The organism is Streptomyces sp. NBC_01476, assembly GCF_036227265.1.
In the GTDB taxonomy this organism is placed as follows: Bacteria; Actinomycetota; Actinomycetes; order Streptomycetales; family Streptomycetaceae; genus Actinacidiphila.
In genome coordinates this window covers 1453704-1511374 of the sequence record NZ_CP109446.1, presented here as the reverse complement: position 1 = coordinate 1511374, position 57671 = coordinate 1453704, and the positions used below count along the sequence as shown (strand labels likewise).

The 57671-nt window shown below is 71.8% G+C and carries 50 protein-coding genes (2 of these 50 cut by a window edge); 32 read left to right on the top strand and 18 right to left on the bottom strand.

The genetic code is table 11. The features are described from left to right. Positions 1 to 48, top strand: partial view of a cysteine--1-D-myo-inosityl 2-amino-2-deoxy-alpha-D-glucopyranoside ligase gene (mshC, locus tag OG552_RS06615; RefSeq protein WP_329130256.1) — the end only. The gene continues 1182 nt to the left of window position 1, outside the view; the window shows 48 of its 1230 coding nt (coding positions 1183-1230); its start codon lies beyond the left edge, outside the window; it ends in the stop codon at positions 46 to 48. A gap of 63 nt (positions 49 to 111) precedes the next feature. Here the strand turns inward: mshC and OG552_RS06610 are convergent, their stop codons facing one another. Further along, positions 112 to 1260 carry a PAC2 family protein gene (locus tag OG552_RS06610; RefSeq protein ID WP_329130255.1) on the bottom strand — a complete coding sequence of 383 codons (1149 nt, stop codon included), beginning with the start codon at positions 1258 to 1260 and terminating at the stop codon, positions 112 to 114. A 92-nt stretch (positions 1261 to 1352) separates the two neighbouring features. Then, positions 1353 to 2393, bottom strand: coding sequence for a hypothetical protein (locus OG552_RS06605; RefSeq protein ID WP_329130254.1), 1041 nt, complete (start codon positions 2391 to 2393; stop codon positions 1353 to 1355). A 108-nt stretch (positions 2394 to 2501) separates the two neighbouring features. Here OG552_RS06605 and OG552_RS06600 point away from each other — a divergent pair, with 108 nt between their 5' ends. From OG552_RS06600 to OG552_RS06570, 7 genes are all read left to right on the top strand, one after another. After that, positions 2502 to 3818, top strand: coding sequence for an L-fuconate dehydratase (locus OG552_RS06600; RefSeq protein ID WP_329130253.1), 1317 nt, complete (start codon positions 2502 to 2504; stop codon positions 3816 to 3818). Continuing rightward, positions 3815 to 4609, top strand: a complete 795-nt coding sequence (locus tag OG552_RS06595) for an SDR family NAD(P)-dependent oxidoreductase (RefSeq protein WP_329130252.1) — start codon at positions 3815 to 3817, stop codon at positions 4607 to 4609. Before OG552_RS06600 ends, OG552_RS06595 begins: the two co-directional genes overlap by 4 nt. A gap of 72 nt (positions 4610 to 4681) precedes the next feature. Beyond that, on the top strand, positions 4682 to 5719 hold the full coding sequence (locus OG552_RS06590; RefSeq protein WP_329130251.1) for a sugar ABC transporter substrate-binding protein: 1038 nt from the start codon (positions 4682 to 4684) through the stop codon (positions 5717 to 5719). A gap of 3 nt (positions 5720 to 5722) precedes the next feature. Beyond that, positions 5723 to 7276 carry a sugar ABC transporter ATP-binding protein gene (locus OG552_RS06585; protein ID WP_329130250.1) on the top strand — a complete coding sequence of 518 codons (1554 nt, stop codon included), beginning with the start codon at positions 5723 to 5725 and terminating at the stop codon, positions 7274 to 7276. After that, entirely contained in the window at positions 7273 to 8310 is a 1038-nt protein-coding gene (locus tag OG552_RS06580) for an ABC transporter permease (protein ID WP_329130249.1), read from the top strand. Before OG552_RS06585 ends, OG552_RS06580 begins: the two co-directional genes overlap by 4 nt. A gap of 70 nt (positions 8311 to 8380) precedes the next feature. After that, positions 8381 to 9394 carry an aldo/keto reductase gene (locus OG552_RS06575; RefSeq protein WP_329130248.1) on the top strand — a complete coding sequence of 338 codons (1014 nt, stop codon included), beginning with the start codon at positions 8381 to 8383 and terminating at the stop codon, positions 9392 to 9394. 2 nt (positions 9395 to 9396) lie between these two features. After that, positions 9397 to 10233 carry an amidohydrolase family protein gene (locus OG552_RS06570; RefSeq protein ID WP_329130247.1) on the top strand — a complete coding sequence of 279 codons (837 nt, stop codon included), beginning with the start codon at positions 9397 to 9399 and terminating at the stop codon, positions 10231 to 10233. A 40-nt stretch (positions 10234 to 10273) separates the two neighbouring features. Here OG552_RS06570 and OG552_RS06565 read toward each other — a convergent pair whose 3' ends face one another. From OG552_RS06565 to OG552_RS06545, 5 genes are all read right to left on the bottom strand, one after another. Continuing rightward, complete coding sequence (locus OG552_RS06565) at positions 10274 to 10945, bottom strand: FadR/GntR family transcriptional regulator (RefSeq protein ID WP_329130246.1); 672 nt, start codon at positions 10943 to 10945, stop codon at positions 10274 to 10276. A 433-nt stretch (positions 10946 to 11378) separates the two neighbouring features. Then, the gene (locus tag OG552_RS06560; protein WP_329130245.1) at positions 11379 to 12989 is read right to left on the bottom strand and encodes a glycerol-3-phosphate dehydrogenase/oxidase; all 1611 of its coding nucleotides are present in this window, start codon (positions 12987 to 12989) and stop codon (positions 11379 to 11381) included. Between the two features lie 8 nt (positions 12990 to 12997). Continuing rightward, a complete protein-coding gene (glpK, locus tag OG552_RS06555; RefSeq protein ID WP_329130244.1) occupies positions 12998 to 14551 on the bottom strand; it encodes a glycerol kinase GlpK in 1554 nt (517 codons plus the stop codon). 52 nt (positions 14552 to 14603) lie between these two features. Next, entirely contained in the window at positions 14604 to 15458 is an 855-nt protein-coding gene (locus OG552_RS06550; RefSeq protein WP_329130243.1) for an MIP/aquaporin family protein, read from the bottom strand. 187 nt (positions 15459 to 15645) lie between these two features. Then, positions 15646 to 16410: an IclR family transcriptional regulator gene (locus OG552_RS06545; protein ID WP_329130242.1), complete on the bottom strand. Its 765-nt coding sequence runs from the start codon at positions 16408 to 16410 to the stop codon at positions 15646 to 15648. Positions 16411 to 16643: 233 nt separating this feature from the next. Here OG552_RS06545 and metH point away from each other — a divergent pair, with 233 nt between their 5' ends. From metH to OG552_RS06530, 3 genes are all read left to right on the top strand, one after another. After that, positions 16644 to 20219 (top strand): methionine synthase, encoded by a 3576-nt coding sequence (metH, locus tag OG552_RS06540; RefSeq protein ID WP_329130241.1) that lies wholly within the window; start codon positions 16644 to 16646, stop codon positions 20217 to 20219. Positions 20220 to 20507: 288 nt separating this feature from the next. Next, a complete protein-coding gene (locus OG552_RS06535) occupies positions 20508 to 21209 on the top strand; it encodes an HAD family hydrolase (protein ID WP_329130240.1) in 702 nt (233 codons plus the stop codon). A 286-nt stretch (positions 21210 to 21495) separates the two neighbouring features. Further along, entirely contained in the window at positions 21496 to 23094 is a 1599-nt protein-coding gene (locus OG552_RS06530; RefSeq protein WP_329130239.1) for an ABC transporter substrate-binding protein, read from the top strand. A 35-nt stretch (positions 23095 to 23129) separates the two neighbouring features. On the opposite strand, the gene OG552_RS06525 is transcribed toward OG552_RS06530, so the two are convergent. Further along, the gene (locus OG552_RS06525; protein ID WP_329130238.1) at positions 23130 to 23801 is read right to left on the bottom strand and encodes a response regulator transcription factor; all 672 of its coding nucleotides are present in this window, start codon (positions 23799 to 23801) and stop codon (positions 23130 to 23132) included. 13 nt (positions 23802 to 23814) lie between these two features. After that, complete coding sequence (locus OG552_RS06520; RefSeq protein ID WP_329130237.1) at positions 23815 to 24738, bottom strand: RecB family exonuclease; 924 nt, start codon at positions 24736 to 24738, stop codon at positions 23815 to 23817. Positions 24739 to 24868: 130 nt separating this feature from the next. Here OG552_RS06520 and OG552_RS06515 point away from each other — a divergent pair, with 130 nt between their 5' ends. The 3 genes from OG552_RS06515 (at position 24869) to OG552_RS06505 (ending at position 27949) form a co-directional block, all read left to right on the top strand. Beyond that, complete coding sequence (locus OG552_RS06515; protein WP_329130236.1) at positions 24869 to 26086, top strand: site-2 protease family protein; 1218 nt, start codon at positions 24869 to 24871, stop codon at positions 26084 to 26086. A gap of 119 nt (positions 26087 to 26205) precedes the next feature. Further along, entirely contained in the window at positions 26206 to 27117 is a 912-nt protein-coding gene (locus OG552_RS06510; protein ID WP_329130235.1) for a tRNA (adenine-N1)-methyltransferase, read from the top strand. A gap of 250 nt (positions 27118 to 27367) precedes the next feature. Then, positions 27368 to 27949 (top strand): hypothetical protein, encoded by a 582-nt coding sequence (locus OG552_RS06505; protein WP_329130234.1) that lies wholly within the window; start codon positions 27368 to 27370, stop codon positions 27947 to 27949. Positions 27950 to 28025: 76 nt separating this feature from the next. Here OG552_RS06505 and OG552_RS06500 read toward each other — a convergent pair whose 3' ends face one another. Continuing rightward, positions 28026 to 28316, bottom strand: a complete 291-nt coding sequence (locus OG552_RS06500; protein ID WP_329130233.1) for a ferredoxin — start codon at positions 28314 to 28316, stop codon at positions 28026 to 28028. Positions 28317 to 28557: 241 nt separating this feature from the next. Here OG552_RS06500 and arc point away from each other — a divergent pair, with 241 nt between their 5' ends. The 5 genes from arc to prcA all read left to right on the top strand — a co-directional run bounded on the left by arc (position 28558) and on the right by prcA (position 34069). Beyond that, the gene (arc, locus tag OG552_RS06495; RefSeq protein ID WP_329130232.1) at positions 28558 to 30324 is read left to right on the top strand and encodes a proteasome ATPase; all 1767 of its coding nucleotides are present in this window, start codon (positions 28558 to 28560) and stop codon (positions 30322 to 30324) included. Positions 30325 to 30416: 92 nt separating this feature from the next. After that, a complete protein-coding gene (gene dop / locus OG552_RS06490; protein WP_329130231.1) occupies positions 30417 to 31928 on the top strand; it encodes a depupylase/deamidase Dop in 1512 nt (503 codons plus the stop codon). 145 nt (positions 31929 to 32073) lie between these two features. Then, a complete protein-coding gene (locus tag OG552_RS06485; protein WP_329130230.1) occupies positions 32074 to 32292 on the top strand; it encodes a ubiquitin-like protein Pup in 219 nt (72 codons plus the stop codon). Between the two features lie 107 nt (positions 32293 to 32399). Further along, positions 32400 to 33245, top strand: a complete 846-nt coding sequence (gene prcB / locus OG552_RS06480; protein WP_329130229.1) for a proteasome subunit beta — start codon at positions 32400 to 32402, stop codon at positions 33243 to 33245. A gap of 77 nt (positions 33246 to 33322) precedes the next feature. After that, positions 33323 to 34069 carry a proteasome subunit alpha gene (prcA, locus tag OG552_RS06475; protein WP_329130228.1) on the top strand — a complete coding sequence of 249 codons (747 nt, stop codon included), beginning with the start codon at positions 33323 to 33325 and terminating at the stop codon, positions 34067 to 34069. A 111-nt stretch (positions 34070 to 34180) separates the two neighbouring features. On the opposite strand, the gene OG552_RS06470 is transcribed toward prcA, so the two are convergent. After that, positions 34181 to 35209 carry a LacI family DNA-binding transcriptional regulator gene (locus OG552_RS06470; protein ID WP_329130227.1) on the bottom strand — a complete coding sequence of 343 codons (1029 nt, stop codon included), beginning with the start codon at positions 35207 to 35209 and terminating at the stop codon, positions 34181 to 34183. 187 nt (positions 35210 to 35396) lie between these two features. On the opposite strand from OG552_RS06470, the gene OG552_RS06465 reads away from it, so the two are divergent. The 12 genes from OG552_RS06465 (at position 35397) to OG552_RS06410 (ending at position 47553) form a co-directional block, all read left to right on the top strand. Further along, the gene (locus tag OG552_RS06465; protein ID WP_329130226.1) at positions 35397 to 36647 is read left to right on the top strand and encodes an MFS transporter; all 1251 of its coding nucleotides are present in this window, start codon (positions 35397 to 35399) and stop codon (positions 36645 to 36647) included. 9 nt (positions 36648 to 36656) lie between these two features. Further along, the gene (gene pafA / locus OG552_RS06460) at positions 36657 to 38018 is read left to right on the top strand and encodes a Pup--protein ligase (protein ID WP_329130225.1); all 1362 of its coding nucleotides are present in this window, start codon (positions 36657 to 36659) and stop codon (positions 38016 to 38018) included. Positions 38019 to 38102: 84 nt separating this feature from the next. Beyond that, a complete protein-coding gene (locus OG552_RS06455) occupies positions 38103 to 39122 on the top strand; it encodes an FKBP-type peptidyl-prolyl cis-trans isomerase (RefSeq protein WP_329130224.1) in 1020 nt (339 codons plus the stop codon). Between the two features lie 49 nt (positions 39123 to 39171). Then, entirely contained in the window at positions 39172 to 39543 is a 372-nt protein-coding gene (locus tag OG552_RS06450; protein WP_329130223.1) for an FKBP-type peptidyl-prolyl cis-trans isomerase, read from the top strand. 155 nt (positions 39544 to 39698) lie between these two features. Then, on the top strand, positions 39699 to 40637 hold the full coding sequence (locus tag OG552_RS06445) for a helix-turn-helix transcriptional regulator (protein ID WP_329130222.1): 939 nt from the start codon (positions 39699 to 39701) through the stop codon (positions 40635 to 40637). Between the two features lie 53 nt (positions 40638 to 40690). Beyond that, positions 40691 to 41617 carry a helix-turn-helix transcriptional regulator gene (locus OG552_RS06440; RefSeq protein WP_329140590.1) on the top strand — a complete coding sequence of 309 codons (927 nt, stop codon included), beginning with the start codon at positions 40691 to 40693 and terminating at the stop codon, positions 41615 to 41617. A 10-nt stretch (positions 41618 to 41627) separates the two neighbouring features. Continuing rightward, positions 41628 to 41882, top strand: coding sequence for a hypothetical protein (locus OG552_RS06435; RefSeq protein ID WP_329130221.1), 255 nt, complete (start codon positions 41628 to 41630; stop codon positions 41880 to 41882). Between the two features lie 18 nt (positions 41883 to 41900). Next, on the top strand, positions 41901 to 42104 hold the full coding sequence (locus OG552_RS06430; RefSeq protein WP_329130220.1) for a hypothetical protein: 204 nt from the start codon (positions 41901 to 41903) through the stop codon (positions 42102 to 42104). Positions 42105 to 42343: 239 nt separating this feature from the next. Further along, a complete protein-coding gene (tatA, locus tag OG552_RS06425) occupies positions 42344 to 42622 on the top strand; it encodes a Sec-independent protein translocase subunit TatA (RefSeq protein ID WP_329130219.1) in 279 nt (92 codons plus the stop codon). 108 nt (positions 42623 to 42730) lie between these two features. Then, positions 42731 to 43657, top strand: coding sequence for a twin-arginine translocase subunit TatC (gene tatC, locus OG552_RS06420; RefSeq protein WP_329130218.1), 927 nt, complete (start codon positions 42731 to 42733; stop codon positions 43655 to 43657). Between the two features lie 88 nt (positions 43658 to 43745). After that, positions 43746 to 44633, top strand: a complete 888-nt coding sequence (locus OG552_RS06415; protein ID WP_329130217.1) for a diacylglycerol kinase — start codon at positions 43746 to 43748, stop codon at positions 44631 to 44633. Between the two features lie 94 nt (positions 44634 to 44727). Then, entirely contained in the window at positions 44728 to 47553 is a 2826-nt protein-coding gene (locus OG552_RS06410) for a DEAD/DEAH box helicase (protein ID WP_329130216.1), read from the top strand. Between the two features lie 80 nt (positions 47554 to 47633). Here the strand turns inward: OG552_RS06410 and OG552_RS06405 are convergent, their stop codons facing one another. The 5 genes from OG552_RS06405 to OG552_RS06385 form a co-directional block, all read right to left on the bottom strand. Beyond that, entirely contained in the window at positions 47634 to 48224 is a 591-nt protein-coding gene (locus OG552_RS06405; protein ID WP_329130215.1) for a TetR/AcrR family transcriptional regulator, read from the bottom strand. A gap of 154 nt (positions 48225 to 48378) precedes the next feature. Next, positions 48379 to 50010: an allophanate hydrolase gene (locus tag OG552_RS06400; protein WP_329130214.1), complete on the bottom strand. Its 1632-nt coding sequence runs from the start codon at positions 50008 to 50010 to the stop codon at positions 48379 to 48381. After that, a complete protein-coding gene (gene uca, locus OG552_RS06395; RefSeq protein ID WP_329130213.1) occupies positions 50007 to 53651 on the bottom strand; it encodes an urea carboxylase in 3645 nt (1214 codons plus the stop codon). Before uca ends, OG552_RS06400 begins: the two co-directional genes overlap by 4 nt. Then, the gene (locus tag OG552_RS06390) at positions 53648 to 54298 is read right to left on the bottom strand and encodes an urea amidolyase associated protein UAAP2 (protein WP_329130212.1); all 651 of its coding nucleotides are present in this window, start codon (positions 54296 to 54298) and stop codon (positions 53648 to 53650) included. Before OG552_RS06390 ends, uca begins: the two co-directional genes overlap by 4 nt. Beyond that, positions 54295 to 55137, bottom strand: a complete 843-nt coding sequence (locus tag OG552_RS06385) for an urea amidolyase associated protein UAAP1 (protein ID WP_329130211.1) — start codon at positions 55135 to 55137, stop codon at positions 54295 to 54297. Before OG552_RS06385 ends, OG552_RS06390 begins: the two co-directional genes overlap by 4 nt. Positions 55138 to 55493: 356 nt before the next feature. On the opposite strand from OG552_RS06385, the gene OG552_RS06380 reads away from it, so the two are divergent. Further along, entirely contained in the window at positions 55494 to 56069 is a 576-nt protein-coding gene (locus OG552_RS06380; protein WP_443071145.1) for a TetR/AcrR family transcriptional regulator, read from the top strand. A gap of 77 nt (positions 56070 to 56146) precedes the next feature. On the opposite strand, the gene OG552_RS06375 is transcribed toward OG552_RS06380, so the two are convergent. Then, entirely contained in the window at positions 56147 to 56938 is a 792-nt protein-coding gene (locus tag OG552_RS06375; RefSeq protein WP_329130209.1) for a maleylpyruvate isomerase family mycothiol-dependent enzyme, read from the bottom strand. 102 nt (positions 56939 to 57040) lie between these two features. After that, a protein-coding gene (locus OG552_RS06370; RefSeq protein ID WP_329130208.1) for an amino acid permease crosses the window boundary here: on the bottom strand, positions 57041 to 57671 show its 3' end. 932 nt of this gene lie beyond the right edge of the window; only the last 631 of its 1563 coding nucleotides appear in the window; its start codon lies off the right edge, out of view; its stop codon occupies positions 57041 to 57043.

Here is a 57671-nt window from a genome sequence, read left to right as displayed (position 1 = left end):
GGCCTGGTCTCGCGGGCGGTGGACGCGCTGCTCGGCGTGGCGCTGTGAGCTGAACCGCCGCGGGCGCCCTGGTCCTCGGCCACATGCCGACAGGGCGCCCGCGGCGGGCCGTTACGCGTCGGTGCCGTCGTCCTCGGGGCCGGGCTCGTCGCCTGATTCAGGCGCGGATCCGGACGGGGAATCCGACGGCGACTCCGACGAGGAGCCGGACGCCGCTCCGGCGTCCGGGCCCGGGCCGGGCCGCGGTCCGCGGGGTCCGGGGCCCGGGCCGGAGCCGGAGTCGGGCAGATCACGGCCGTCGTCGGGCACGTCCTCGGGCACGTCCTCGCCCGCGCCGTCCCGCGGCTGCTGCTGGGCACGGTCCTTGAACTGCGGTACGCCGTCGCCCCCTTCGCTGGTGGCGTACCCGCCGCCCGCCTGCGGGTCCCTGCGGCGCAGATACCGCTCGAATTCCTTGGCGATGGCCTCGCCGGACGCCTCCGGCAGCTCCACGGTGTCCCGTGCCTCTTCCAGCGTCTGTACGTACTCGGCGACCTCGCTGTCCTCGGCCGCCAGCTGGTCCACGCCGACCTGCCAGGCGCGGGCGTCCTCCGGCAGCTCGCCCTGCGGGATGCGCAGGTCGAGCAGGTCCTCCAGCCGGTTCAGCAGCGCCAGGGTCGCCTTGGGGTTCGGCGGCTGCGACACGTAGTGCGGCACCGCCGCCCACAGGCTGACCGCCGGGATGCCGGCGTGCGTGCACGCCTCCTGGAGGATGCCGACGATGCCGGTGGGCCCCTCGTAGCTGGACTCCTCCAGGTTCAGCGCGGCGGCCAGGTCCGGGTCGGAGGTGACCCCGCTGACCGGGACCGGCCGGGTGTGCGGGGTGTCGCCGAGCAGGGCACCGAGCACCACCACCATCTCGACGCCCAGTTCGTGCGCGAAGCCGAGGATCTCGTTGCAGAACGACCGCCAGCGCATGCTCGGTTCGATGCCGCGGACGAGGACCAGGTCGCGGGGCTTGGGCGCGGAGATGCGGACCACGGAGAGCCGGGTGGTCGGCCAGGTGATCTTGCGCACACCGCCGTCCATCCAGACGGTGGGCCGGTTGACCTGGAAGTCGTAGTAGTCCTCGGCGTCGAGCGCGGCGAAGACCTCGCCCTTGAACTCCCGGTCCATATGGCCGACCGCCGTGGACGCGGCGTCCCCGGCGTCGTTCCAGCCCTCGAACGCGGCCACCATGACCGGGTCGATCAGCTCGGGAACTCCCTCGAGCTCGATCACCCAGCGCCTCCTTCCGGCCGGAGGGGGCGGTGCCGTCCCCGTACCGGCTGCTGTTCCTTGACGTGCGGCACCAGCCTACGGCGTACCGCGGGTCACGGCGTGCCCCAAGCGTTCCGGTAGGCCGCCCAGTCGGCGCTGGTGGCGCCGAAGTCCACGTAGAGCGCGAGGCCGAAAGTGCGGCGGTCCCTGGCGTGGCGGGCCAGGGACACCTTGGCACCGCGGACCGCGGCGGGGACGGTCTCGGCGTAGGCGTGGTGTCCCAGGTTGTCGGTGTGGTAGCCCGGCAGGCCGATCTGCAGATCGGTCGCGGCCGGGGTGACCTCCAGCGCGAGCGCGGTCTGCTGGGCCACGTAACCGCCGAAGAGGGAGCGGGCCGGCATTGCGGTGTCGTAGGCCATCACCGCGATCTGGTCGACCCGGCGGGCGACCTGGCCGAAGTAGCCCTGCGACCACCACTTGGGGTGGCTGAACGGAAGATACGCCACCGTGTGCAGCGACGGCAGCGGGTCGATCTGCGGGGCGGCGACGGACAGCGGCACCCCCCGGCTCGCGGTGAGCACGTGCACCGTGTCCAGCAGCCGCAGGAAGCCGCTGTCGCCCGAGGAGACCGGTTCCAGGTCGAGGTGGACGCCCTGGAAGCCGGCGTCGAGGATCTGGGCGCTGGAGGCGCGTACCCGGGCGCGTACCGCCGGGTCGTCCAGCGGCAGACCGGGCGTGCCGGGGTGGCGCACCACGTCGCCGAGCCACGCCTGGACCCGCACGCCGGGCAGCACCCGGTGGACGTCGGCGATGAAGGCCGCCGCGGTGGGGTAGAGCGCCGGGTCCAGCGTGCCGTCGTGGGCCAGCGGGCCGGTGTGCACATAGAGGTCGTGGATGCCGGTGCCCTCGACGCGGGTGCGCAGCAGCTCCAGATCGGCCGCGCTGTGGCGGCCGTCCACCCACGCGTGGCCGAGCCAGACGGCGTCATGGCCCCGGCTGCGCCCGGCGGCGGCCGGGTTCCCCGCGTACTCGGCCCGCAGCCCCGCGGCGGTCCCCGCCACCGCCAGTACCGCCGCTACCGTCACGGCAATCGCCGCACGTCGCAGCAGGCGCAGGGCCCGCTCGGCGTCCCAGCCGGCAGCCCACTGAGACATCCGATCTGTTATCCACAAAGTTTGGTACCCCCCTGGACGTATGACTACCTCCGCCGCTATACATCGGATCATCGAAAAAAGATCCGATGTCTTGCGACGGGAGTGTGCATGAGTCCGACCATTACCGAGGTCGACGTCTACGACATCCGCTTTCCGACCTCGGAACAGCTCGACGGCTCGGACGCCATGAACCCCGACCCCGACTACTCCGCCGCCTACGTCGTACTCCGTACCGACGCGCCCGGCGGCCTGGCGGGCTACGGCTTCTGCTTCACCATCGGCCGCGGCAACGACGTCGTCGCGGCCGCGATCGGCACCCTGCGACCTTATGTGGTCGGCCGCTCGGTGGACAGTGTCACCGGCGATCTTGGTGACTTCTACCGGCTGCTCACCCATGACTCGCAACTGCGCTGGCTCGGCCCCGAGAAGGGCGTGATGCACATGGCGGCCGGTGCGGTGATCAACGCTGCCTGGGACCTGGCCGCCCGTCAGGCCGGCCTCCCGGTCTGGGAGCTGCTCTCCGGCATGACCCCGGAGCAGATCGTCGCCATGGTCGACTTCCGCTACCTCAGCGACGCCCTCACCCCCGACGAGGCGCTGGAGATCCTGCGCCGCGCCGAGCCCGGCCGGGCCGAACGCGCCGCCCTGCTGCGCCGCGACGGCTACCCCGCCTACACCACCGAGCCCGGCTGGCTCGGCTACAGCGACGAGAAGCTGACCCGGCTCGCCAAGGAGGCCGTCGCGGCCGGCTTCGGCCAGATCAAGCTGAAGGTCGGCGGCGACCTCGACGACGACCTGCGCCGGATGCGGCTGGCCCGTGAGGCGGTCGGCCCCGACATCCGGATCGCGGTGGACGCCAACCAGCGCTGGGACGTCGCGGCGGCGATCGACTGGATGAGCGCCCTGGCGCCCTTCGACCCCTACTGGATCGAGGAGCCCACCAGCCCCGACGACGTGCTCGCGCACGCCGCCGTGCGGGCCGGGCAGCCCGTCCCGGTCGCCACCGGCGAACACGTCGCCAACCGCGTGGTGTTCAAGCAGCTGCTGCAGGCCGGCGCGGTGGACTTCGTCCAGATCGACGCGGCCCGGGTGGCCGGCGTCAACGAGAACATCGCCATCCTGCTGCTCGCCGCCAAGTTCGGCGTGCCGGTCTGCCCGCACGCCGGCGGAGTCGGCCTGTGCGAGCTGGTCCAGCACCTGTCGATGTTCGACTACGTGGCGGTGTCCGGCAGTTGGGAGAACCGGGTGATCGAGTACGTTCCCCATCTGCACGAGCACTTCACCGACCCGGTGGTCATGGCGAACGGCCGCTACCAGACACCCGCGGCCCCGGGCTTCTCCGCCCGGATGACCCCCAGGACACTGACCGACTACCGCTACCCCGACGGGCCGGTCTGGACGGCCCGACAGGAGCTCACCCGATGACGACCACCGCTGTTCAGCACCCCCACGACTTCGCCGGCCTCGCCGCCCTGGTCACCGGCGGCGCCTCCGGGATCGGCGCGGCCACCGCGGCGCTGCTCACCGCCCGCGGCGCCCGCGTCGCGGTACTCGACCGCGACCCGTCCGGCGCCCCCGAGGGCACCGTCCCGGTCCGCGCCGACGTCACCTCCGACGAGGCCGTACGCTCCGCTGTCGAGGAGGCGGTGGGCCGGCTCGGCGGGCTGCACATCCTGGTGAGCAACGCCGGCATCGGCGCGATCGGCACCGTCGAGGACAACGCCGACGACGAGTGGCAGCGCGTGCTGGACATCAACGTGCTCGGCATGGTCAGGGCCGCCCGCGCCGCCCTGCCACACCTGCGCAAGGCCGCAGCCGAACGGCCCGGCAGCGCCTCCATCACCCACACCTGCTCCATCGCCGCCACCGCAGGGCTGCCGCAGCGCGCGCTCTACAGCGCCAGCAAAGGCGCGGTGCTCGCGCTCACCCTGGCGATGGCCGCCGACCACGTACGCGAGGGTGTCCGCGTCAACTGCGTCAACCCCGGCACCGCCGACACCCCCTGGATCGGCCGCCTCCTCGACCAGGCCGAGGACCCGGCCGCCGAGCGAGCGGCCCTCAACGCCCGCCAGCCCCTGGGCCGGCTGGTGACCGCGGACGAGGTGGCAGCCGCCATCGCCTACCTCGCCAGTCCCGCCGCGGCGAGCGTGACCGGAACCGCGCTCGCCGTCGACGGCGGCATGCAGGGACTGCGCCTGCGCCCCGCCGCCGGCTGACCCGCCACGCGGCACAGCACCACCCCCCGGATTCGAGCCGATACTCACCACCTGGAAGGGCAGGACTCGACGATGAGACTGCGCACGACGACCGTGGCCGCATGTGCCGCTCTGCTCGCGGTCACCGCGCTCGCGGGCTGCAACAGAGGAAGCGACAGCAAGGCCGGAGACTCCGGCAAGGTCGGCATCGACCTGCCCCGCTCGGACAGTGACTTCTGGAACTCCTACAACAGCTACATAGAAAAGGACGTCAGCGCGGGCGCCGTCTCCGCGCTGCCCCGCACCAACTCGCAGAACGACATCGGCAAGCTCGTCGCCAATGTGCAGAGCTTCGCCAACGAGGGCGCCAAGGCGATCGTGATGGCCCCCCAGGACACCGGCGCCATCGCCTCCACCCTCGACCAGATGGCGAAGAAGAAGATCCCGGTGATCAGCGTCGACACCCGCCCGGACAAGGGGCAGGTGTACATGGTGGTCCGCGCCGACAACAAGGCGTACGGCCAGAAGGCGTGCGAGTTCCTCGGCGCGCAGCTCAAGGGCAAGGGCAAGATCGCCGAGTTCGAGGGCGACCTGTCCTCCATCAACGGCCGGGACCGCTCCGAGGCCTTCGCCGCCTGCATGAAGAGCAAGTTCCCCGGCATCAAGGTGATCCCGCTCGTCACCAACTGGGACGGCGCCACCGCCTCGGCGAAGCTGCAGACCACGCTCGCCGCCGACCCCGACCTCGGCGGCATCTACATGCAGGCCGGCGGTGTCTTCCTGCAGCCGACCCTCGCCCTGCTCCAGCAGAAGGGCCTGCTGAAGCCGGCCGGCACCGCGGGCCACATCACGATCATCTCCAACGATGGCATCCCCGAGGAGTTCAAGGCGATCAAGAACGGTCAGATCGACGCGACCGTCTCCCAGCCGGCCGACACCTACGCCAAGTACGCGCTGTACTACGCCAAGGAGGCGATGGCCGGGAAGACCTTCAAGCCCGGCCCCACCGACCACGGCTCCAACATCATCGCGATCCCCAACGGTCTGGAGGACCAGTTGCCCGCCCCGCTGGTGACCAAGGCCAATGTGGACGACCCCAGCCTGTGGGCCAACCAGCTCGGGAAGAGCTGACCCATGAGCGAGGCCGTACCGCCCCCCGCGGTCCAGGCGGAGGGCATCGTCAAACGGTTCGGGGCCACCGTGGCCCTGGACCGGGTGGGCATCACCGTCGCGGCCGGCGACTCGCACGCGCTCGTCGGCCGCAACGGCGCGGGGAAGTCCACCCTGGTGTCGGTACTGACCGGGCTGCAGACGCCGGACGCCGGGCGGGTCTCCTTCCAGGGGGAGCCCGCGCCGGCGGCCGGCGACACCGCGGCCTGGCAGTCCAAGGTGGCGTGCGTCTACCAGAAGTCGATGGTGGTCCCCGACCTGACGGTGGCGGAGAACCTCTTCCTCAACAGGTTCTCCGCCGACCGGACTTCCGGCCGGGGTACGCGCGGCCGGATCCGCTGGTCCGCGCTGCGCAAGCGGGCGGGCGACCTGCTCGCCGAGTACGGGGTCGAGGTCGAACCCACTGCGAGGGCCGGCGATCTCACCGTCGAGCAGGGGCAGTTCGTGGAGATCGCGCGCGCCCTGTCCTTCGGCGCCCGGTTCATCATCCTCGACGAGCCCACCGCGCAGCTCGACGCGGCCGGCATCGACCGGCTCTTCAGCAAGCTGCGTGAACTCCAGGCCCAGGGAGTGGCGTTCCTCTTCATCTCGCACCACCTGCAGGAGGTCTACGACCTGTGCAGCACCGTCACGGTCTACCGCGACGCCCGCCATGTCCTCACCGCGCCGGTCGCGGAGCTGGGCAAGGCGGAACTCGTGGAGGCGATGACCGGCGAGGCGACGCAGGGCGAGGCGGCCTGGCACGCCAAGACGGCGGTACGCCAGGAGACCGACGCCGTCCTGCGCGCCGAAGCACTGGCCCTGGACGGCGCCTTCGAGACCATCGACTTCGCCGTCCGCGGCGGCGAGGTGCTGGGCCTGGCCGGGGCCACCGCCAGCGGCAACACCGCGCTCGGCGAGACCCTGGTCGGCCTGCGCAAGGCCACCGGCGGCCGGACCGTGGTCGAGGGCCGGACGGTGAAGCCGGGCAGCGTCCCGCACGCGCTCGGCGCCGGCATCGGATATGTCCCGGAGGACCGGCACCGGCAGGGACTGGTGCTCGGCCGCAGCGTCGCGGAGAACGCCACCCTCACCGTGACCGACCAGCTCGGCCCGTACGGCACCGTACTGCCGTCCAGGACCCGGGCGTTCGCACAACGCATGATCAGTTCGCTGGACATCAAGACCTCGGGGCCCGCGCAGCCGGTCTCCGACCTGTCCGGCGGCAACCAGCAGAAGGTCGTCATCGCCCGCGCGCTGGCCCGCGAACCGCGGGTGCTGGTGGCCATCCGGCCCACCGCCGGTGTGGACGTGAAGTCCAAGGACGCGCTGCTCGGCGTGGTCAGAGGGGTGGCCGACCGCGGAAACGCGGCCGTCATCGTCTCCGACGAACTGGACGACCTGCGGGTCTGCGACCGGGTGATCGCGCTCTTCCACGGGCGGGTGATCGCCGAGTTCGGCAGCGGATGGAGCGACCGGGACCTGGTCTCGGCGATGGAAGGGCTGCCTTCGGGCGGCGAAGAGGGAGCCGAGGAATGAGCGACACCAGCCAGCTGACCGCCGAGCCGGCGGTACCCGACAAGACGCTGCGGGCCGGGCCGCGGCTCCAACTCACCCGCTACCGTGACCTGTCGCTGCTCCCGGTGATCCTGCTGCTGGGCGTCATCGGCTTCATCGTGTCGCCCACCTTCCTGACGTCGAACAACCTCATCGGCGTACTCCAGCAGTGCAGCGAACTGAGCCTGCTGGTGCTCGGCGAGGCGATGATCCTGATCTCCGGCCGGATGGACCTGTCGCTGGAGTCCACCATCGGTGTGGCCCCGGTGATCGCCATGTGGCTGGTGATGCCGAGCAGCGGTTCTGCGACCTACCACGGCATCGGACTGCTGCCCGGCTGGTCGTCGATCCCGGTCTGCCTGCTCGCCGGCCTGCTGATCGGCGGCTTCAACGGATTCCTGATCCTGAAACTCAGAGTCAACGGGTTCATCGCCACCCTCGGCATGCTCACCATGCTCCGCGGCCTTCAGGACGGCATATCCCAGGGCAAGTCCATCGTCGAGGTGCCCAAGTCCTTCTCCTACCTCGGCGGCGCGTCCTGGATCGGTGCCCCGGCGGCGGTCTGGATCTGCCTGGTGCTCTTCGTGATCGGCGGCCTGGCGCTTGGCTACCTGCGGCACGGGCGGGCGCTCTACGCGATCGGCGGCAACAAGGAGGCGGCCCGCGCGGCCGGCATCCGGGTGGACCTGATCACCTGGGCGGTGCTCGGCATCGCCTCGGTACTGGCCGCCTTCGCCGGTGTGCTCTACGTCGGCCACTACGGCGCGATCTCCTCGACCCAGGGCAACGGCTGGATCTTCCAGGTCTTCGCCGCGACCGTGATCGGCGGGGTCAGCCTCAACGGCGGCCGGGGCACCCTGTTCGGCGCCCTGACCGGTGTGGTCGCGCTCCAGCTCGTGGTGAACGTCACGACGCTGGGCGGAGTGCCGCCGCTGTGGGACAAGTTCCTCTACGGTGCCATCATCATCGTCGCCCTGATCATCTCCCGCTTCGCCAGCGGCGAGAAACAGGACTGACCCGGCACCGCGGCACCCGGCAGCACACCGAGAGCAGAACACCGCAGCACTCCAAGGAGAACCACCTCCCATGCCCGTACCGGCACTGCCCAGGCTCGGCCTCGGCTGCGCTCCGCTGGCCAACTTGTACCGCGCCATCACCGACGAGGAGGCCGAGGCCACCGTGGCGGCCGCGTTCGACGCGGGTGCCACCTACCTCGACGTCGCGCCGCACTACGGCCTCGGCCGCGCCGAGGAACGGCTCGGCCGCGCACTGGCCGGCCGGGACCGCGCGTCCTACGTGCTGTCCACCAAGGTCGGCCGGCGGCTGCGCGACCTCCTGCCCGGCGAGGTGCCGGACGGGCAGGGCTTCACCGACGCCCCGGCCAGGGCCCGGGTGTGGGACTTCACCGCCGACGGCATCCGCGCCACGCTGGAAGGGTCGCTGACCCGGCTCGGCGTGGATGCCGTCGACATCGTCTACCTGCACGACGTCGAGGACCACCTCGACGAGGTGTACGCCACCGGTTTCCCCGCCCTGGCCGAACTGCGTGACCAGGGCGTCGTCAAGGCCATCGGCTTCGGCATGAACTACTCCGGGGTGATGGCGAAACTCGTCGCCGACCTCGACGTGGACGTGGTGCTCTGCGCCGGCCGCTGGACGCTGCTGGAACGCACCGCGCTCGACGACCTGCTGCCCGTGTGCGAGCGGCGCGGCACCCAGGTGGTGGTCGGCGGCGTCTACAACTCCGGGCTGCTCGCCGACCCCAAGCCCGGCGCCCCCTACAACTACCAGGCCGCGCCAGAGGAGTTGCTGCGCCGGGCGCTGGACATGGCTGAGGTCTGCGCCGAGTTCGGGGTGCCGCTGCGGGCCGCCGCGCTGCGATTCCCGTTCGCCCACCCCACGGTCGTCGCCGCCCTGGTCGGCGCCGCTGGCGCGGCCGAGATGCGGGACAACGCGGCCATGTTCGGCTACGACATCCCCGACGACCTGTGGCACGCGCTGGTCGGACGCGGCCTGCTGGACCCGGACGTACCACTGCCGCTGGCCGCCGCCGTGGCCCGTAACGCCGCCGCGCACGCGGCCCTGAGCGCGGGGGAGTGACCATGCGCATCGACGCCCACCACCACTTGTGGGACATCGGCCGGCGGGAGCAGTCCTGGCTCGGCGCCAAGGAGGTGCAGCCGATCAACCGCACCTTCGAGTTCGCCGAACTCGAACCGCTCCTCGCCGAGCACGGCATCGACGCGACCGTCGTCGTCCAGTCCAGCTCCTCGCTGGACGAGACCCGTGAACTCCTCGGCATCGCCGCCGGGTCCGGCGGCCGGATCGCCGGCGTCGTCGGCTGGGCGGACCTCGTCGACCCCGCACTGCCCGGCGTACTCGACGAGTTGCGGGCGGCCGGACCACTGGTCGGCATCCGCCACCAGGCCCAGGACGAGTCCGACCCGTGGTGGCTGGGCCGCCCGGACGTGCGTGCGGGGCTGGCCGCGGTCGGCCGGGCCGGACTGGTCTACGACCTGCTGGTCTCACCGCGGGAGATGACCGCGGCGGTGGCGACCGTACAGGCGCTGCCCGAGGTGGAGTTCGTGCTCGACCACGGCGGGAAGCCGCCGGTCGCGTCCGGCGCGTGGGAGCCGTGGGCAGGACAGCTGTCGGCGCTGGCCGCGCTGCCCAACGTCAGCTGCAAGCTCTCCGGGCTGATCACCGAGGCCGACTGGGAGAGCTGGCGCCCGCAGGACGTACTGCCGTACGCCCGGCACGTGCTGGCCGCCTTCGGCCAGGACCGGGTGCTCTTCGGCTCCGACTGGCCGGTGTGCACACTCGCCGGGCGGTACGCCGATGTGTACGCGCTCGCCGAGCAGGCGGTGGCCGCGCTGGACCCGGCCGGGCGGGACGCCGTCCTCGGCGGCAACGCGGCCCGCGTCTACCGCCTGACCTAGACGCGGCGGGGCCCGGCGGGTCAGGGCCGGGCCGGCCGGGCTACAGCGTGGAGCGCAGCCACTGCTCCACGCTGGCCACGTGCACGGTCGCCCAGGACTTGGCCGCCTCCGCGTCGCGGTCGCGCAGCGCGCCCAGGATCGCCCGGTGCTCGTGCAGGGTGCGGCTGACCGCGTCCTCCTGGGTCAGCCCGCGCCACACCCGGGCCCGGGTGGTCGGACCGGACAGGCCGTCCAGCAGCGAGCAGAGCACCGAGTTGCCGGAGCCCTGCACGATGCCGCGGTGGAACTCCAGGTCGGAGGCGACCAGCTCCTCCACCGACGGTTCGGGGCCGAGGGCGTCCAGCTTCCCCTCCAGCACCTCCAGGTCCTCCATCGGGATGCGCAGCGCGGCCATCGCGGTCGCGGCCGGCTCCAGGATCCGGCGTACCGCCAGGAACTCCAGCACCGTGTCGTCGCGGTGGAAGTCCACCACGAAGCTGAGCGCCTCCAGCAGCAGCTGTGGATCGAGGCTGGTGACGTAGGTGCCGTCGCCCTGGCGCACATCGAGGATGCGGATCAGCGACAGCGCCCGCACCGCCTCGCGCAGCGAGTTCCGGGACAGGCCCAGCCCGGCCGCCAGCTCGCTCTCCTTCGGCAGCCGGTCGCCGGGCCGGAGCGCGCCGGAGACGATCATCTCCTTGATCTTCTCGATCGCCTCGTCGGTGACCGCCATGCGCGACCGCCCTCCCCTTGATCAGATCCCGCGGCCGGTCCGGACCCGGACCGTGTCCGGTTCCTCGGCGCCGCCAGACCTCCGATGTCTTGCGTTCATTATGGTCCAGATACCGCGTGACGCCCAACAGTCCGAAAAACCCGCCGTCCCGCCCGCCGTAACGTCCGGGCCCACGGCCGCGTCCCGGGAACTCGCTGTCCCCCTCCCGGACCGCGAACCATACTGGAGCCCATGATCCAGCACCGGCTGATCGCCGGCCTGACCCCTGAGGTCTGACGCCGGGCCGCCGGACGGACGGTAGCCGGACCGTCGGGTGCCGGACGGACGGTTTTCCGGATGGGGCCGCGGTGCTGGAGGGGCCGTTTGGCACGTGGCTTGCCCCCGGCCGGGCCGGCGGATCGGGGGCGGGCCGGCCGGGGGGCTTACGTGCTGGTCAGGGGCGCTTTTCCAGGAGGCGGGCCACGCCGTCGCGGACCTCCGGGGTGTCCAGGCCGCGGATCGTCAGCGTGGTCCGGCGGCGCAGCACGTCGTCGACCTGCTCGGCCCACTCGTGGTCGCGGGCGTAGACCACCTGCGCCCAGATCTCCGGCGCGTCCGGGTGGATCCGGCGCGCCAGCTCCGGGTCCTCGTTGGCCAGCCGGGCGATGTCGAAGGCCAGCGAGCCGTAGTGCGTGGCCAGGTGCCGCGCGGTGTCCGGGGCCATCTGCGGTCCGGAGGAGGCACCGTCGTTCAGCAGCCGGTGGGTGACCGCCTGCGGGCTGGCGAAGCCGGGCAGCGGGGCCTTCCGCGGCAGCTGCGACATCGGCTCCATGTCCGCGGAGAGCGGATGCCCGGGCAGTTCCGCCAGCTTGTTCATCACCGTCCTGCCGATGTGCCGGAAGGTGGTCCACTTGCCGCCCGCCACCGACAGCATCCCGCCGCGGCCCTCGGTGACCACCGTCTCCCGCTTGGCCTTGGCGGTGTCCCCGGGCCCGCCGGGCAGCACCCGCAGGCCCGCGAAGGAGTACGTGATCAGGTCGCGGGACAGCTGCCGGTCCTGCACCGAGAGCGACGCCTCGTCCAGGATCTGGCTGATGTCGGACTCGGTGACGGCCACCTCGGCCGGGTCGCCCTCGTACGCCTCGTCGGTGGTGCCGAGCAGCAGCATGTCCTCCCAGGGCAGCGCGAAGGTGATGCGGTACTTGTCGATCGGGGTGGCCAGGGCCGCCCGCCACGGAGCGGTCCGCTTCAGCACCAGGTGCGCCCCCTTGGAGAGCCGGATCGAGGGGGCGGCGCCCGCGTCCTCCATCCGCCGCAGGTGGTCGACCCACGGCCCGGTCGCGTTGAGCACCAGCCGGGCGTCCACCCCGAACTCGGCGCCGTCGATGCGGTCCTTCAGGTCCGCGCCGGTGACCCGGCCGTCGGTGAAGCGCAGTCCGACGACCTCGGCGTGGTTGAGTACGGTCGCCCCCGCGTCGACCGCCGCCCGTACCGTCATCAGCGCCATCCGGGCGTCGTTCATCTGCCCGTCCTCGTAGACCGCGACCGCCCGCAGGTTGTCGGTCCGCAGCTCGGGGACGTCCCGGGCGGCCTTCGACGGGCTGATCACATGCCCGACACCGTCCTGGAAGGCGGACAGCGCGGAGTACGCGAAGACGCCCGCGCCCAGCTTGGCCGCGCCGTGCGGGCCGCCCTTGTAGACCGGCAGGTAGAAGGTGAGCGGCGAGGCCAGGTGCGGGGCGACGTCGCGGGAGACCGCCCGCCGCTCCACATGGTTCTCGGCCACCAGCTTCACCGCGCCGGTCTGCAGATACCGCAGGCCGCCGTGGAGCAGCTTGGACGAGGCCGAGGAGGTCGCGCCCGCGAAGTCGCCGGTGTCGACCATGGCCACCCGCAGCCCGGACTGCGCGGCGTGCCAGGCGGTGGTGATACCGAGGATGCCGCCGCCGATCACCAGCAGGTCGTACGTGGCATGGCCGAGCAGTTCCCGGGTCTCGGCCCGCCCGGGGTTCGCACCGGTGGTCGGATGCGTCCCCAGAGCGGGGACGCGCTGCAGCGTGTTCATCGTCTTTCTCAGTGCTCCTCTTCGATCCAGCCCATGGTCCGTTCCACGGCCTTGAGCCAGTTGTGGTATTCGCGGTCACGGTCGGCCGCGTCCATCCGGGGCGTCCACTCTGCCGCCCGTTTCCAGTTGGCCCGCAGCGCGTCGGTGTCCGGCCAGAATCCGACCGCGAGACCGGCCGCGTAGGCCGCGCCGAGGCAGGTGGTCTCGGCGACCATCGGACGCACCACGGGCGCGTCCAGGAAGTCGGCGAGCGTCTGCATCAGCAGGTTGTTGGAGGTCATCCCGCCGTCGACCTTCAGCGAGGTCAGCTCGACGCCGGAGTCCTTGGTCATGGCGTCGGCGATCTCCCGGGTCTGCCAGGCGGTCGCCTCCAGCACGGCGCGGGCGATGTGGGCCTTGGTGACGTAACGGGTCAGGCCGGCGATCACACCGCGGGCGTCGTCGCGCCAGTAGGGGGCGAAGAGTCCGGAGAAGGCCGGGACGAAGTACGCGCCGCCATTGTCCGCGACGGACGAGGCGAGCGTTTCGATCTCCGCAGCCGTACTGATCAGTCCCATCTGGTCACGCATCCACTGCACCAGTGAACCCGTGACGGCGATGGATCCTTCCAGGGCGTAGACAGGGGCGGCGTCCCCGATCCGGTAGCCGACCGTGGTGATCAGGCCGTTGTAGCTGTTCACCGGGGTGCCGCCGGTGTTCATCAGCATGAAGGTGCCGGTGCCGTAGGTGGACTTCGCGTCGCCCTCGGCGAAACAGGTCTGGCCGAAGAGCGCGGCCTGCTGGTCGCCGAGCGCGGAGGCCACCGGGACGTCCTGGAGGCCGCCCACACCGGTGGTGCCGTAGACCTCCGCGGAGGAGCGGATCCGCGGCAGCACCGAGGCGGGCACCCCGATGGAGTCCAGGATCTTCGGGTCCCAGTCCAGGGTGTGCAGATTCATCAGCAGGGTGCGCGAGGCGTTGGTGACGTCGGTGACGTGCACTCCGCCCCGCACACCGCCGGTGAGATTCCAGATCACCCAGGAGTCCATGGTGCCGAAGAGGATGTCGCCGGCCTCGGCGCGCGCCCGCAGGCCCTCGACGTTGTCCAGCAGCCAGCGGATCTTCGGCCCGGCGAAGTACGAGGCCAGCGGCAGACCGGTCTCGCGCCGGAAACGGTCCTGCCCGACGTTGCGGCCCAGCTCCCGGCACAGGGCGTCGGTGCGGGTGTCCTGCCAGACCAGGGCGTTGTGCACCGGCTCACCGGTGTGCCGGTCCCACAGCAGGGTGGTCTCGCGCTGGTTGGTGATGCCGATCGCCTTGACGTCGGCGGCCGTGAAGCCGGGGACGTCCTGGGCGGCCTTGCCGATCGCGCCCGCCACCACCTCCTGGACGTTGGCCCAGATCTCGGCGGCGTCGTGCTCCACCCAGCCGGGCTTGGGGAAGATCTGCTCGTGCTCCTTCTGGTCCACCGCGACGATCCGGCCGTCCCGGTCGAAGACGATGCAGCGGCTGGAGGTGGTGCCCTGGTCGATGGCGGCGATGAACGGGCCGCTGCCGTGCGAGCTGGTCGATGTGTCGGTCACGGGTGCTCCTCGGGGGTCTGAACGGTGTCCTGTTCCTGCTGCGGCCGCTGTCCTAGGTGAACGCCAGCCGGTACACACCGCCGGCGATGGCGGCGCCCACCAGCGGACCGAGTACCGGGATCCACGCGTAGCCCCAGTCCGAGCCGCCCTTGTTGGGCAGCGGCAGCAGCGCGTGGACGATCCGCGGACCGAGGTCGCGGGCGGGGTTGATGGCGTAGCCGGTCGGGCCGCCGAGCGACAGGCCGATGCCGACCACGACCAGTGCGGTCAGCAGGATGCCGAGGCCGTTGAGCGCCAGGCCCTTCGTCATGCCCTGGGTGAGGATGAAGAGCACCAGGACGAAGGTGCCGATGATCTCGGTGAGCAGGTTCTGCACCGGGTTGCGGATCTCCGGGCCGGTGGAGAAGACACCGAGCACCGGGCCGCCGGGCGACGCCTGCTGGTTGCCGGAGGCCGGTCCCGCCGGGTCGGCCTCCGGGACGACCGAGGACGCCGATCCGGCCGTCGGGCCCCCTGCCGGACCGCCCGCCCGCTGCCCGGCGGTACCCACCACCGCGGGGTCGGTGAGGTGCGCCTGGAACTGGCCCATGTACGCCACCCAGACCAGGAAGGCGCCGATGACGGCCCCTGCCATCTGCCCGATCAGGTAGTAGGGCACCGTGCTCCAGTCACCGCTCTTGATGGCCACTCCCAGGGTCACCGCGGGGTTGAGCTGGCCGCCGGAGTAGCCGTTGGCGATGTAGGCGCCGGCCAGTACGGCCAGGCCCCAGCCGAAGGAGATGGCCACCCAGCCGGCCCCGAGTGCCTTGGATCTTTTGAGCGTCACGGCGGCGCAGACGCCCCCGCCGAGCAGGATGAGGACGGCGGTCCCGAAGATCTCGCCGATGACGATGTGGCCGTTGGACACTGCGACTCCTTTGTCTCGGTCCACGGGTCGATGAGCTCCATGAGCCCGGGTCTCCCCGCACCCAGAGGCGGCCACTCCGGAGCCTCGTCCGGTGTTCGACATTGTCGACCGCCGTACGAGAGTTTCGTCCTCGGGGCGGGACGGGTCAAGAGGCGTGTGACCGAAGACTCGCGGGAGCGCGGGAGCTTCAGAACCGGCCGGCGCCCAGATCGCGGGAGACCGCCCGGGCGCAGTCCCGCACCGCCGCCACCAGCCCGGCCCTGATGCCGTCGGCGTCGCACACCCGCTCCACCGCGCCGGTGATGCCGACCGCGCCCACCGGATTGCGCCGCCGGTCGTGGACAGGCGCGGCCACCGAGGCCACGCCCTCCCAGGTCTCCTCCAGGTCCGCGGCCCAGCCGCGGGCCCGGGTCAGCTCCAGCACCGTCTCGACGTCCGCCGCGCCGGTGACCGTCCGGCCGGTCAGCGCCGCCCGCTCGCCCTCGGCGACCTCGTTGTGCGCCACCGGGTCGAAAGCGGCCAGCACCTTGCCCAGCGCGGTGCTGTGCAGCGGCTGCATGGCCCCCACCTCCAGCACCTGGCGGCTGTCGTCGGGCCGGAAGACGTGGTGGACGATCAGCACGCCGCTCTGGTGCAGCACCCCGAGGTACGCGGCCTCGCCGCTCGACCTGGCCAGGTCGTCGGTCCACACCAGGGCACGGGCCCGCAACTCGTGCACATCCAGGTAGCTGTTGCCGAGCCGCAGCAGCTCGGCGCCCAGCTGGTACTTGCCGGAGGCCGGCTCCTGCTCCACGAAGCCCTCCTGCTGCAAGGTGCGCAGGATGCCGTGCGCGGTGCCCTTGGCCAGGCCCAGCGCGGACGCCACATCGGACAGGCCCAGCCGCCGCTCGCCGCCCGCCAGCAGCCGGAGGATGGCGGCGGCTCGTTCCAGCGACTGGATGGGACCTGGCATGACGGGCACTCCAAGGGCGTGGGGCACGACGGCCGGACGGGGCCATCCGGCCGACCATGGTCGACATTGTCGACCCTCATCTTGGCAGAGACGAGTCTGGCACCACCCGTCCGCCTTTCGGAATGCCTTCGAGCCCTTCGCGTCCGGCCGGTTACGCTGGCGTCGTGCGCGGCCTGCCCCCACCGGGCGGGCGGCGCATAGCCGACAGCCGTCGCATCCCAGGGAGCACCTCCATGGCCTCGCCGTCCCCTTCCTTCTCGTCCTCCGCGTCCTCCGCGTCCTCGTCGCCGTCCGCCCCGAGCCGCCCCGCCGGCGCCGGACCGGCGCAGGCCGCCAGGGCCGCCGCACTGCGCGAGGCACTCGCCTCCCGGGTGGTCGTCGCCGACGGCGCCATGGGCACCATGCTCCAGGCCCAGGAGCCCACCCTGGAGGACTTCCAGCAGCTGGAAGGCTGTAACGAGGTCCTCAACGTCACCCGCCCCGACATCGTCCGCTCGGTCCACGAGGCGTACTTCTCGGTCGGTGTGGACTGCGTGGAGACCAACACCTTCGGCGCCAACCAGAGCGCCATGAGCGAATACGACATCGCCGACCGGATCCACGAACTCTCCGAGGCCGGTGCCCGGCTGGCCCGTGAGGTGGCCGACGACTTCGCCACCGACGGCCGCCCCCGCTTCGTCCTCGGCTCGATCGGCCCCGGCACCAAGCTGCCCACCCTCGGCCACACCACCTACGCGACGCTCCGCGACGGCTACGAGGCCAACGCGGCCGGGCTGATCGCCGGCGGCGCCGACGCGCTGGTGGTCGAGACGATGCAGGACCTGCTCCAGGTCAAGGCGGCGCTGATCGGCTCCCGCCGGGCGATGCGGGCGGCCGGGGTGAACCTGCCGCTGATCTGCTCGGTCGCCGTCGAGACCACCGGCACCATGCTGCTGGGCTCCGAGATCGGCGCCGCGCTCACCGCGCTGGAGCCGCTGGGCATCGACATGATCGGCCTGAACTGCTCCACAGGCCCGGCCGAGATGAGCGAGCACCTGCGCTACCTGACCCGGCACTCCCGGATCCCGCTCACCTGTATGCCCAACGCCGGTCTGCCGGTGCTCACCAAGGACGGCGCCCACTACCCGCTCTCGCCGAGCGAACTCGCCGACGCCCACGAGGTGTTCGCCCAGGAGTACGGCCTCGCGCTGGTCGGCGGCTGCTGCGGCACCACCCCCGAGCACCTGCGGCAGCTGGTCGAGCGGGTCGGCGGCCAGGACCTCGTCCCGCGCAACCCGCGGCCCGAGCCGGGCGCCGCCTCGCTCTACCAGACCGTGCCGTTCCGTCAGGACACCTCGTACCTGGCGATCGGCGAGCGCACCAACGCCAACGGCTCCAAGAAGTTCCGCGAGGCGATGCTGGAAGGCCGCTGGGAGGACTGCGTCGAGCTGGCCCGCGACCAGATCCGCGAGGGTGCCCACCTGCTCGACCTGTGCGTGGACTACGTCGGCCGGGACGGCGTCGCCGACATGTCCGAGATCGCCGGCCGGTTCGCCACCGCCTCCACCCTGCCGATCGTGCTGGACTCCACCGAAGTGGACGTGCTGCGGGCCGGCCTGGAGAAGCTCGGCGGCCGTGCGGTGCTCAACTCGGTCAACTACGAGGACGGCGACGGCCCCGAGTCCCGCTTCGCCCGGGTCACCCAGCTCGCCGCGGAGCACGGCGCCGCGCTGATCGCGCTGACCATCGACGAGGAGGGCCAGGCCCGTACCGTCGAGAAGAAGGTCGCCATCGCCGAGCGGCTGATCGAGGACCTCACCGGCAACTGGGGCATCCACGAGTCCGACATCCTCATCGACTGCCTGACCTTCACCATCTGCACCGGCCAGGAGGAGTCGCGCAAGGACGGCGTGGCCACCATCGAGGCGATCCGCGAACTCAAGCGCCGCCACCCCGAGGTCCAGACCACGCTAGGCCTTTCCAACATCTCCTTCGGCCTCAACCCGGCCGCCCGGGTCGCGCTCAACTCCGTCTTCCTCGACGAGTGCGTCAAGGCCGGCCTGGACTCGGCGATCGTGCACGCGGCCAAGATCCTGCCCATCGCGCGTATCCCCGAGGACCAGCGGCAGGCCGCCTACGACCTGGTCTACGACCGCCGCAGCGAGGGCTACGACCCGCTGCAGAAGCTGATGGAGCTCTTCGACGGCGTCGACAGCAAGTCCCTCAAGGCGGGCCGCGCGGAGGAGCTGATGGCGCTGCCGCTGGAGGAGCGCCTCCAGCGCCGCATCATCGACGGTGAGAAGAACGGCCTGGCCGCCGACCTGGACGAGGCGCTGGCCGAGCGGTCCGCACTGGACATCGTCAACGACACCCTGCTGGCCGGCATGAAGGTGGTCGGCGAGCTCTTCGGCTCCGGCCAGATGCAGCTGCCGTTCGTGCTCCAGTCCGCCGAGGTGATGAAGACGGCGGTGGCGTACCTCGAACCGCACATGGAGAAAGTGGCCGACGGCGAGGAGGCGGGCAAGGGCACCATCGTGCTGGCCACCGTCCGCGGCGACGTGCACGACATCGGCAAGAACCTGGTGGACATCATCTTGTCCAACAACGGCTACAACGTGGTCAACCTGGGCATCAAGCAGCCCGTCTCGGCCATCCTCGACGCCGCCCAGGAGCACCGCGCCGACGTCATCGGCATGTCGGGGCTGCTGGTGAAGTCCACGGTGATCATGAAGGAGAACCTGGAGGAGCTCAACCAGCGCGGCATGTCCGCCGACTACCCGGTGATCCTCGGCGGCGCCGCCCTCACCCGCGCGTACGTCGAGCAGGATCTGCACGAGATCTACCAGGGCGAAGTGCGCTACGCCCGGGACGCCTTCGAGGGCCTGCGCCTCATGGACGCCCTGATCGGCGTCAAGCGCGGTGTGCCCGGTGCGGCCCTGCCGGAGCTGAAGGCCCGCCGGGTGCCCAAGCGGGACCTGCCGGAGGAGCCCGAGGAGGAGCGCGGCCAGGTCCGTTCCGACGTGGCCGTCGACAACCCGGTGCCCACCCCGCCGTTCTGGGGCAGCCGGGTGGTCAAGGGCATCCAGCTCGCCGACTACGCCTCCTGGCTGGACGAGGGCGCGCTCTTCAAGGGCCAGTGGGGCCTCAAGCAGTCCCGCGCGGACGGCCCCAGCTACGAGGAACTGGTGGAGACCGAGGGCCGGCCGCGGCTGCGCGGGCTGCTCACCCGCTTCCAGTCAGAGCACCTGCTGGAGGCGGCGGTGACCTACGGTTACTTCCCCTGTGTCTCCAAGGGCGACGACCTGATCGTGCTCCACGAGGACGGCACCGAGCGCACCCGCTTCACCTTCCCGCGCCAGCGCCGCGGGCGGCGGCTGTGCCTGGCCGACTTCTTCCGGCCCGAGGAGTCCGGCGAGACCGATGTGGTCGGCTTCCAGGTCGTCACCGTCGGCAACCGGGTCTCCGAGGCCGCCAACGAGCTCTTCGCCACCGACTCCTACCGGGACTACCTGGAGCTGCACGGCCTGTCCGTCCAGCTCGCCGAGGCGCTCGCCGAGTACTGGCACGCCCGGGTCCGGGCCGAACTGGGCTTCGCCGGCGAGGACCCGGCGGACGTCGAGGACATGTTCTCGCTGAAGTACCGCGGCGCCCGCTTCTCGCTCGGCTACGGGGCCTGCCCCGACCTGGAGGACCGGGCCAAGATCGCCGACCTGCTGCAGCCCGAGCGGATCGGCGTGAAGCTCTCCGAGGAGTTCCAGCTGCACCCCGAGCAGTCCACCGACGCCATCGTGATCCACCACCCCGAGGCGAAGTACTTCAACGCCCGCTGAGCCCCGTCGGCGGGTCCGGCTCCCGGACCCGCCGGCCGGGCCCGTACGGGCCCCGCCAGGGCCCGCCGGTGACCGCCCCGCCGGGCCGCCGCCGGGACCCCTGCCGGACCCGCGGCACCGCCCGTTGGCGCCGGGTTGCGCGGTTGTTCCGGGGCTGTTCCACGCCCGTCAGGCGGTACCCAGCAGGCCGACGTATGCTTGACGGTCCGGCAGAGGCCGGTCGCCACCTCGCGACAGCGGGGCCGGGCGACCGGCCTCTGTGTCCCCCAGCACCGAGGAGTGGGGCCTATGACCAGCACGATCCCCGTCGCCGACACCCGTACGGCGCAAGGGCCCGGTCCGCGAGCGGTACTCCTGGACCTGGACGGCACCCTGGTGGACACCGAGGGCATCTGGTGGGCGGCGGAAGCCGAGGTCTTCGCGGACCTCGGCCACGCGCTGGACGACGTGCACCGCTCGGTGGTGGTGGGCGGCCCGATGGCCCGCAGCGTCGGGCACCTGATGGAGGTCACCGGCACCACCGCCACCCTCGCCGAACTGACGGTGGCCATCAACAGCCGCTTCGAGCAGCTGATCGTCCGCGGCGCGCCGCTGATGCCCGGCGCCCGCCGGCTGCTCACCGAACTCTCCGCGCACGGCGTGCCCACCGCCCTGGTCTCCGCCTCGCACCGCACCACCATCGACGCGATGCTGCGCTCGCTGGGCCGCGAACACTTCCACTTCACGCTCTCCGGCGACGAGGTGACACGCACCAAGCCGCACCCCGAGCCGTATCTGACCGCCGCCGCGCGGCTCGGGTTCGACCCGGCCGAGTGCGTGGTGATCGAGGACACCCACACCGGAGTCGCCTCCGCGGAGGCGGCCGGCTGCGTGGTCGTCGCGGTGCCGTCACTGGTGCCGATCGAGCCCGCGCCCCGCCGTACCGTCGTCACCTCGCTGGAGGACCTGAGCATCCCTTTTCTGCGCTCTTTGAACACGCGCATTCACTGAGAGTGCCTGCTCAGCCCTTCCGGGACTCGGCTCGATGAACTTTCTCATCCCGTTGGTGCTGATCACATCCATTCTCGGTATCGTCGCCGGAGCATGCGCGCGGGGATGTGCTGGAATACCCGCGGCGAACCACGTGACGAGGCACCCTCAGCCGAGCGCGTAAGGTCTTCCCGGGCCCCGACCCTGCCCGGAACCCCGGTGCACGGGCGGCCTGTTCGGCTTCGGCGGAGCCGCAGCGCCGCTGGCACCCAGGCAGATGTGCAGTGACAAGAGGAGAACGACGACGATGAACCGCAAGCTTCTGGTGCTGCCCGCCCTGCTGGGCGTCATGTCACCCATAATCACTGGGTGCGGCGGCTCCGGCGGAGGGAGCGGCGGCAGTGGCGACCCCATCGTCGTTGGCACCACCGACAGCATTGTGCTGACCAAGGACAACCCGGCGCCGCTCGATCCGGCCACGTCGTACGACACGGCCACCTGGAACGTCTTCTACAACACGTTCCAGATGCTGCTCGGGTACACCCGCGGAAGCACCACGCCCACCCCGGACGCGGCCAAGGAGTGCCACTACGCGGACACTTCGGGCCTCACGTACCAGTGCACGATGCGCGACGGCCTGAAGTTCTCCAACGGCCACAGCCTCACCGCGCAGGACGTGAAGTTCTCCATCGAGCGGATGCAGAAGGTCGCCTGGCCCACCGGCCCGTCGACCCTGATATCCGACGTGAAGACCGTCAACGCCCCTGACGACAAGACCGTGATCTTCCACCTCAAGGCGCCGGACGCCACCTTCCCGGCCAAGCTCGCCACCCCGGCCGCGGCCATCGTGGACAGCAAGGTGTACGACCCGGGCAAGCCGTTCAACGGCTTCAAGCTGGTCGGTTCGGGGCCGTACGTGCTCAACTCGTTCGACCAGGGCAAGCAGGCGGAGTTCACCAAGAACTCGCACTACGACGGCATCGACAAGATCAACAACGACAAGGTCGAGCTGAAGCTCTTCAACGACTCCGCCAAGATGGAAGCCGCGCTCAAGTCCGGCGCCATCGACGTGATGAGCCGCACCATCGCGCCGGAGCAGATCACCGAGCTGCAGAACAGCACCGACTCGGACATCAAGCTCACCGAGGCGCCCGGCGGCGAGACCCGGTACCTGTTCTTGAACACCACCTCGCCGAGCCTGAAGGACAAGGCGGTCCGCCAGGCCATCGCCCAGGTCATCGACCGGCAGGCGATCACCAAGGACATCTACCAGCGCACCGCCGACCCGCTGTACTCCGTGGTGCCGCAGGGCATCACCAGCCACACCAACTCGTTCTTCAACAAGTACCAGAACCCCAGCGTCTCCCAGGCCAAGAACGACCTGAAGGCCGCGGGGGTCACCGGCAAGGTGCCGCTGACCATCAACTACCGCCAGGACACCGGCGGTACGGTCAACAAGCCCGAGGCCGAGGAGATCAAGCGGCAGCTGGACGCCAGCGGGCTCTTCGACGTGCAGGTGCAGAGCGAGGAGTGGAGCGCCTTCCTGAAGGCCGCCTCGCAGCGGAAGTACCAGATCTTCGCGATCAGCTGGCTCCCGGACTTCCCGGACCCGGACAACTACATCGCGCCGTTCTTCGACAAGGACAACTTCCTCAACCTGCCGTACAACAACACCACGATCCAGAACACGATCCTGCCCGAGACCCGCCGCCAGTCCGAGCGGAGCACCGCGACGCCGGCCTTCCAGCAGGCGCAGGACATGATCGCCGAGGACGTGCCCATGCTGCCGCTGTGGCAGGGCAAGCAGTACATCGCCTCGCGCAGTGACATCACCGGCGTCGAGTGGGCGCTGAACCAGTCCACCACCACGCAGTTCTGGGAGCTGGGCCGCGGCGTCACCGGCTGACGCCCGCCGCGCTCGCCGTACGCGCCCCGGGGTCCTCAGCCGGCTCCGGGGCGCACCAGTCCGCTCTCGTAGGCGTACACCGCCGCCTGCACCCGGTCGCGCAGCGCCAGTTTGGTCAGCACGTGGCCCACATGCGTCTTGACCGTGGTCTCGCTGACGAAGAGCTCCGCGGCGATCTCCGCGTTGGACAGGCCCCTGGCCACCAGCCGCAGCACCTCGACCTCGCGCTCGGTCAGCGAGTTCAGCGGCTGCGGCACCGTCTCGTCGCCCGAGGGCAGCCGTCCCGCGTACTTGTCCAGCAGCCGCCGGGTGATGCTCGGCGCCAGCATCGCCTCACCGGCGGCGACCACCCGGATCGCCTGCACCAGTTCCGCGGCCGGCGCGTCCTTGAGCAGGAAACCGCTGGCACCGGCCCGCAGCGCCTCCACCACGTACTCGTCCAGGTCGAAGGTGGTCAGCACCAGCACCTTCGCCGGCCCCGAGCGGTCCGGGCCGGTGATCTGCCGGGTGGCCTCCACCCCGTCCATCCGCGGCATCCGGATGTCCATCAGCACCACATCGGGCTGCAGCGCCCGCACCTGGTCCAGCGCCTGCTGCCCGTCACCGGCCTCGCCGACCACGGCCAGATCCGGCTCGGCCTCCAGGATCATCCGGAAACCGGTGCGCAGCAGGGGCTGATCGTCCACCAGCAGGACGCGGATCGCCACAGGTACTCCTTCGCTAGACCGGACCATTCTCGCCCACGACCGGCGGCGCGCCCGCGATTTCCGCCAGGGGGTAGGGCGGGGGAGTCCCCCCGAATTCGGGACAGAACGCCTGGTGGTCGCACCAGCCGCAGAGCGGTGTGCGGCGCGGCCGCCAGTCACCGCTGACGGTGGCCGCCCTGATCGCCTCCCACAGCGCGAGCAGTTTCCGCTCGGTGGCCCGCAGGTCCTGCTCCGTCGGGTCGTAGGTGAGCACGTCCCCGCTGCCCAGATAGACCAGTTGCAGCCGGCGCGGCACGACCCCGCGCAGCCGCCACAGCACCAGCGCGTAGAACTTCATCTGGAACAGGGGCTCGTCGGCGTACTCCGGGCGGGGCGCCTTGCCGGTCTTGTAGTCCACCACCCGCAGATCGCCGGTGGCCGCGGCGACGTCCAGCCGGTCCACGTAACCGCGCAGCGTCAGCCCGGACTCCAGCACCGTCTCCACGTACAGCTCGCGCTCCGCGGGTTCCAGCCGGGTCGGGTCCTCCAGCACGAACCAGCGCTCCACCAGCTTCTCCGCGCTCTCCAGCCACGCCGTCAGCGCCGCCGGGTCCGCCGCGCCCTCCGCCGCGGTGAAGAGAGCGGCCAGTTCCGGCCGGGCCGTCCGCAGCCGCTCCCACTCACCGGCCACCATCGACCGGGCCCGGTCCGCGGTCCGCTCGGCGGCCGGCGCGTCGAAGAGCCGCTCCAGCACGGCGTGCACCACGGTGCCCCGGGTCGCGGCCTCGCTGGGCTTCTCCGGCAGCCGGTCGATCACCCGCAGCCGGTACAGCAGCGGGCAGCGCATGAAGTCCGCGGCGCGCGACGGCGACAGCGCAACCGGTGCGGACGGCGGCCGGCGGGCGGTCGCGGAAGCCGTGGACGGGCGCGGCGGTGGAATCTCGGCAGGGGTCCCCATGGGGGACGACCTTACGGCCCGCCACCGACAGTGCCGGTACGTGTCCGGCGGAACAGGGCAATAGCATGGCCGCGGAGCCCCTTGTCCCGCATGATCGGTACGAGGGTTTTTATCAGCACGAGGGGAACAAGTGAGCGAGAGCGGTCGGCCGCCGTCCCAGGACACCCGCCCCCCCGGCCAGGACGGCGACGGCAACTCCGACAAGCCCTCCCGGAACCCGGGCGGCGGGCTGCTGATGGGCCGCTTCTTCGGCGTGCCGATCTATGTGGCGCCCAGCTGGTTCCTCGTCGCCGCGCTGATCACCTGGGTCTTCGGCGGTCAGCTCGACAGCGTACTGCCCGAGCTCGGCCGGCTCCGCTACCTCGTCTCGCTCTTCTTCGCGGTCGCCTTCTACGCCTCCGTGCTCATCCACGAACTCGCCCACACCGTCGCCGCGCTCCGCTTCGACCTGCCGGTCCGCCGGATCCAGCTGCAGTTCTTCGGCGGCGTCTCGGAGATCGAGAAGGAGTCCGAGACCCCCGGCCGCGAATTCGTGCTGGCCTTCGTCGGGCCGCTGCTGTCGCTGGTGCTGGCCGCGGTCTTCTTCGGCGGGATGCAGCTGGTCGAGCGGGGCACCGTGCCGGGAGTGCTGCTCGCCGGACTGATGGTCAGCAACCTGATCGTGGCGATCTTCAACTTCCTGCCCGGGCTGCCGCTGGACGGCGGCCGGATGCTGCGCGCCGTGGTCTGGAAGATCACCGGCCGGCCGATGGCCGGCACGGTGGCCGCCGCCTGGGCCGGCCGGGGCCTCGCGCTCGCGGTCCTCATCGGACTGCCGCTGCTGTCATATGCCGGCAACGGCGCCGGCAGCGGGGCGGACTCGCTCACCGACGCGCTGCTCGCCGCGGTGCTCGCGGCGATCATCTGGACCGGCGCGGGCAACAGCCTGCGGATGGCCCGGCTGCAGGAAAGGCTGCCGGGCCTGCGGGCGCGCACCCTGACCCGGCGGGCGGTGCCGGTCGCCTCCGACACCCCGCTCTCCGAGGCGCTGCGGCGGGCGAACGAGGCGGGCGCCCGGGCGCTGGTGGTGGTCGACGGCAAGGGTGACCCCACCGCGCTGGTCCGTGAGTCCGCAATCGTCTCCATCCCCGAGCACCGCCGCCCGTGGGTGGCCGTCAGCGGCCTCGCCCAGGACCTCACCCCCGGGATGCGGGTCTCCGCCGAACTCACCGGGGAAGCCCTCCTCGACCAGCTGCGCGCCAACCCCTCCACCGAGTACCTCGTCGTCGAGCCCACCGGCGAGATCTACGGCGTCCTGTCCACAGCCGACGTCGAGCGCGCTTTCCTGGCCGCGATGTCCCGCAACTAGGCGCTGGTCCAGGGGCGCCTGCTGTGCGGCGGCCCGGCCCGCCCCCGGAGCGCCGGAGCCTTCGGCCCCTGGCCGGCGGCGGTCAAGGCGGTGCGGGGCGAACCCCTAAGATAAGCGGCATGTCCGAACCGACTGGTGCCGCCCGCCGTCGCGGGCCCTTCAAAGTCGGGGACCAGGTCCAGCTCACCGATCCCAAGGGACGCCACTACACCTTCACGCTCGAAGCCGGAAAGCAGTTCCACACCCACAAGGGCGCTTTCCCGCACGACGAGCTGATCGGTGCCCCCGAGGGCAGTGTGGTCAGAACCACGGGAAACGTCGCCTATCTCGCGCTGCGCCCCTTGCTCCCCGACTACGTCCTGTCCATGCCCCGCGGCGCCGCCGTGGTCTACCCCAAGGACGCGGGGCAGATCCTGGCGATGGCCGACATCTTCCCCGGCGCCCGCGTCGTCGAGGCAGGGGTGGGATCGGGCTCGCTGAGCAGCTTCCTGCTGCGGGCGATCGGCGACCAGGGCATGCTGCACAGCTACGAGCGCCGCGCGGACTTCGCCGAGATCGCCACCCAGAACGTCGAGCGGTACTTCGGCAGCCCGCACCCCGCCTGGCAGCTCACCGTCGGTGATCTCCAGGACAACCTCTCGGACACCGACGTCGACCGGGTCATCCTGGACATGCTCGCGCCCTGGGAGTGCCTGGAGCCGGTCGCCAAGGCGCTGGTCCCCGGCGGCATCCTGTGCGCCTATGTGGCCACCACCACCCAGCTCGCCCGTACCGTCGAGGCGATCCGCGAGCACGGCAGCTTCAACGAGCCGGCCGCCTGGGAGACCATGGTCCGCACCTGGCACGTGGAGGGCCTCGCGGTCCGGCCCGACCACCGGATGATCGGCCACACCGGTTTCCTGCTCACCGCCCGCCGGCTCGCCGACGGCGTGGAGCCGCCACTGCGGCGCCGCCGGCCTGCCAAGGGCGCGTACGGCGAGGACTACACCGGTCCTGGCAGCGGCAGCGGGGGATCCGCCGCCGAAGAGTGACCCGGCCGTAGGATTCCGGCCAACTTCACCGCGCCGCCGCCGGTTTGTCCGTTCCCGGACACCGGCGGCGGCGTTCTGCTGCCCGCGTCCGGGCCGGGAAGGGCTCGGCGAATCCCTCGGGGAGCGGCCCGGGGAAGATCCCGAGCGCGCCCGGCGCACGCCGGGGCGCCCCGGCGTTCCGCGGCGGTGTGACATATGGCACCATGCTGGCCACCCCCACCGTTCGAGTCCGACCCCAGGAGACAGGCGCGTGCAGCCGTCCGCAGGCCCGGCCCATCCGCACACCCGCAGCCGTTCCGTGCACTGGATCAGCACCGCGCTGGGTCTGGGCGCGGTGGTCGCCGCCGTCGCCCTGGTGGAGCCGGCGGACGCCTCGCAGGAACCCGCCGCGGACAGACCCGCGAGCACCGCCCCGGCCCGTCCGGTGCCGCCGCCGGACCCGGCGGCCGTCAGCTACCCGCTGGACTGCGCGCCCGGCGCGAAGACCGACGTGCTCTCGAAGGTCACCGCCGACCTGGACGGCGACGGGCGCCCGGAGACCGTCGTGGTGGTCAGCTGCCACTCCGACGTCGGCACCCCGCCCAGCGCCGTGTACGTGCTCTCCAGCACCGCCGCCGGCGCCCCGCGGATAGCGGAGACCCTGGTCAGGCCGCAGGACCAGCGGGAGGTCGAGAACTTCCGGCTGGCCGGGAGGACCGTCAAGGCCACCGTGCTGGGCTTCTCCAGCGACACCACCCCGCGATGCTGCCCCGACCTGCGGCGCACCTACACCTGGGAGTGGCGGGGCGACCGCTATGTGGCGCTCCCGGGGCCGGCGGACAACAGCATCTGAAAGCCGCGGTCAAAGCCCCGGTCAAAGCCCCGGCAGACCGGGCCGGGGAAACACCCGGCTCGGGAGAACCCGCAGGTCAGTCGGCGTCCGGCCCGTAAACCTCGACCTTGTCGGCGGCCCGGCGCACATGGATGCAGTCGCCGGGGCACTCCTTCGCCGAATCGGCGACATCGCGCAGCAGGGTCAGCGGCACCGGGACGGTTGCCCCGGGCGACTGCCGCAGCTCGTCGTCGCTGCCTTTGACATAGGCCAGGCCGTCGATGTCCAGTTCGAATACTTCAGGCGCATACTGCACGCAGATCCCGTCACCGGTGCACAGGTCCTGGTCGATCCAGACTTCGAGCGCTTCGGCCGTCTCGTTGCTCACGGAAACCCTCGCCTGCTGTTGTTCGTTCGGGAAGAGACCACCGTCGAAGGCGGTTGACCGAAACGACGATACAACCGGCGGCTTTCGGATGGAGATCGGCGGGTATCTCAGTGGCGGAGGGACGTGCGCAAGGGTGAAGATCGGACACACCGCGATCGTCTTTGTGATCTAGGGGTTTCAACCCCACCTGGCCCAGGTAGGGTCTGGAAACGTCCAGCTCCCCTTGGAGGAGGTGAGGACCGTGGCGGCCCACGACGACGACTACAACCGTGGCGGCCGACCCGCTCGTGGATCGGAAGATCCCATGAGCCAGGTCGCCTTTCTAGAGCAGGAGATCGCCGTCCTGCGACGCAAGCTCGCCGACTCTCCGCGGCACACGAGAATTCTCGAGGAGCGGATCGTCGAGCTGCAGACCAATCTGGCGGGCGTGTCCGCGAACAACGAACGGCTGGCCAACACGCTCCGTGAGGCCCGCGACCAGATCGTGGCCCTCAAGGAGGAGGTCGACCGGCTCGCCCAGCCGCCCGCCGGCTTCGGCGTGTTCCTGCAGGCCAATGGGGACGGCACCGCGGACATCTTCACCGGCGGGCGCAAGCTCCGGGTGAACGTCAGCCCGTCCGTGGAACTGGAGGAGCTCCGGCGCGGCCAGGAGCTGATGCTCAACGAAGCGCTCAACGTGGTCGAGGCCATGGAATTCGAGCGGGTCGGAGACATCGTCACCCTCAAGGAGATCCTGGAGGACGGCGAGCGCGCCCTGGTCATCGGGCACACCGACGAGGAGCGGGTGGTGCGGCTCGCCGAACCGCTGCTCGACGGCGCCCTGCGGGCCGGCGACGCCCTGCTGCTCGAACCCCGCTCCGGCTACGTGTACGAGCGTGTGCCCAAGAGCGAGGTCGAGGAGCTGGTTCTCGAAGAGGTCCCCGACATCGACTACCGCCAGATCGGCGGCCTCGGCAACCAGATCGAGCAGATCCGCGACGCGGTGGAGCTGCCGTATCTGCACGCCGACCTCTTCAAGGAGTACGCGCTCCGTCCGCCGAAGGGCGTGCTCCTGTACGGCCCGCCCGGCTGCGGCAAGACGCTCATCGCCAAGGCGGTCGCGAACTCGCTGGCCAAGAAGGTCGCCGAGGTCACCGGCCAGCCCCAGGGGAAGAGCTACTTCCTCAACATCAAGGGTCCCGAGCTGCTCAACAAGTACGTCGGCGAGACCGAGCGGCAGATCCGCCTGGTCTTCCAGCGGGCTCGTGAGAAGGCCTCCGAGGGCACTCCCGTCATCGTCTTCTTCGACGAGATGGAATCCCTCTTCCGCACCCGTGGCTCCGGTGTCAGCTCGGACGTGGAGAACACCATCGTCCCCCAGCTGCTCGCCGAGATCGACGGTGTGGAGGGCCTGGAGAACGTCATCGTGATCGGCGCCTCCAACCGCGAGGACATGATCGACCCCGCGATCCTGCGGCCCGGCCGCCTGGATGTGAAGATCAAGATCGAGCGTCCGGACGCCGAGGCGGCCAAGGACATCTTCACCAAGTACCTCGTCGACACCCTCCCCCTGCACGGTGATGATCTCGCCGAGCACGGCGGGTCGCCCGCCGCCACCGTGGACGCCATGATCCAGTCCGTGGTGGAGCGGATGTACTCGGAGAGCGAGGAGAACCGCTTCCTGGAGGTCACCTACGCCAATGGTGACAAGGAGGTCCTGTACTTCAAGGACTTCAACTCCGGAGCGATGATCCAGAACATCGTGGACCGGGCCAAGAAGATGGCGATCAAGGCCTTCCTCGACCAGGACCAGCGCGGGCTCCGCGTCTCCCACCTGCTCGCCGCCTGCGTGGACGAGTTCAAGGAGAACGAGGACCTGCCCAACACCACCAACCCCGATGACTGGGCCCGGATCTCCGGTAAGAAGGGCGAGCGGATCGTGTTCATCCGCACCCTGGTGACCGGGAAGCAGGGAGCGGACACCGGACGCTCCATCGACACCGTGGCGAACACCGGACAGTATCTGTAAGCACTACCCTCCGGCTGCGGGTCCCGACGCGGGTACCCGCAGCCGGTGTGTTTTCCGGCCCATACGGACCGGAGCCGGGCAAGGAGGGCCGCATGACCGTACGGCGAGTAATGGGCATCGAGACCGAGTACGGGATCTCCGTGCCCGGCCACCCCAACGCCAATGCCATGCTCACCTCGTCCCAGATCGTCAACGCCTACGCGGCGGCGATGCACCGGGCGCGCCGCGCCCGCTGGGACTTCGAGGAGGAGAACCCGCTGCGGGACGCCCGCGGCTTCGATCTCGCCCGGGAAGCTGCGGACACCACCCAGCTCACCGACGAGGACATCGGCCTGGCCAATGTGATCCTCACCAATGGCGCGCGGCTCTATGTGGACCACGCCCACCCCGAGTACTCCTCGCCCGAGATCACCAATCCGCGTGACGCCGTGCTCTGGGACAAGGCCGGCGAGCGGATCATGGCCGAGGCGGCGCTGCGGGCCGGGCAGATCCCCGGCGCCCAGCCGATCCACCTCTACAAGAACAACACCGACAACAAGGGCGCCTCCTACGGCACGCACGAGAACTACCTGATGCGGCGGGAGACCCCGTTCTCGGACATCGTGCGGCACCTCACCCCGTTCTTCGTCTCCCGGCAGGTCGTCACCGGTGCGGGCCGGGTCGGCATCGGCCAGGACGGCCACGAGGACGGCTTCCAGCTCAGCCAGCGGGCGGACTACTTCGAGGTCGAGGTCGGCCTGGAGACCACCTTGAAGCGCCCCATCATCAACACCCGCGACGAACCGCACTCCGACGCCGAGAAGTACCGGCGGCTGCACGTCATCATCGGCGACGCCAACCTCTCCGAGCTGTCCACCTACCTCAAGCTGGGCACCACCGCGCTGGTGCTGTCCATGATCGAGGACTCCTTCATCAAGGTGGACCTCGCCGTCGACCAGCCGGTCCGCACCCTGCACGAGGTCTCCCACGACCCCGGCCTGCACCAGCTCATCACGCTGCGTAACGGGCGCACCCTCACCGCGGTCCAGCTCCAGATGGAGTACTACGAGCTGGCCCGCAAATACGTCGAGGAGCGGTACGGCGCCGACGCCGACGAGCAGACCCTGGACGTGCTGGGCCGCTGGGAGGACGTGCTCAACCGGCTGGAGAACGATCCGATGAGCCTGGCCGGCGAGCTGGACTGGGTGGCGAAGAAAGAGCTGCTGGAGGGCTACCGGCGCCGTGACGGCCTCGGCTGGGACGCCGCCCGGCTGCACCTGGTCGACCTGCAGTACGCCGACGTACGGCCCGACAAGGGCCTCTACAACCGTCTGGTGGACCGTGGGCGCATCCAGCGGCTGCTCGACGAGCCGGAGGTCCTCAGGGCGGTCAACAAGCCTCCGGAGGACACCCGGGCATACTTCCGCGGCCGCTGCCTCGAACAGTACGCGGACGACGTCGCGGCCGCCTCCTGGGACTCGGTGATCTTCGATCTGCCCGGCCGTGACTCCCTCCAGCGGGTCCCCACCCTGGAGCCGCTGCGCGGCACCCGCAAGCACGTCAAGGAGCTGCTCGACCGCTGCCGTACCGCCGAAGACCTGGTCCGGATCCTGTCCGGCGGCTGATCCCGAAGCCCGCCCGGGGGCTGAAACGGGTCAGAACCGGGAAACAACCCGGTAGTCCTCGGACGTTCAAGTAATCCAGAGCCGGAGTCGGACCCTGCTTGTAGGGTCTGATCTTGTAGGCACGCAACCGAGCGGGGTGAGGGACATGGCTACGAAGGACACCGACGGCGGACAGCAGAAGGCGACGCGTTCCACGGAGGAGGTCGAGGAGACCCAGCAGGACTCCCAGGCAGCCGACGACCTCAAGGAACGCCACGAGAAGCTCTCGGACGACGTGGACTCCGTCCTGGACGAGATCGACGACGTCCTTGAGGAGAACGCGGAGGACTTCGTGCGCTCCTTCGTCCAGAAGGGCGGCCAGTAGCCGCTCACCCTTCCGCCCGCCCCGCGCGTACCAGACCGCGGGGCGGATGGATTTCCGGGCCGCGGGTAGGGTCCGTACCGACTTCATGATCGTGTGGAAGGAATCGTGTGGAAGCCAACACTCGTAGCACCGGGCGACTGCCGGCCGCCTTCCTGACGCCCGGGTCGTCCTCGTTCCTCGACTTCCTGGGGGAGCACTCGCCCGAGCTGCTGCCCGGAGGCCGGACGCTGCCGCCGCTCAAGGGGGCGATCGAACTGCCGCACGGGACGACGATCGTGGCCGCCACCTTCGCCGACGGCGTGATCCTGGCTGGCGACCGGCGGGCCACGATGGGCAATGTGATCGCTCAGCGTGACATCGAGAAGGTGTTCCCGGCGGACGAGTTCTCCGCGGTCGGGATCGCCGGCACCGCGGGGCTCGCGGTGGAGATGGTGAAACTCTTCCAGCTGGAGCTGGAGCACTACGAGAAGATCGAAGGGGCGACGCTCTCCCTGGAGGGCAAGGCCAACCGGCTGTCCACGATGATCCGCGGCAATCTGGCGATGGCCCTGCAGGGCCTGGCCGTGGTGCCGCTCTTCGCGGGCTATGACACCGAGCGCGGCAAGGGCCGCATCTTCTCCTACGACGTGACCGGCGGCCGCAGCGAGGAGCACGGCTTCTCCGCCACCGGTTCCGGCTCGGTCTTCGCCCGCGGCGCCCTCAAGAAGCTCTACCGCAGCGACCTCACCGAGCGCCAGATGTCCACCGCGGTCATCCAGGCGCTCTACGACGCGGCTGACGACGACTCGGCCACCGGCGGCCCCGACCTGACCCGGAAGATCTTCCCGATCATCACGGTCATCACCGAGGACGGCTTCCGCCGGCTCAGCGACGCGGAGGTCGCCGAGATCGCCCAGACGGTGGTCGACGGACGCCTGGAGCGCCCCGACGGACCCCAGGCACAGGTGCTGTGACGGCCGGTCAGCCAGGCGGCGGCCATCCGCCGTACACCCCTCTCACAGCGCCGACAGCAGAAAGGCACGGTTAGCCGGTGTCCACGCCCTTTTACGTTTCGCCTCAGCAGGCCATGGCGGACCGCGCCGAGTACGCCCGCAAGGGGATCGCGCGCGGTCGCAGCGTCGTGGTGCTGCAGTACACCGACGGCATCGTCTTCGTCGCCGAGAACCCGTCCCGCGCGCTGCACAAGGTGAGCGAGATCTACGACCGGATCGCCTTCGCGGCGGTCGGCAAGTACAACGAGTTCGAGAACCTGCGGATCGGCGGCGTCCGCTACGCCGATCTGCGCGGATACACCTACGACCGCGAGGACGTGACGGCCCGTGGGCTGGCCAACGTCTACGCCCAGACGCTCGGCACCATCTTCTCCAGCGTCGGGGAGAAGCCGTACGAGGTGGAGCTGATCGTCGCGGAGGTCGGCTCGGCCCCCGAGGACGACCAGATCTACCGGCTGCCGCACGACGGCTCGATCGTGGACGAGCACGGCGCGGTGGCGGTCGGCGGCAACTCCGACCAGATCGGCAGCTTCCTCGACCAGCGGCACCGCGACGGGATGACCCTCGCGGAGGCGCTGGCGCTGGCGGTGGAGTCGCTCAGCCGGGACACCAACGGCGGGGACCGCACGCTCACCGCGGAGCAGCTGGAGGTCGCGGTGCTCGACCGCACCCGGCCGCAGCAGCGCAAGTTCAAGCGGATCCTGGGCCGCCAGCTCTCCCGGCTGCTGGACACCGAGAGCGCGGCCACCGCCAAGACCGACGACCCTTCCGACGACGAGGAGTAGACCCCCGGGTCCTGCTTCCCCAGGCGTACGGTGCCCCGGCTGCTGCTGCCGGGGCACCGCCCTTTTCCCGCCCGGGTCCGGAGCCGAGCCCGGGGGCGGGCCGCGTGGCCCTTAGCGGGGCGCCGGTCCGGTGGAGGCGCGCGCCACCAGCTCGACCGGCAGTTCGCCGCCCGCCGCGGGGGCGCCGTCGAGCAGGGCGAGCAGCGCCGTCATGCCGGCCGCTCCCACCTCTTCGGCGGGCAGCCGAACGGTGGTCAGTTCCGGGTCGATGGCCGTCGCCAGCGAGAGATCGTCGAAACCGGAGACCGAGAGCTCGCCGGGGATGTCCAGGCCGAGCCCCCGCAGGGCCTTGCAGGCGCCGGCCGCCAGGATGTCGTCGTCGCAGAGCAGCGCGGTGGGGCGGGGCCCCGGCCGGGCCAGCGCCCGCAGCGTCGCCTCCCGGGCCGCCGGCGCGTCCAGGGCGGAGTGCTCGGTGTGCAGCAGGACGGCGTCGGGTACGCGGCTCAGCTCGGCGGCGACGGTTTCGGCCCGGATCCGGAAGGTCCAGGCGTCCACGTCGCCGGCGAGGTGGAGGAAGCGGCGGTGGCCCAGCGCCAGCAGGTGCCGGGTGATCTGGCGGATGCCGTCGGCCACCGCGAGGTTCACCGTCGGGGCGCCGCCCGGTGCGGCCGGGTCGCTGTCCAGCATCACCAGCGGCAGCCCGCCGCCGCCGATGCCGGCGAGCGCGTCGGCCGCCATCGAGGAGGCGATCACCCCGTCGATCGCGGCCCGCGCCGAGGCGAAGGGGTCCCTGGCCGGTCCGATGCCCTCGGGGGAGGGGTAGAGCACCACCGCGAAGCCGTGCTCGGCCGCCACCTGGGCGGCGCCGGTGCAGATCCGGGCGAAGTACTCGTTGGTCAGCGCGGGCACCACCAGCAGCGCGGTCCTGGTCCGCCCGAGCCGGAGGTTGCGGGCGGCCAGATTGGGCCGGTAGCCGAGTTCGCCGGCCGCCACCCGTACCGCCTGGGCGGTCCGCTCCGACACCCGCCCGTGCCACTTGCCCCCGAGCACCAGGGACACGGTCGCCTGCGACACCCCCGCGACCCGCGCCACATCCCGTGACGTCGGCCGGCCCCTCCCCATCACGCTCCCGCCCCCCATCACGCCCCCGCGCCGCGTTCGCCCGGGCGGGGGCGCGTGGTGGGCGGGGGGACCGCGCCGGAGGCGTGCCGCACTGTTGCTCCGCTCTCATCAGGGGGCCGGGGGCACCCGGCGGGTGGACCGGGGGCCGCCCACATGGTACGTATGACCGATCGACGTTATACGTAACACTCACGATGGGGGAAACATGGCGGCGACGGGTTACGGTGAGCTGCTGCGGACGCGGTATGCCGCGCGGCTGCTCGGCGGGACGCTGCTGGGGCGGCTGCCGAACGGGATGTCGGCGCTGGCCATCGTGCTGTTCCTGCGCTCCCAGGGCGCCGGCTACGGGCTGGCCGGGACGCTGTCCGCGCTCTTCGGACTGGCCGTGGCGATCGGGCAGCCGCTGCTCGGCCGGGCGGTGGACAAGCGGGGCCAGCCCCGCGTGATGGCCGCCGCCGCGCTGCTCTCGGCGGCCGGCTTCGCCCTGCTCGCCGTCACCGGGCCGGAGCCGCTGCCGGTGGCGGTCGCCGCCGTACTGCTGGCCGGCCTTGCCACCCCGCCGCTGGAGGGCGGCCTGCGCGCGCTGTGGGCGTCCGTACTGCCCCGCGAGGACCAGGTGCAGAAGGCGTACGCCCTGGACGCCGCCGCCCAGGAGGTGCTCTTCACCGTCGGACCGCTGCTGGTCACCGCGGCGGTGGCGACCGCCTCCGAGGCCGCCGCGGTGGTCCTCACCGGGCTGCTCGGCGTCGCCGGCACCCTGGTCGTGGTCACCTCCCGGCCGTCCCGGCAGTGGCGCGCACAGGCCCGCGAGGCCCACTGGCTGGGCGCCCTGCGCTCCCGCGGCCTGGTCGTCCTGCTGTGTGCCTGCTTCTTCATCGGCATCGCGCTGGGCGCCTTCTCGCTCGCCGCCGTCGCCTACGGTGACGCGCACGGCGGCGACTCCGCCACCTCGTACGTCCTGGCCGCCAACGGGGCCGGCGCGCTGGCCGGCGGCCTCGCCTACGGCGCCCGGCGCTGGGCGGGCGTCCCGGAGCGCCGGCTGCGCCTGCTGTCGCTGGGCCTGGCCGCCTGCTACCCGCCGCTGGTGCTCGTCCCCGGGCTCGGCTGGATGCTGCTGCTCGCCGTTCTGTCCGGTTTCTTCCTCGCGCCCACCCTGGCCTGCGGCTTCCTCGTCGTGGACCGACACGCCCCGGCGGGCACGGTGACCGAGGCGTTTTCCTGGGTGGTGACCGCGATGGGGGTGGGCGCGGCCCTGGGGACGGCGGTGGCCGGGCTGGTCGCGCAACACGGCGGGACCCGGGCCGGATTCGGTGTCAGCGCGGTCTGCGGCGTGGTCGCCACCCTCGTACTGCTGCTGACCGGCCGAATCCTGACGGTTCCAAACCTCGAAACCGGTGCGGAAAAAGATCGAAACGGCTCGGTCGAACCTCGTTTCAGCACCACGCATCAGGCGTAATGTTCAGACATGGACCGCCGCATTTTCGGGCTGGAGAACGAGTACGGCGTCACATGCACGTTCAGGGGACAGCGGCGTCTGTCCCCTGACGAGGTGGCGCGGTACCTCTTCCGCCGTGTCGTGTCATGGGGCCGGAGCAGCAATGTTTTCCTCCGCAACGGCGCCCGCCTCTACCTCGACGTAGGCTCGCACCCGGAGTACGCCACTCCGGAATGCGACAACGTCACCGAACTCGTCACGCACGACAAGGCCGGTGAACGCATCCTGGAGGGCCTTCTGGTGGACGCCGAACGGCGTCTGCACGAGGAGGGCATCGCGGGCGATGTGTACCTGTTCAAGAACAACACCGACTCGGCCGGCAACTCCTACGGGTGCCACGAGAATTATCTGGTCGCCCGGCACGGGGAATTCTCCCGGCTGGCGGACATCCTGATTCCGTTCCTCGTCACGCGGCAGCTGCTCTGCGGCGCGGGCAAGGTGCTGCAGACCCCGCGGGGCGCGGTCTTCTGCGTCAGCCAGCGGGCCGAGCACATCTGGGAGGGTGTCAGCTCCGCCACCACCCGTTCCCGCCCCATCATCAACACCCGCGACGAGCCGCACGCCGACGCCGAGCGCTACCGCCGGCTGCACGTCATCGTCGGTGACTCCAACATGTCCGAGACCACCATGCTGCTCAAGGTCGGCGCCACCGACCTGGTGCTGCGGATGATCGAGGCCGGCACCGTGATGCGCGACCTGACCCTGGAGAACCCGATCCGGGCCATCCGCGAGGTCAGCCACGACATCACCGGGCGCCGCAAGGTCCGGCTCGCCTCCGGCCGGGAGGCCTCCGCGCTGGACATCCAGCAGGAGTACTACTCCAAGGCGGTGGAGTTCTGCGAGCGCCGCGGCATCCGCAGCGGCGTCATCGAGCAGGTGCTGGAGCTGTGGGGCCGCACCCTGGAGTCGATCGGCAGCGGCGATCTCAGCAAGATCGGCACCGAGATCGACTGGGTGATGAAGTACCAGCTCATCGAGCGCTACCGGAACCGCGACAACATCACCATGTCGCACCCCCGGGTCGCCCAGATAGACCTCGCCTACCACGACATCCACCGCCGCAGGGGGCTCTACTACCTGCTGGAGCGCAAGGGCCAGGCCAAGCGGATCTGCAGTGACCTGAAGATCTTCGAGGCCAAGTCGGTGCCGCCGCAGACCACCAGGGCCCGGCTGCGCGGCGACTTCATCCGGCGGGCCCAGGAGCAGCGGCGGGACTTCACCGTCGACTGGGTGCACCTCAAGCTCAACGACCAGGCGCAGCGCACCGTGCTCTGCAAGGACCCCTTCCGGTCGGTCGACGACCGGGTGGAGAAGCTGATCGCCGGTATGTGACGGCGGGAGCGCACACCGTAGGGTGTGGGGCGGCGGAATCCGAGTCCGCCTGCCCCACCCCCGACGAACCGAACGAGGAACCCTGTGCGCCGACGTTCCGTACTGCTCGCCGTGCCCGCGCTTCTGCTCACCGCCGCCGGCTGCGGCAGCAGCGACGACAAGAGCGACGCCTCCTCCTCACCGTCGGATTCCGCCTCGGACACGGCCTCGCCGTCGGGCACGCCGTCGGCGAGCGCCAGCCCCTCCGCGAAGATCGTCAGCGGCCCGGTGCCGCCCATCACGGCCGGCACCGCCTTCGGCCAGAAGCCGACCGTCGCCAAGGGCTCCGGTGCCCCCTCGAAGGATCTGGCGGTCAAGACCGTCATCACCGGGGACGGCCCGGCGCTGGCTTCCGGCGACTACTTTCAGGTGAACTACGTCGGCCAGGTCTGGGACACCGCCAAGGTCTTCGACACCTCCTTCGGCCGCGGCCCGTACACCAATGTCCTCGGCCAGCAGAAGGTCATCCCCGGCTGGGACCAGGCGCTGATCGGCCAGAAGGTCAAGAGCCGGGTGGAGCTGGCGATCCCGCCGGCCCTCGGCTACGGCACCCAGGGCAACCCCGACGCGGGCATCAAGGGCACCGACACCCTGGTCTTCGTGATCGATGTGATCAACCGCTTCAACGGCAAGAGCTCGGCCACCGGCAAGGCCGTCCCGCAGACGAACGCGAGCCTGCCGAAGGTCGGCGCCAACACCGACGGCAAGGCACCGTCCATCACGATCCCCAAGGGCGCCAAGGCCCCCACCAAGCTCGTCTCCGAGTACATCATCGAAGGCGACGGCGCCGAGGTGAAGGCCACCGACAACCTCCTGCTGCAGTACAAGGGCGTGCTCTGGGACACCGGCAAGGAGTTCGACTCCAGCTACTCCCGCAACGAGCTGGCCGCCTTCCCGCTCGCGCAGCTGATCAAGGGCTGGCAGCAGGGCCTGGCCGGCAAGAAGGTCGGCAGCCGGGTGATGCTGGTGACCCCGCCCGACGTCGCCTACGGCGCCCAGGCCAACAACGGGATCCCGGCCAACTCCACGCTGGTCTTCACCCTGGACATCCTGGCCCAACTGTGAGGTCTGCAAGACTGTCCAGGTTGCCCGCAACAGCACAAGGAGTACCGAAGTGAGCATCGAGAAGCCCGAGATCGACTTCCCGGGCGGCGAGCCGCCGGCCGACCTGGAGATCAAGGACATCTGGGAGGGCGACGGAGCCGTCGCCAAGGCGGGGGACACCGTCTCCGTCCACTACGTCGGCGTGGCCTTCTCCTCCGGCGAGGAGTTCGACGCCAGCTGGAACCGCGGCGCCCCGCTGCAGTTCCAGCTCGGCGTCGGCCAGGTCATCGCCGGCTGGGACCAGGGCGTGCAGGGCATGAAGGTCGGCGGGCGCCGCCAGCTGACCATCCCCGCCCACCTCGCCTACGGCGACCGCGGCGCCGGCGGTGCGATCAAGCCGGGCGAGACGCTGATCTTCGTCTGCGACCTGGTCGCCGTCTAGTCCGTGTTCGCGCGCCTGCGGGCGCTCGGCGCTCGGACCCGCTCGCCGCATCCGGGGGCCCCGCTGTGCGGCGGGGCCCTCGGCTTGGGGCCGGGCCGCCGATAGCGGTAGGTTCGGCGGTCGAGGGCGAGCTGAAGAAGGGTGCGGGGTGCGGGATGGCGATTGCCAAGGCCGAGCGGCTGATGAACCTGGCGCTGTGCCTGATGAACACCCGGCGCCCGGTCAGCAAGCGCGAGCTGCGCACCTCCATCGAGGCGTACCACGAGGTCACCTCGGACGAGTCCTTCAACCGGATGTTCGAGCGGGACAAGGACGACCTGCGGGAACTCGGCCTGGTCATCGACACCGTGGAGAGCCTCGACGGCGAGTTCGGCTACCTCGCCCGCAGTGACCGCAACCGGCTGCCGGACATCGCCCTCGACCCCGAGGAGGCCGCCGCGCTGGGTCTGGCCGCCAAGGTCTGGCAGCAGGCCCGCCTCGCCGAGGCGGCCAGCGGGGCGCTGCAGAAGCTGCGCGCGGCCGGCGTACCGTACGAGGCCACCAGCAGCGTGCTCGAACCGCGTATCCCCGCCCCCGAACCGGCCTTCGAGGCACTGATGCTCGCCGCCCGCGAGCGGCGCGCGGTCGCCTTCGACTACCGCAAGGCCAACGCGGTACGGCCCGAGCCGCGGGTGGTCGAGCCCTGGGCGCTGGAGTGCTGGCGCGGCCACTGGTACGTCGCGGGACACGACCGCGACCGCGGCGCCGTCCGGGTCTTCCGGCTCTCCCGGATCAGCGGCAAGGTCCGGACCCGCGGCGCCTTCACCGTCGAGGTCCCCGACCACGTGGACGTCCGGGCGACCGTCGCCAGCTGGGCGGGCGAAGGCGCCACCGCCACCGCCCGGATCCGGCTGCGCCGGGACAGCGGCTACCCCTTGCGCTCCCGCGCGGTCACCACCACCCCGGTCGACGCCGACTGGGACGAACTGGAGATCCCCTACGGCCACGGCCTCGACGCCTGGCTCGCCGAATTCGGCCCGGACGTGGTCGTCCTGGCCCCCGAGGAACTGCGCGCCGAGGTCCTGGAACGGCTGCGCGCGGTGGCGAAGGGCTGACGAGTGAGGAGTGGGGCGGGGCTGTGAGCAACGCGATCGACCAGACCCGGCGGATGCTGTCCCTGGTGACGTATCTGCGGGAGCGGCCCGGCGCCCGGGTCAGTGAGGTGGCGCAGGCCTTCGGGGTCACCGAGGCCGAGCTGATCGGCGACCTCAATGTGCTGCCGCTGTGCGGGACCAGCTTCCGCGGCGGCGACCTGCTGGACATCGACACCGACGGCGAACGCATCTGGTGGCACAACCCCGGCACCGCCGACGACGTGGCGCAGCCCCTGCGGCTGGCCGCCGACGAGGCCACCGCCCTGCTGGTGGCCGCCCGCGCGGTGGCGAACCTGCCGGGGCTGCGGGACCGCGACCGGCAGGCGCTGCTGCGGGCAGGCGCCAAGCTGGAGACCGCGGCCGGCGAGGCGGCCGGCGCCAGCGACCAGCTCTCGGTCACCTTCGAGTCCGAGGGCAGTGTCTTCGCCACCGTCGACCGGGCGATCACCGAACGCCGGCTGCTGTGGATGCGCTACTACTCGCCTGCCCGCGACACCCTCACCGAGCGGAAGGTCGACCCGATCCGCCTCTTCGCCGTCGGCCACACCTACTTCGAGGGATGGTGCCGGCTGTCGGAGGACCGCAGGACCTTCCGGCTGGACCGGGTCGCCGAGATCAAGCTCCTCGACGAACCCGCCGACCCGCCCCGGCTCGAACCGCGTGACCTCTCCCAGGGCCTGGTGCAGCCGGCCGGCGACGACCCGGAAGTGGTCATCGAGGTCGGCCCTGGGGGCCGCTGGGTCGCCGAGTACTATCCGCACGACAGCGCCGAGGAACTGCCCGACGGCGGCCTGCGGATCACGCTGCGCACCCCCGACCCCGGCTCACTGCGGCGGCTCGCGCTGCGGCTGGGCCGCGACGGCCGGATCGTGTCGCCCGCCGAACTGGCCGGTGACGCGCGCGACGCGGCCGTACAGGCCCTGGCCGCCTACGGGGAGTGAGGTACTACCGATGACCGCCGCCACCGCCTGCCCGCCACCCGCGCCCGGCCAGGTGCTCTTCCGGGCCGGCTGCCCGCACTGCCGGGAGAGCTTCGAACTGGGCGCGGGCGCGCTGCGGCTGGCGATCGGCGGCTCGGCCCGCACCACCTTCTACTCCTTCACCTGCCCCGAGTGCGGGCAGGCGGTCCGCAAACCGGCGGGCGAACGGATCGTGGAACTCCTCACCACCGGCGGCGTCCGCACTATGCGGCTGCACGCCCACTGACCGGTAGGCTCGCAGGCCATGTGGTGGCTATTTCTCTGCGTCGGCCTGTCGGCCGCGGGCCTCGCGGTGCTGGGTGTGCTCGCCGTGCGGGTCTTCCTCGCCGTCCAGGAACTGGCCCGTCAGGTCGCCGCCGGCACCGAGGCGCTGACCCGGGCGAGCGAGCGGCTGCGGCGGGCCGCGGAGCCGGTGGCCGAGCGGGCCGGAGAGATCTCGCGCCGCTGAGCCTGCCGTACCGGCGCAGGAGGAGGGTACGCTGGCCGGGCGGCCCCCGTGGAGCGCGGCTGGGTGATGCCGAGCCGAATCCTCCGGGGAGGGTCGCTGCCAGGTGGATTCCGGGGCATTCCCCGCTGTTCACCGGTGCACGCTACGATCGCTGCTGCACGGCGGCCGGACCCTTGTCCGAACGCCGGGTGATCGAAGTCGCAAGGACCACACCGCCCCGGTGAGAAGGTAGACCTCATATGCTCGGCAATCTGAAGCCCTGGGAACTCCTCGTCATCGTCCTCGTGGTCGTCGTCCTCTTCGGCGCCAAGCGGCTGCCGGACATGGCGCGTTCGCTCGGCAAGTCCGCCCGCATCCTCAAGAGCGAGGCCAAGGCGATGAAGAACGACGGTGGCACCGCCGCGGAGCAGACCCCGCAGGAGCAGGCCACCGCCCGTACCATCCAGGCCGCGCCCGGCGACACCGCCAGCGCCCGCCCGGTCGCGGAGCCGGCCGACCGGACCCCGACCCAGGCCTGATCCGGGACCGTACGTCAGGGCCGACCGCCGGTTGTGGCGGCCGGTCCCGCAGGCGAAGGACCAAGCCGGACGCGCCGCTGACGGCTGCCGCACGAGACGAGGACGTGGGTGCTCAAGACTGCCCGCAAGGAGACCAGGGACCCCGAGGGGCGAATGCCTCTCGCGGAGCACCTGCGTGAACTGCGCAACAGGCTCTTCAAGTCGGTCCTGGCGATCATCGTGGTCACCGTCGTGGCGGCGTTCTTCTACAAGGACATCATCCACTTCTTCCAGAGTCCGATTCTGAAGTCGGTCGGCTGCGAGCACGGCGCGATCACCCAGAAGAACGGTCAGCCCTGTGCGGCGATGACCGTCAACGGTCTGCTCGGCGGTTTCTCCATCGCCCTGAAGGTCTCGCTGATGGCCGGTGTCGTCGCGGCCTCACCGATCTGGCTCTACCAGCTGTGGGCGTTCCTCGCGCCCGGTCTGCACAAGAACGAGAAGCGCTACACGCTCGGCTTCGTCGGCGCCGGGGTGCCGCTCTTCTTCGCCGGTGCGCTGCTCGCCTACGAGATCCTGCCGCAGACCGCCCGGATCATGATCGGCTTCGTGCCGGAGGACGCCACCAACCTGCTGCCGCTCGATGACTTCCTCGACCTCATCGTCCGGCTGGTCATCGTCTTCGGCATGGCCTTCGAACTGCCGCTGGTCCTGGTGCTGCTGAACTTCACCGGCCTGGTCACCGGCCGCCGGATGCTCGGCTGGTGGCGCGGCATGGTGATCGGCATCACCGTCTTCGCCGCGGTCGCCACGCCCACCGGCGACCCGCTCACCATGTGCCTGCTGGCAGCACCGATCGTCTTCTTGTACTTCGTGGCGATGGGCATCTGCTTCTTCAACGACCGGCGCCGGCTGCGCCGCCGCGCCGCCGACCCGGACTTCGCCCTCGACCCCGACGAGGCGTCGTCGCTCAACCACATCCCGGAGCAGGTGTCGAGCCAGCCGTTCGAGGAGCCGGGCCGCCGCGGCGACGACGGCTACGACGACGCGACCTGACCGCACCGGGTGCGGTCCGCGGTGGTCCGGCCCCCGCTGACCTCCCGTGATCTCCCCTGATCGGCCCTTCCCGGGGTAGGGTCCGCCCGTGACCAGCGAGATCACCCTCTTCGTCAATCCCACCGCGGGCCGTGGCCGTGGCGCGCACGCGGCCCGCCCGGCCGCCCACGCGCTGCGGGAGGCCGGCCACCAGGTCCGTACCGTCGTCGGTCAGGACGCCGCCGACGCGCTGGCCCGGGCCCGGCAGGCGGTGGCCGGCGGCACCGGCGCACTGGTCGCGGTCGGCGGCGACGGCATGGTCTCACTGGCCCTCCAGGCGGTGGCCGGCACCGGTATCCCCTTCGGCGTGGTCGCGGTCGGCAGCGGCAACGACTTCGCCCGGGCCACCGGCCTGCCGGTCCGTAACCCCGCGGCGTCCGGTGCCGCGATAGCGGCGGCGCTGCGGGAGGGCCGCACCCGGGAGGTGGACCTGGGCAGGACCGGGGAGCGCTGGTTCGGCACGGTGCTCGCCTCCGGCTTCGACTCCCGGGTCAACGACCGCGGCAACCGGATGCGGTGGCCGGCCGGCCGGTTCCGCTACGACCTGGCGATGCTCGCCGAGCTGGCCGCGCTGCGCCCGATCCCCTACCGGCTCCGGCTCGACGACGCACCCGAGCGGGAGATCGAGGCCACCTTGATCGCGGTCGGCAACGGCACCTCCTACGGCGGCGGCATGCGGATCTGCGCGGACGCCCGGATGGACGACGGGCTCTTCGACGTATGCGTGGTCGGGCCGTGCAGCCGCACCACCCTGCTGCGGGTCTTCCCGCGGGTCTACCGGGGCACCCACCCCAGCCACCCGGTGGTGACCGTGCACCGTGCCGCCCGGGTCGGTCTGGCCGCCGACGGCATCACCGGCTACGCGGACGGCGAGCGGGTCGGGCCGCTGCCGCTGGCCGCCCGGACGGTGCCCCGGGCGCTGCGGCTGCTGGTCTGAGCCGGGCCCGGGCCGCGCCGCCCGGGGCAGGCGCCGGCCGGCGAGACAAAGATCACGCGCCGTGTCGGTGGTGGCAGGTAGGCTCATTGACGAGATGACCGAAGAGATGTCACCAGCCGAGCGCTATGCGGCCAGCCGGCGCCGCGCCGCCGAGAACGCCACCGCACTCGCCCAGTTCCGCGAGCTGTACGAGTTCGGCCTCGACCCCTTCCAGATAGAGGCCTGCCAGGCACTTGAGGCGGGCAGCGGGGTTCTGGTCGCCGCGCCCACCGGGTCGGGCAAGACGATCGTCGGCGAGTTCGCCGTCCACCTGGCCCTCGCCGAGGGCCGCAAATGCTTCTACACCACGCCCATCAAGGCGCTCTCCAACCAGAAGTACAACGACCTCGCCAAGCGCTACGGCGCCGACAAGGTCGGCCTGCTCACCGGCGACAACAGTGTCAACGGTGACGCCCCGGTGATCGTCATGACCACCGAAGTGCTGCGGAACATGCTGTACGCGAACTCCCCGGCACTGGAGGGCCTCGGCTATGTGGTGATGGACGAGGTGCACTACCTCTCCGACCGCTTCCGCGGCGCGGTCTGGGAAGAGGTGATCATCCACCTGCCACCGTCGGTGACCCTGGTCTCGCTCTCCGCGACCGTCTCCAACGCCGAGGAGTTCGGCGACTGGCTGGACACGGTGCGCGGTGACACCAAGGTGATCGTCTCCGAGCACCGGCCGGTGCCGCTGTGGCAGCACGTGATGGCCGGCCGCCGGATGTACGACCTCTTCGAGGAGAAGGCCGGCGGTGCCGGTCAGCAGGCCGGCCGCCGCGAGGTCAACGCCGACCTGCTGCGACTGGCCCGCGAGGAGAACCAGCGGACCTTCCACCCGCGGGCCAAGCGCGGCCGGGAGGCCGACCGCGAGCGTGAGCGCCGGGCCCGCAGCCGGATGTGGACACCCAGCCGCGCCGAGGTGATCGACCGCCTCGACTCCGAGGGACTGCTGCCGGCGATCACCTTCATCTTCAGCCGGGCCGGCTGCGAGGCGGCCGTCCAGCAGTGCCTCTACGCCGGGCTGCGGCTCAACAACGACGAGGGCCGCGCCAGGGTGCGGGCCATCGTGGAGGAGCGCACCCGCGCCATCCCCGACGAGGACCTGCACGTACTCGGCTACTTCGAGTGGCTGGAGGGCCTGGAGCGCGGTATCGCCGCCCACCACGCGGGCATGCTGCCGACGTTCAAGGAAGTCGTCGAGGAACTCTTCGTCCAGGGCCTGGTCAAGGCGGTCTTCGCCACCGAGACGCTGGCGCTCGGCATCAACATGCCGGCGCGCACGGTGATCCTGGAGAAGCTCGTCAAGTGGAACGGCGAGACCCACGCCGACATCACCCCCGGCGAGTACACCCAGCTCACCGGCCGCGCCGGCCGCCGCGGCATCGACGTCGAGGGGCACGCGGTGGTGCTCTGGCAGCGCGGCTTCGACCCGGGCGCCGTCGCGGGACTGGCCGGCACCCGTACGTATCCGCTGCGGTCGTCCTTCAAGCCGTCGTACAACATGGCGGTCAACCTGGTCGGCCAGTTCGGACGGCACCGCTCCCGCGAACTGCTGGAGACGTCCTTCGCGCAGTTCCAGGCGGACCGCAGCGTTGTCGGCATCTCCAAGCAGGTGCAGCGCAACGAGGAGGGGCTCGACGGCTACAAGGGCTCGATGACCTGCCACCTCGGCGACTTCGACGCGTACATGCGGCTGCGCCGTGAGCTGAAGGACCGCGAGGCCGAACTCTCCCGGCGGGGCGCGACGCTGCGCCGGGCGGCGGCCTCCGAGGCGCTGGAGAAGCTCAAGCCCGGCGACATCATCCATGTGCCGGCCGGCAAGTACGCGGGCCTGGCGCTGGTGCTCGAGCCCGGACTTCCGGCCGGGCGGGCGAGCGGCGGCCGGTACGGCGAGGAGTACCACGACGGTCCCCGGCCGCTGGTGCTCACCGCCGAGCGGCAGGTCAAGCGGCTGGCGCAGATAGACTTCCCGGTGCCGGTGGAGGCGCTGGACCGGATGCGCATCCCCAAGACCTTCAACCCGCGCAGCCCGCAGTCCCGCCGGGATCTGGCCTCCGCGATGCGCAGTAAGGCCGGCACGGCCGGCTGGTCGGGGCCCTCCCGGCACCGCAAGGAGCGCTCGGCCGCGGCCGACGACACCGAGATCGCCCGGCTCCGCTCGGAGATCAGGGCCCACCCCTGCCACGGCTGCGACGAGCGTGAGGACCACGCCCGCTGGGCCGAGCGCTACCACCGGCTGCGCCGCGACACCCGGCAGCTGGAACGCCGGATCGAAGGCCGCACCAACACCATCGCGCGCACCTTCGACCGGGTCTGCTCGGTGCTCACCGAACTGGGCTACCTGGAGGGCGACAAGGTCACCCCGGAGGGCCGCAGGCTCGCCCGGCTCTACGGCGAACTCGACCTGCTGGCCAGCGAATGCCTGCGCGACGGGGTGTGGGACGGTCTCGGCCCGGCCGAACTGGCCGCCTGCGCCTCGGCACTTGTCTTCGAGTCCCGGCAGTCCGACGACGCGGTGTCGCCGAAGCTGCCCACCGGCAACGCGAAAGCCGCGCTGGCGGAGATGGTGAGGATCTGGGGCCGGCTCGACGCCCTGGAGGAGGACCGCGGGATCAGCCAGACCGAGGGTGTCGGCCAGCGGGAGCCGGACCTGGGCTTCGCCTGGGCCGCCTACCGTTGGGCGTCCGGGCACGGCCTCGACTCGGTGCTCTCCGACGCCGACATGCCGGCCGGTGACTTCGTACGGTGGTGCAAGCAACTGATCGACGTCCTGGGCCAGATCGGCAACGCGGCGCCGGAGAACAGCCCGGTGCGGCGGAACTCGCGCCGTGCGGTGGACGCGCTGCTGCGCGGAGTGGTGGCGTACTCCTCGGTGGGCTGAGGCTTCCGGGCCCGCGCCGTGCGGCGGTGCGGGCCCAGGCCGACTGGGTCAGGGGTTCAGAGGTTCAGGGGGGGCAGGACTCAGCCGTGCGTGGGGCGGGTGGCGGCCGCGGCCAGGGCGCCGACCGCCGCGGCCAGACGCCGCGGGTCGCCGTCGGGTGCCAGCAGTTGTACGAGGTCGCCGTCGAAGGCGGCCAGCAGGATGTGCGCGGTGGCGGCGGCGTCGAAGCCGGGGTCCTCGGGGTGTGTCAAGGTCAGCAGCCCGGTGACGTGGGAGTGCCAGCAGACATAGGTCGGATCGTGGAACTTGCCCGTGGTGCAGGCCTGTTCATGGGCGGCGAGCAGCGCCACATTGCGTACTGCCAGTTCGGCCAGCGCCTCCAGAAAGGCCCGCAGCCGCTCGGCGGGCGGGGCGCCAGGGCCGAGCGGGGGAGCACCGGCCCGGACCGACTCGGTCATCTCGGCGGCGCGTTCCTCCAGCAGCGCGGTGAACAGACCGGTGCGGGACCCGAACCGGCGGAAGACGGTGCCTTTCCCGACGCCGGCGGCCACCGCGACCTGGTCGAGGGTGACGTGCGGTCTGCCGCTCTGGCTCAGCAGCCGTTCGGCCGCGGCCAGTACGGCCCGGCGGTTGCGGGCGGCGTCGGCGCGTTCATGACGCGGGGCGGGCATTGAGGCGGCTCCCTTCGGCGGGCGGCACCGGTTCCCTGGGGGCAAACGGACCTTTGGTCCGCATCGTATCCCGATAAAAACGGACTCGCGGTCCGATCCGGGTCCGGTTGTGCCGCCCGCCCGCCTGCCGCCCGCCTGCCGCCACCCGGTCCCGCTACCGGGTGGCGTCCAAGTAGGCCCGCCAGCCGCCGTACGCGGTGATGTCCTCGGCGTCCTGGAGGGCCAGGGGCTCGCAGAGGAAGCCGGGGGTGCTGGACCCGTCGGCGAGTTCGACGCTGCCGAGGGCCATGGGGCAGGGAAGGGCGGCCAGGAAGCGGCCGAGGGCGGCGGCCGGCAGCTCCCAGACCTCCGCCTCGATGGCGGCGCCGCCGTCCGCGACCCGGACCAGGCCCGGTTTCCGGGGCGTGGTGGGCAGGGCGTACAGGCGGTACGACGCGGCGGTCGTGGTGGTGGTGAGCAGGCGGGCGCCCAGGCCGCGGAGCTGGTGGTTCAACGGTCCGCCGGTGAGATGGGCGCCCACCACGCTGATGCGCAGCGGCGGTTCGAGCAGGCCCGCGACCTCGGCGACACGGTCGTCGCACTGCGCGGGGCCGAGCAGCATCACGCCGAACGGGCGGCCGTCCACCTCGCCGGCCGGCACCGCGACCGCGCAGAGATCCAGCAGATTGGCGGAGTTGGTGAATCTGCCCAGCCGGCTGTTGCTGCCCACCGGATCGGCGGCCACCTCGCCGAGCGTCGGGTGACCCGGCACGGTGGGCAGCAACAGGGCGTCGGCGTCGCCGAGTTCGGCCATGGCGAGGGTACGCAGCGCGGACAGGCGCGCCTGGTCGGCGAAGAGCCGGTGCGCGGGCAGCTCGCGGGCGGCGGTGATGATACGGGCCACGGTCGGATCGAGGTCCGCGGCGCCGGCGTGCTTGTCGATGAAGTCGCCCACCGCGGTGTAGCGCTCGGCGACGAACGCGCCCTCGTAGAGCAGGGCGGCGGCGGCCGAGAAGGGCGTCAGATCGGCCGGGCGGATGACGGCGCCGGCCCTCGCGAGGCGGGCGACGGCCCGGTCGTAGGCGTCGGCCCAGCCGGGGTCCAGCTCGCCGAGGTCCGCCCGGCGGGCGACAGCCGCCCGCCAGGGGCCGGGGCGGCGCGGTGGCGGCGCCGGGCTCGCCAGCAGGGACAGGGCGTGCCGGGCCTCGGGGAGGGTGCGGGCGAACACGGTCACGCAGTCCAGGCTCGCGCACGCCGGGACGACGCCTTCGGTGGAGACCAGGCCGCGGGTCGGTTTCAGACCGACGACGCCGTTGAGGGCCGCCGGGACGCGCCCCGAGCCCGCGGTGTCCGTACCCAGGGCAAGGTCGGCGATGCCGAGGGCGACGACGACGGCCGAGCCGGCCGAGGAACCGCCGCTGATACGGGTCGGATCGACGGCGTTGCGGACGGCTCCGTACGGGCTGCGGGTGCCGACCAGGCCGGTGGCGAACTGGTCCATGTTCGTCGTGCCGAGGACGACGGCGCCGGCCGCGCGCAGGGCGGCGACCGCGGGGGCGTCGGCCTGCGGGGCGTAGGCGTAGGAGGGGCAGCCCGCGGTGGTCATCAGCCCCGCCACATCGATGTTGCCCTTGACCGCGAGGGTCGTTCCGGCGAGCGGCAGCGCTTCTCCGCCGGCCACCCGTGCGTCCACCTGCCGGGCGTCGGCTTCCGCGGCGGCCTGCGGGCGCACCGTGATCCACGCCTCGGGGCGGTCCACCTCGGCCAGGCGCGCGTAGGCCGCCGTGACCCGTGCGAGGGCGCTCATGACTGCGGGGCTCCTCTCTGCTCGGTGCCGCGGCCGTGCGGTGCTGCCGGGCTGCCCTGGAGTGGGGCGAGCGTCAGCAGTGGTGTGCCGGGGAGCACCTGGGTGCCGGGGGCCACGAGGATCCGGTCGACGCGGCCGGGAGCGGGGGAGGTGATGGGGGACTCCATTTTCATGGCCTCCAGGGTGAGGAGACGCTGGCCGGCGGTGACGGTGTCGCCGGGACGGACCGAGAGCTGCCAGACGCTTGCCGCCAGGTCGGAGTCGACGGTGCGGCCACCGGGGGGGACGGTGAAGGCGGCCGGCGGGGGCGCCGTCGGGGCCTCGGCGCGGGTGAACTCGCCGGCGGCTTCCCAGGCGTCGCGCTCGGCGGCGAAAGCGGCGGACTGGCGCGCGCGGAAGGCCGCGATGGAGGGGGCGTTGGCGGCGAGGAAACGCTGGTGGTCGGCGAGGGCGAAGTGGCCCTCCTCGACGTGGAGATCGAGCCGTCCAGCGGCCATGTCCGCCCGCAGATCGAGGAGTTCGTCCGCGGTGACCGGATACCACCGGATGCGGTCGAAGAACCGGAGCAGCCACGGCCGGGGGCGGCGGGAGGACCAGACCTGGACGGTGCGCCCGACGAACTGGTAACCGCCCGGCCCTTCCATGCCGTAGACGCAGAGATAGGCGCCGCCGATGCCGACGGAGTTCTCCGCGGTCCAGGTGCGGGCCGGGTTGTACTTGGTGGTCACCAGGCGGTGCCGGGGGTCGAGCGGGGTGGCGACGGGCGCGCCGAGATAGACGTCGCCGAGGCCGAGGACGAGGTATTCCGCGTCGAAGACGGTGCGCTGGACGTCGTCCACCGAGTCGAGCCCGTTGATCCGCCGGATGAACTCGATGTTCCAGGGGCACCACGGCGCGTCGTCACGGACCCCGGCCATGTAGCGGGCGATGGCCTCGCGGGTGGCGGGGTCGTCCCAGGACAGCGGCAGGTGGACGGTGCGGCTGGGCACCACCAGCTGGTCGGCGGGCGGGAGTTGGTCCTCCGCCTCGCGGACGAGGCCGAGCAGTTTGCCGGTGGGGAGGACCGCGGGGTCGACATGGATCTGCAGCGACCGGATGCCGGGGGTGAGGTCGACCACGCCGGGCAGCCGCCGGGCGGCCAGATGGCCGGCGAGCGCGTGCACCCGCATCCGCAGCGCGAGATCGAGCTGCATGGGACCGTACTCGACCAGCAGATTGTCGTCACCGCTGCGCCGGTACGTCACGGCCGGGCGCGCCGCGGTCTCCTCGGCGCGCCCCAGGATCCCGCCGTCGGCGATCACCGGGCGGGTGGGCAGCGGCGTGGCGGCGGGCGCGTCGCGCAGCGCCGCCGCCGCGTCGTCGCCGACCGGCACGAACCGTACGGTGTCGCCCGGCCGCAACTGCCCCAGCTTCCAGCGCTGACCGGTGACCACGGTCGCCGGGCAGACGAAGCCGCCGAGCGAGGGGCCGTCGGGCCCGAGCAGCACCGGCATGTCGCCGGTGTAGTCGACGGCGCCGACCGCGTACGGCGTGTCGTGGATGTTCGACGGATGCAGGCCCGCCTCGCCGCCGTCGCCGCGGGCCCAGCGCGGCTTGGGGCCGACCAGGCGGACGCCGGTGCGGGCCGAGTTGAAGTGGACGCTCCACGCGGCCTCGTAGAAGTCCCTGATGTCCTGCTCGGTGAAGAACTCCGGTGCCGCGTGCGGCCCTTCGACCGCCCCCAGCTCCCAGGCGGTGCCGATCGCCGGCCGCCGGGCCGCCGGCACCGGTGCGCCGGTGGCCGTACCGCCGCCGTGCAGGACGTCACCGGCCCGCAGCGTACGGCCGCCGTGGCCGCCGAATCCGCCGAGGGTGAAGGTGGCCGCGCTGCCCAGGAAACGGGGGACGTCGAGGCCGCCGGCGACGAGCACGTAGGTGCGCAGGCCCGACTCCCGCGGTGCGGACACGTCGAGTTCGGCCCCCGCGGGCACCGTCACCGGTGTCCACTGCGGCACCGTACGGCCGTCCACCGTCACCAGGGCCGGGGCGCCGGTGACACACACCGTGGTGGGGTGGCTGAAGCGCAACGCCGGTCCCTGCAGGGTGCATTCGAGACCGGGCGCGCCTTCTGCGTTGCCCAGTGCCGCGTTGCCGAGCCGGAAGGAGAGGTCGTCCATCGGTCCGCACGGCGGCACACCGACGTCCCACAGCCCGGTGCGGCCGGGCCAGTCCTGGACGGTGGTGAGGGTGCCGGGCCGGACCACATCGATCCGCCGGGAGGTGTCGTGGATGCCGGCCAGGGTCGCGGTGTGGTGGGTGGCGGCACGCAGCCGGGGGTCGGCGACGGCGGCGCGCAGCAGGCCGAGGTTGGTCTCGATGCCGTCGATCCTGGTCGCCGCCAGGGCGTCGGCGAGCTTGTCCAGCGCGTCGGCCCGGTCCGTACCGTGGGCGATCACCTTGGCGAGCATCGGGTCGTAGGAGGCGGTGACTTCGGTGCCGGTCTCGACCCAGGTGTCGACCCGGACACCGGCCGGGAAGGCCACCTGCGTGAGCTGTCCGGCGCTCGGCCGGTACCCGCGCCGGGGATCTTCGGCGTAAATCCGGGCCTCTACGGCGTGTCCGACTCGCTTTGTCGACAAGGTGATCGGCGTGTCGTCGCCGTTCGCCAGCGCCAGCATCCACTCCACGAGGTCCACCCCGCGGGTCTCCTCGGTGACCGGATGTTCCACCTGCAGCCGGGTGTTGACCTCAAGGAAGTACGCTTCCCCGCGCTCGGCGTCGTACACGAACTCCACCGTGCCGGCCGACCGGTAGTCCACCGAGGCGCACAACGCCCGTGCGCTGTCGGCGAGTTGTTTCCGCACGGCGCCGGGCAGCCCGGGCGCCGGGGCTTCTTCGAGGACCTTTTGATGGCGTCGCTGGAGGGAGCAGTCCCGGTCGCCCAGGGTCAGTACCCGGCCGCGGCCGTCGCCGAAGACCTGCACTTCGACATGGCGGGCCCGCTCCACCAGCCGCTCCAGGAAGAGCGCCCCCGGCCGGCCGCCTTCGGCGGGCGGGGAATCCGCCGCGGAGAAGCCGGCCGCGGCCACCCGCCGCACCGGCTCCCAGGCGGCGGCGAGTTCTTCGGGGGAGCGGCAGGCGCGCATCCCGATGCCGCCGCCGCCACCGGTGGCCTTGAGCATCACCGGGTAGCCCAGCGACCGCGCGGACTCCAGCGCGGTGTCGAGGTCCGGCAGCAGACCGGTGCCGGGCAGCATCGGCACCCCGGCCGCCGCGGCGGCCTCGCGCGCGGTGTGCTTGGCGCCGAAGAGCTCCAGCTGGCGGGGCGTCGGGCCGACGAAGACCAGCCCCTGCGCCTCGCAGCGGCGGGCGAACTCCGCGTCCTCGGAGAGGAATCCGTAGCCCGGGTGGACCGCGCCCGCGCCGCCTTCACGGGCCGCGGCGAGCACCGCCGCGGTGTCGAGATAGCTGGACCTGGCGGGCGCCGGGCCGAGCCGGACCGCGGTGTCGGCGAGGCGGACGTGCGGGGCGCCCCGGTCCGGGTCGGAGAAGACGGCGACGGTGCGCAGGCCCATCCGGCGGGCGGTACGGATGATCCGGACGGCGATCTCACCGCGGTTGGCGACGAGCAGGGTGTCGAAGCGCCCGCCGGCCGGGCTCATACGCGCGCCGCCGCTGCGCGGAGCTCCGGCAGGAGCGCCGCGGCCTCGCCCGGCGGCGTCACCGTCATCCGTACCGGCGTCGGGTCGAAGCCGTTGCAGGGGTTGTTGATCTGCGGGCAGTTGGAGACCAGCACGAGCACGTCGGTCTCCGCGCGCAGCACCACTTCGAGGCCGGGCGCGGAGATGCCGTCCACGATGCCGAGGGTGCCGTCCGCCTCCACCGGCACATTCATGTACCAGTTGACGTTGCTGACCAGGTCCCGCTTGCCGAGCCCGTAACGCGCGCCCTCGGCCAGGAAGTTGTCCACGCAGGCGTGCTGTGACCAGGTGTGGTGGCCGTAGCGCAGGGTGTTGGACTCCTTGGAGCAGGCACCGCCGATCGTGTCGTGCCGGCCGCAGGTGTCGGCGACCACGGTCATCAGCGGGGTGTGCTCGTTGGAGAGCAGCACGCTGCCGGTGGTGAGGAAGATGCCGCCCTGGGCCTGGACGGTGTCCGGCGCGCTGTACCGCACGGCGGTGTCGTGGGCGTCGTAGACGAGGAAGTCGACGGCCTGGTTGCCGTGCAGGTCGGTGATGGTGAGGAAGGTGCCGGCCGGGAGCACCGCCGACCAGGGGGCGCGGGCCTCGACGGTGGTGGTGCTGATCATGCGATCCCCCTGGCGGCCAGGTGCTCGGCGGTGTTGAGGAAGGCGCGGCGGCCCTCCGGGGTGGTGTCCCACAGCGGGTCGTCCGGCGCGGTCGGCGCGGCCCGGCGGGCGCGGACCACCAACGGGCCGCAGGTGTACGCCGGCCGGGGGTCGAGCGGGTGCGGGACGTTCGCCAGCAGGACGGTCAGCGGCTGCTCGGCGCGGAGCGTGACCGCCGTGTCCTTCCCGGCCGAGCCGATGAACTCCACGGCACCGTCCGGCTCGACGCGTACGCCCTGGAAGAAGGAGAGCGAGGGCGGCAGATCGCGGGGCGCCAACCCGTGCTTGGCGGCGGCGAGTTTGAACAGTTCGCGGCCGGCGGGGGAGCGGCCGTGCGGTGCGCCGTCACCGTAGCGGGCCTGGTTGCGTACCGCCGTGGACGTACCGCACAGGGCGTCGTGCCGGCCGCTGGTGTCCGCGATCAGCGAGGCGAGCACCCGGCCCTGGTCGGACAGCAGAAGGCTGCCCGCGCCGAGGTAGGCGTTCCACTGGACCTTGGTCGTGTCGGCGGTGCTGAGACGTTCCCAGGGGCGGCCGTCGGCGAAGAGGAGCAGGTGGGCGCAGGCGGTGCCGGTCGGGTCGGCCAGGCGCAGCTCGGTGCCGCGGGCCAGCGCCTTGTGGGTGTAGCCGCCGCCCGCGACCGTCTCGGCCCACAGCAGGCCGTCCGGCGGCGGCACGATCGGCATGGCGTCGGCGCGGGAGCCTTCCTGGGCGCGGGCGTGGTCCCGGGCGCCGGATGTCGTACCGGTCGTCGCTTCGGCCTTCGCGCCGGTCCTGGCGCCGGTCCTCGCTTTCGGCACGGTGCGGCACCTCCGTTCCGTATCGGCGGTTCTCGGTGGGGCGGTCTCTTCGCGGGGGGGGGCGCTCCGCGGCGGTCCCTTCGCGGCGGTCTCGGTGGGGGCCCGGTGGGCGCCGGCCGGGTGCTTCTGAGGTGGGCGCTTCCCGGTCCGGTGGCCGGGTGCTCCCGGTGCGGAGATTTCTGTCGCTCGACAGAAATTAGGCGGAGGGCGCTTCGGGACCGTTGCCCCGGGGTTGCGGCGCCGTTACCGGGTGCTCACGGCGCGGGACGGCCCGCGGCCTGTGCGACGATCGGCGGGTGAGCGTGAACGGGAAGCGGGTCGGGCGGCCGCGGGTCCAGCAGCGGCCGGACACCGGGATGAGCGCGCGGGAGGAACTGCTGACCGCCGCGGCGGAGCTCTTCACCACCCGCGGCTACACCGCCACGACGACCCGCGCGCTGGCCGAACGGGCGGGTATCCGGCAGGCGTCGATGTACCACTACGTCGGCGGCAAGGAGGACCTGCTTGCCGAGCTGCTGGAGGGCACGGTCACCCCCTCCCTGACGCTCGCCCGCGCGCTGCTCGCCGACGCCTCACGGCCGGCCGAGGCCCGGCTGTGGGAGCTGTGCCGCTCCGACGCCGAACTGCTCTGCACGGGCCCCTACAACCTCGGCGCGCTCTACCTGCTGCCCGAGGTCGCCGCCCCCCGCTTCGCCGGCTTCCACCAGGCCCGGGCCGCCCTGAAGTCCGTCTACGGCGAGCTGCTCGGGGCGACCGGCGCCTGCGCGGGCCTCGCACCCGCCGACCTCGCGCTCCGTACCGACCTGCTCTTCGCCCTGATCGAGGGCCTCATCCTGGTCCGCCGCTCCACCCCCGACTTCACCGCGGCCGCCGCCGACGCGGCCCTGCGGATCGCCGGGGTCCCGGAGTCCGCCCTCCGTGAGCTGCGCTGACCAGCGCCGCCTGTCGTACCCGGCGTCCACCGTGGCGCCGCCGGCCCGCGCGACGAACCCCCGGGCGCCGGCAGGTCCTACTCCGGGTCCCAGGCCAGGAGCAGGTCGAAGAGGCGTCGGTCGCCCTCGGCCTTCTGGGAGTCCACCGGCACACGGCCGTACAGGGCCAGCACCAGCTCACCGGCCGTGCCCCAGAGGGAGGCGTCGGCCGCCTCCTCGTCGGGAGCGGGAGCGGTGCCTGGCGCGGGGAGGCGGGCGGTCCGGGCGCCGTCGGCGGACAGCCGCAGGCGCCAGGAGCGGCCCTCGGTGGCGTGGTAGTCGACGACCGCTGGCTCATGCGGCCACGCACTCGTCCCCGCGCAGCAGGTGGACAGGAACTCGTCGACCCCGTCGAGTGCCACCTCCTCCGGCAGCGGCTGCGGGGCGCCCAGGGTGACCTGGGCGTCGTAGGTGTGCACCGCGACCTCCTGGAGCTGGTGCCGGGCGACGGCACCGCAGGTCTGCGGCGACTGCGACGTACCCCACCAGGTCCAGCAGCCGCGGTCCGGGCCGGACTCCCGCAGTGCGCCCAGCAGTTGCTCCGTGGCCTCGGCCGACCAGGCCGTCAGGGCCTCGCGGTCCCGCGGAACAGCCGGGGCTCCCCCCGGCGCGGACATGGCCGCGGGAGCGTCGGCGGGCCCCGCGGCGACGATGCCGGCCCACCGGCGGCGCCCCTCGCCCAGGTGCCGCACCAGATCGAAGAGCGTCCACTCGGGGCAGGTCGGCACCCGCACGTCGAGGCTGGGCGCGGAGGCGACCGCGGCGCGGAAGGCGGCCGACCGTTCCCCGATCAGCCGCAGCAGGTCGGGGAACTCCAGAGTCTTGTCCACTCCGGCTGTCTATCACCGCCCTCCGCCGACCCGACAGCGATTTTCACCCCCGGCGCGGCGGCCACGCGGCACCGGCTCCGCGACCTTCTGCCTCGGCGCCGATCAGGAAGGACGAGGACGCGGAGACGGCCCGGACGCGGCGGACCGCCGCCGTCGCGCCCTCAGCGCCCTTGATGCCCGCCAGAGGAAGCCGAGGGTGAGGGCGGCGGCGAGGAAGAGGAGGGTGAACCACTGGAAGTACCAGTGCCCGCCCGAGGGGTCGTAGACCGCCGCGCGGGGCCAGGCGAGGTTGGCGGTCATGGCGAGGCCGTAGAGGAGGGCCAGGGTGTTGACGGGCAGGCCCCAACGGCCCAGGGAGAAGGCGGGGTTGCCCAGTTCGTCGGCGGCGGGCGGGAGTTGGCCGCGCAGGCGGCGCAGCAGCTGCGGGCCGGTGACCATGGCGTAGGCCAGGTAGAGCATCACGATGCAGGTGGTGCCGATGGCCAGCCACGCCTCGGGTGAGGAGAAGCTGAGCAGCAGGAGCGCGGCGGAGAGCACGCCGACCACCAGCGCGGGCGCGGCGGGCTGCCCGGTGCGGGGCGACACCCGGGACAGGGTGCGGGAGGAGGGAAGAGCGTCGTCGCGGGCCATCGAGAAGAGCATCCGGGTGGCCGACGTCTGGATGGCGAGGGTGGCCACCGCGACCGCGAGCGCCACATCGCAGAGCAGCACCCGGCCGAGACCGTCACCGAGC

Bases quoted from the DNA above. Each gene is read 5' to 3' on its own strand.
- OG552_RS06605 (WP_329130254.1), bottom strand. From the start codon at position 2,393: ATGTCTCAGTGGGCTGCCGGCTGGGACGCCGAGCGGGCCCTGCGCCTG.
- OG552_RS06600 (WP_329130253.1), top strand. From the start codon at position 2,502: ATGAGTCCGACCATTACCGAGGTCGACGTCTACGACATCCGCTTTCCG.
- OG552_RS06595 (WP_329130252.1), top strand. From the start codon at position 3,815: ATGACGACCACCGCTGTTCAGCACCCCCACGACTTCGCCGGCCTCGCC.
- OG552_RS06590 (WP_329130251.1), top strand. From the start codon at position 4,682: ATGAGACTGCGCACGACGACCGTGGCCGCATGTGCCGCTCTGCTCGCG.
- OG552_RS06585 (WP_329130250.1), top strand. From the start codon at position 5,723: ATGAGCGAGGCCGTACCGCCCCCCGCGGTCCAGGCGGAGGGCATCGTC.
- OG552_RS06580 (WP_329130249.1), top strand. From the start codon at position 7,273: ATGAGCGACACCAGCCAGCTGACCGCCGAGCCGGCGGTACCCGACAAG.
- OG552_RS06575 (WP_329130248.1), top strand. From the start codon at position 8,381: ATGCCCGTACCGGCACTGCCCAGGCTCGGCCTCGGCTGCGCTCCGCTG.
- OG552_RS06570 (WP_329130247.1), top strand. From the start codon at position 9,397: ATGCGCATCGACGCCCACCACCACTTGTGGGACATCGGCCGGCGGGAG.
- OG552_RS06565 (WP_329130246.1), bottom strand. From the start codon at position 10,945: ATGGCGGTCACCGACGAGGCGATCGAGAAGATCAAGGAGATGATCGTC.
- OG552_RS06560 (WP_329130245.1), bottom strand. From the start codon at position 12,989: ATGAACACGCTGCAGCGCGTCCCCGCTCTGGGGACGCATCCGACCACC.
- OG552_RS06545 (WP_329130242.1), bottom strand. From the start codon at position 16,410: ATGCCAGGTCCCATCCAGTCGCTGGAACGAGCCGCCGCCATCCTCCGG.
- metH (WP_329130241.1), top strand. From the start codon at position 16,644: ATGGCCTCGCCGTCCCCTTCCTTCTCGTCCTCCGCGTCCTCCGCGTCC.
- OG552_RS06535 (WP_329130240.1), top strand. From the start codon at position 20,508: ATGACCAGCACGATCCCCGTCGCCGACACCCGTACGGCGCAAGGGCCC.
- OG552_RS06530 (WP_329130239.1), top strand. From the start codon at position 21,496: ATGAACCGCAAGCTTCTGGTGCTGCCCGCCCTGCTGGGCGTCATGTCA.
- OG552_RS06520 (WP_329130237.1), bottom strand. From the start codon at position 24,738: ATGGGGACCCCTGCCGAGATTCCACCGCCGCGCCCGTCCACGGCTTCC.
- OG552_RS06510 (WP_329130235.1), top strand. From the start codon at position 26,206: ATGTCCGAACCGACTGGTGCCGCCCGCCGTCGCGGGCCCTTCAAAGTC.
- dop (WP_329130231.1), top strand. From the start codon at position 30,417: ATGACCGTACGGCGAGTAATGGGCATCGAGACCGAGTACGGGATCTCC.
- OG552_RS06485 (WP_329130230.1), top strand. From the start codon at position 32,074: ATGGCTACGAAGGACACCGACGGCGGACAGCAGAAGGCGACGCGTTCC.
- OG552_RS06470 (WP_329130227.1), bottom strand. From the start codon at position 35,209: ATGGGGGGCGGGAGCGTGATGGGGAGGGGCCGGCCGACGTCACGGGAT.
- OG552_RS06465 (WP_329130226.1), top strand. From the start codon at position 35,397: ATGGCGGCGACGGGTTACGGTGAGCTGCTGCGGACGCGGTATGCCGCG.
- pafA (WP_329130225.1), top strand. From the start codon at position 36,657: ATGGACCGCCGCATTTTCGGGCTGGAGAACGAGTACGGCGTCACATGC.
- OG552_RS06445 (WP_329130222.1), top strand. From the start codon at position 39,699: ATGGCGATTGCCAAGGCCGAGCGGCTGATGAACCTGGCGCTGTGCCTG.
- OG552_RS06440 (WP_329140590.1), top strand. From the start codon at position 40,691: ATGCTGTCCCTGGTGACGTATCTGCGGGAGCGGCCCGGCGCCCGGGTC.
- OG552_RS06435 (WP_329130221.1), top strand. From the start codon at position 41,628: ATGACCGCCGCCACCGCCTGCCCGCCACCCGCGCCCGGCCAGGTGCTC.
- OG552_RS06430 (WP_329130220.1), top strand. From the start codon at position 41,901: ATGTGGTGGCTATTTCTCTGCGTCGGCCTGTCGGCCGCGGGCCTCGCG.
- tatA (WP_329130219.1), top strand. From the start codon at position 42,344: ATGCTCGGCAATCTGAAGCCCTGGGAACTCCTCGTCATCGTCCTCGTG.
- OG552_RS06410 (WP_329130216.1), top strand. From the start codon at position 44,728: ATGACCGAAGAGATGTCACCAGCCGAGCGCTATGCGGCCAGCCGGCGC.
- OG552_RS06405 (WP_329130215.1), bottom strand. From the start codon at position 48,224: ATGCCCGCCCCGCGTCATGAACGCGCCGACGCCGCCCGCAACCGCCGG.
- OG552_RS06400 (WP_329130214.1), bottom strand. From the start codon at position 50,010: ATGAGCGCCCTCGCACGGGTCACGGCGGCCTACGCGCGCCTGGCCGAG.
- uca (WP_329130213.1), bottom strand. From the start codon at position 53,651: ATGAGCCCGGCCGGCGGGCGCTTCGACACCCTGCTCGTCGCCAACCGC.
- OG552_RS06390 (WP_329130212.1), bottom strand. From the start codon at position 54,298: ATGATCAGCACCACCACCGTCGAGGCCCGCGCCCCCTGGTCGGCGGTG.
- OG552_RS06380 (WP_443071145.1), top strand. From the start codon at position 55,494: ATGAGCGCGCGGGAGGAACTGCTGACCGCCGCGGCGGAGCTCTTCACC.